At 71.5% G+C, this 57671-nt stretch carries 48 protein-coding genes (1 of these 48 running past the window's edge); 16 read left to right on the top strand and 32 right to left on the bottom strand.

What is annotated here, in order from left to right; all coding sequences use genetic code 11:
- Positions 1 to 1049: the 3' portion of an MFS transporter gene (locus tag IG84_RS0118040; RefSeq protein WP_078648962.1), read on the top strand. 334 nt of this gene lie to the left of the window's left edge; only the last 1049 of its 1383 coding nucleotides appear in the window; the start codon falls outside the window, past its left edge; the stop codon is at positions 1047 to 1049.
- On the opposite strand, the gene IG84_RS0118045 is transcribed toward IG84_RS0118040, so the two are convergent.
- Both IG84_RS0118045 and IG84_RS0118050 read right to left on the bottom strand, forming a co-directional pair.
- Positions 1015 to 3141: an ATP-binding protein gene (locus IG84_RS0118045; protein WP_051861908.1), complete on the bottom strand. Its 2127-nt coding sequence runs from the start codon at positions 3139 to 3141 to the stop codon at positions 1015 to 1017. The two genes, IG84_RS0118040 and IG84_RS0118045, sit on opposite strands and share 35 nt — an antisense overlap.
- A 232-nt stretch (positions 3142 to 3373) precedes the next feature.
- The gene (locus IG84_RS0118050) at positions 3374 to 4834 is read right to left on the bottom strand and encodes an aldehyde dehydrogenase family protein (protein WP_031058039.1); all 1461 of its coding nucleotides are present in this window, start codon (positions 4832 to 4834) and stop codon (positions 3374 to 3376) included.
- A 106-nt stretch (positions 4835 to 4940) separates the two neighbouring features.
- Here IG84_RS0118050 and IG84_RS0118055 point away from each other — a divergent pair, with 106 nt between their 5' ends.
- From IG84_RS0118055 to IG84_RS0118070, 4 genes are all read left to right on the top strand, one after another.
- The gene (locus IG84_RS0118055) at positions 4941 to 5546 is read left to right on the top strand and encodes a flavodoxin family protein (protein WP_031058041.1); all 606 of its coding nucleotides are present in this window, start codon (positions 4941 to 4943) and stop codon (positions 5544 to 5546) included.
- A gap of 34 nt (positions 5547 to 5580) precedes the next feature.
- Positions 5581 to 6738 (top strand): phosphate ABC transporter substrate-binding protein PstS, encoded by a 1158-nt coding sequence (gene pstS, locus IG84_RS0118060; RefSeq protein WP_031058044.1) that lies wholly within the window; start codon positions 5581 to 5583, stop codon positions 6736 to 6738.
- A gap of 455 nt (positions 6739 to 7193) precedes the next feature.
- Entirely contained in the window at positions 7194 to 8708 is a 1515-nt protein-coding gene (locus tag IG84_RS0118065; protein WP_078648965.1) for an APC family permease, read from the top strand.
- 101 nt (positions 8709 to 8809) lie between these two features.
- Positions 8810 to 9727 carry an alpha/beta hydrolase fold domain-containing protein gene (locus tag IG84_RS0118070; protein WP_037800447.1) on the top strand — a complete coding sequence of 306 codons (918 nt, stop codon included), beginning with the start codon at positions 8810 to 8812 and terminating at the stop codon, positions 9725 to 9727.
- Between the two features lie 32 nt (positions 9728 to 9759).
- Here the strand turns inward: IG84_RS0118070 and IG84_RS0118075 are convergent, their stop codons facing one another.
- The 3 genes from IG84_RS0118075 to IG84_RS0118085 form a co-directional block, all read right to left on the bottom strand.
- On the bottom strand, positions 9760 to 10881 hold the full coding sequence (locus IG84_RS0118075) for an NADH:flavin oxidoreductase (RefSeq protein ID WP_031058052.1): 1122 nt from the start codon (positions 10879 to 10881) through the stop codon (positions 9760 to 9762).
- A 176-nt stretch (positions 10882 to 11057) separates the two neighbouring features.
- A complete protein-coding gene (locus tag IG84_RS0118080) occupies positions 11058 to 11642 on the bottom strand; it encodes a nucleosidase (RefSeq protein ID WP_031058055.1) in 585 nt (194 codons plus the stop codon).
- Positions 11643 to 11696: 54 nt separating this feature from the next.
- Complete coding sequence (locus IG84_RS0118085) at positions 11697 to 12248, bottom strand: helix-turn-helix domain-containing protein (RefSeq protein WP_031058057.1); 552 nt, start codon at positions 12246 to 12248, stop codon at positions 11697 to 11699.
- A gap of 127 nt (positions 12249 to 12375) precedes the next feature.
- On the opposite strand from IG84_RS0118085, the gene IG84_RS0118090 reads away from it, so the two are divergent.
- The gene (locus IG84_RS0118090; protein WP_051861912.1) at positions 12376 to 13629 is read left to right on the top strand and encodes a benzoate/H(+) symporter BenE family transporter; all 1254 of its coding nucleotides are present in this window, start codon (positions 12376 to 12378) and stop codon (positions 13627 to 13629) included.
- Positions 13630 to 13652: 23 nt separating this feature from the next.
- Here IG84_RS0118090 and IG84_RS0118095 read toward each other — a convergent pair whose 3' ends face one another.
- Complete coding sequence (locus IG84_RS0118095) at positions 13653 to 14306, bottom strand: GOLPH3/VPS74 family protein (RefSeq protein ID WP_031058060.1); 654 nt, start codon at positions 14304 to 14306, stop codon at positions 13653 to 13655.
- Between the two features lie 71 nt (positions 14307 to 14377).
- The gene (locus IG84_RS0118100) at positions 14378 to 14983 is read right to left on the bottom strand and encodes a helix-turn-helix domain-containing protein (protein WP_037800449.1); all 606 of its coding nucleotides are present in this window, start codon (positions 14981 to 14983) and stop codon (positions 14378 to 14380) included.
- Here IG84_RS0118100 and IG84_RS0118105 point away from each other — a divergent pair.
- Entirely contained in the window at positions 14982 to 15521 is a 540-nt protein-coding gene (locus tag IG84_RS0118105) for a GNAT family N-acetyltransferase (protein ID WP_031058066.1), read from the top strand. The two genes, IG84_RS0118100 and IG84_RS0118105, sit on opposite strands and share 2 nt — an antisense overlap.
- Here the strand turns inward: IG84_RS0118105 and IG84_RS0118110 are convergent.
- Both IG84_RS0118110 and IG84_RS0118115 read right to left on the bottom strand, forming a co-directional pair.
- Positions 15502 to 16854, bottom strand: a complete 1353-nt coding sequence (locus IG84_RS0118110) for an MFS transporter (RefSeq protein WP_211266476.1) — start codon at positions 16852 to 16854, stop codon at positions 15502 to 15504. The two genes, IG84_RS0118105 and IG84_RS0118110, sit on opposite strands and share 20 nt — an antisense overlap.
- Before the next feature lie 122 nt (positions 16855 to 16976).
- A complete protein-coding gene (locus IG84_RS0118115; RefSeq protein WP_031058071.1) occupies positions 16977 to 17432 on the bottom strand; it encodes a MarR family winged helix-turn-helix transcriptional regulator in 456 nt (151 codons plus the stop codon).
- A 104-nt stretch (positions 17433 to 17536) separates the two neighbouring features.
- Between IG84_RS0118115 and IG84_RS0118120 the strand changes: the two genes are divergently transcribed.
- Positions 17537 to 18061, top strand: coding sequence for a hypothetical protein (locus tag IG84_RS0118120; protein ID WP_031058073.1), 525 nt, complete (start codon positions 17537 to 17539; stop codon positions 18059 to 18061).
- A 29-nt stretch (positions 18062 to 18090) separates the two neighbouring features.
- Here IG84_RS0118120 and IG84_RS0118125 read toward each other — a convergent pair whose 3' ends face one another.
- On the bottom strand, positions 18091 to 18672 hold the full coding sequence (locus tag IG84_RS0118125; RefSeq protein ID WP_245659392.1) for an SRPBCC family protein: 582 nt from the start codon (positions 18670 to 18672) through the stop codon (positions 18091 to 18093).
- Between the two features lie 149 nt (positions 18673 to 18821).
- On the opposite strand from IG84_RS0118125, the gene IG84_RS0118130 reads away from it, so the two are divergent.
- Genes IG84_RS0118130 through IG84_RS0118145 form a run of 4 tightly spaced genes read left to right on the top strand, consistent with a single transcriptional unit; the run spans position 18822 to position 22787 of the window.
- Positions 18822 to 19397: a regulator of G-protein signaling domain-containing protein gene (locus tag IG84_RS0118130; protein ID WP_037800451.1), complete on the top strand. Its 576-nt coding sequence runs from the start codon at positions 18822 to 18824 to the stop codon at positions 19395 to 19397.
- 44 nt (positions 19398 to 19441) lie between these two features.
- Positions 19442 to 20800 (top strand): peptidoglycan-binding domain-containing protein, encoded by a 1359-nt coding sequence (locus IG84_RS0118135; protein WP_051861917.1) that lies wholly within the window; start codon positions 19442 to 19444, stop codon positions 20798 to 20800.
- Between the two features lie 29 nt (positions 20801 to 20829).
- Positions 20830 to 21567, top strand: coding sequence for an ABC transporter ATP-binding protein (locus IG84_RS0118140; RefSeq protein WP_031058083.1), 738 nt, complete (start codon positions 20830 to 20832; stop codon positions 21565 to 21567).
- Positions 21564 to 22787 (top strand): ABC transporter permease, encoded by a 1224-nt coding sequence (locus IG84_RS0118145; RefSeq protein ID WP_031058084.1) that lies wholly within the window; start codon positions 21564 to 21566, stop codon positions 22785 to 22787. The genes IG84_RS0118140 and IG84_RS0118145 overlap by 4 nt, the downstream gene beginning before the upstream one ends.
- Before the next feature lie 58 nt (positions 22788 to 22845).
- Here the strand turns inward: IG84_RS0118145 and IG84_RS0118150 are convergent, their stop codons facing one another.
- Positions 22846 to 24477 (bottom strand): sensor histidine kinase, encoded by a 1632-nt coding sequence (locus tag IG84_RS0118150; protein ID WP_031058087.1) that lies wholly within the window; start codon positions 24475 to 24477, stop codon positions 22846 to 22848.
- On the bottom strand, positions 24474 to 25193 hold the full coding sequence (locus tag IG84_RS0118155) for a response regulator transcription factor (protein WP_031058088.1): 720 nt from the start codon (positions 25191 to 25193) through the stop codon (positions 24474 to 24476). The genes IG84_RS0118150 and IG84_RS0118155 overlap by 4 nt, the downstream gene beginning before the upstream one ends.
- Positions 25194 to 25434: 241 nt before the next feature.
- Between IG84_RS0118155 and IG84_RS0118160 the strand changes: the two genes are divergently transcribed.
- Entirely contained in the window at positions 25435 to 25788 is a 354-nt protein-coding gene (locus tag IG84_RS0118160; RefSeq protein ID WP_031058089.1) for a hypothetical protein, read from the top strand.
- A gap of 84 nt (positions 25789 to 25872) precedes the next feature.
- Here IG84_RS0118160 and pstS (IG84_RS0118165) read toward each other — a convergent pair whose 3' ends face one another.
- The 14 genes from pstS (IG84_RS0118165) to IG84_RS0118230 form a co-directional block, all read right to left on the bottom strand.
- Positions 25873 to 26955 carry a phosphate ABC transporter substrate-binding protein PstS gene (pstS, locus tag IG84_RS0118165; protein ID WP_245659393.1) on the bottom strand — a complete coding sequence of 361 codons (1083 nt, stop codon included), beginning with the start codon at positions 26953 to 26955 and terminating at the stop codon, positions 25873 to 25875.
- 209 nt (positions 26956 to 27164) lie between these two features.
- A complete protein-coding gene (locus IG84_RS0118170; protein WP_031058092.1) occupies positions 27165 to 28916 on the bottom strand; it encodes a chitinase in 1752 nt (583 codons plus the stop codon).
- A gap of 99 nt (positions 28917 to 29015) precedes the next feature.
- Positions 29016 to 30215: an alpha/beta hydrolase gene (locus IG84_RS0118175; protein ID WP_051861918.1), complete on the bottom strand. Its 1200-nt coding sequence runs from the start codon at positions 30213 to 30215 to the stop codon at positions 29016 to 29018.
- Between the two features lie 147 nt (positions 30216 to 30362).
- Entirely contained in the window at positions 30363 to 31871 is a 1509-nt protein-coding gene (locus tag IG84_RS0118180; RefSeq protein WP_031058095.1) for a CoA transferase, read from the bottom strand.
- A 7-nt stretch (positions 31872 to 31878) separates the two neighbouring features.
- Complete coding sequence (locus tag IG84_RS0118185; protein ID WP_031058097.1) at positions 31879 to 34098, bottom strand: FUSC family protein; 2220 nt, start codon at positions 34096 to 34098, stop codon at positions 31879 to 31881.
- Between the two features lie 112 nt (positions 34099 to 34210).
- The gene (locus IG84_RS0118190; RefSeq protein WP_051861975.1) at positions 34211 to 34879 is read right to left on the bottom strand and encodes a nitroreductase family protein; all 669 of its coding nucleotides are present in this window, start codon (positions 34877 to 34879) and stop codon (positions 34211 to 34213) included.
- Between the two features lie 179 nt (positions 34880 to 35058).
- Complete coding sequence (locus IG84_RS0118195) at positions 35059 to 36603, bottom strand: purine-cytosine permease family protein (RefSeq protein WP_031058102.1); 1545 nt, start codon at positions 36601 to 36603, stop codon at positions 35059 to 35061.
- A gap of 61 nt (positions 36604 to 36664) precedes the next feature.
- Positions 36665 to 37075 (bottom strand): tautomerase family protein, encoded by a 411-nt coding sequence (locus IG84_RS0118200; protein ID WP_031058103.1) that lies wholly within the window; start codon positions 37073 to 37075, stop codon positions 36665 to 36667.
- Positions 37076 to 37136: 61 nt separating this feature from the next.
- Positions 37137 to 39074, bottom strand: a complete 1938-nt coding sequence (locus tag IG84_RS0118205; protein WP_051861920.1) for a DUF2264 domain-containing protein — start codon at positions 39072 to 39074, stop codon at positions 37137 to 37139.
- Positions 39071 to 40090 (bottom strand): hydroxyacid dehydrogenase, encoded by a 1020-nt coding sequence (locus tag IG84_RS0118210; RefSeq protein WP_031058109.1) that lies wholly within the window; start codon positions 40088 to 40090, stop codon positions 39071 to 39073. The genes IG84_RS0118205 and IG84_RS0118210 overlap by 4 nt, the downstream gene beginning before the upstream one ends.
- Positions 40091 to 40119: 29 nt before the next feature.
- Positions 40120 to 40980 carry a carbohydrate ABC transporter permease gene (locus tag IG84_RS0118215; protein ID WP_031058112.1) on the bottom strand — a complete coding sequence of 287 codons (861 nt, stop codon included), beginning with the start codon at positions 40978 to 40980 and terminating at the stop codon, positions 40120 to 40122.
- On the bottom strand, positions 40977 to 41960 hold the full coding sequence (locus IG84_RS0118220) for a carbohydrate ABC transporter permease (protein ID WP_031058114.1): 984 nt from the start codon (positions 41958 to 41960) through the stop codon (positions 40977 to 40979). The genes IG84_RS0118215 and IG84_RS0118220 overlap by 4 nt, the downstream gene beginning before the upstream one ends.
- A gap of 27 nt (positions 41961 to 41987) precedes the next feature.
- Positions 41988 to 43322, bottom strand: a complete 1335-nt coding sequence (locus IG84_RS0118225) for an ABC transporter substrate-binding protein (RefSeq protein WP_031058117.1) — start codon at positions 43320 to 43322, stop codon at positions 41988 to 41990.
- Between the two features lie 130 nt (positions 43323 to 43452).
- A complete protein-coding gene (locus tag IG84_RS0118230) occupies positions 43453 to 44604 on the bottom strand; it encodes a substrate-binding domain-containing protein (RefSeq protein ID WP_031058121.1) in 1152 nt (383 codons plus the stop codon).
- 365 nt (positions 44605 to 44969) lie between these two features.
- Here IG84_RS0118230 and IG84_RS0118235 point away from each other — a divergent pair, with 365 nt between their 5' ends.
- Together IG84_RS0118235 and IG84_RS0118240 are read left to right on the top strand one after the other, a co-directional pair.
- A complete protein-coding gene (locus tag IG84_RS0118235; RefSeq protein WP_031058124.1) occupies positions 44970 to 45998 on the top strand; it encodes an ATP-binding protein in 1029 nt (342 codons plus the stop codon).
- 188 nt (positions 45999 to 46186) lie between these two features.
- Positions 46187 to 48604, top strand: a complete 2418-nt coding sequence (locus IG84_RS0118240; RefSeq protein ID WP_157848902.1) for a LuxR C-terminal-related transcriptional regulator — start codon at positions 46187 to 46189, stop codon at positions 48602 to 48604.
- Positions 48605 to 48664: 60 nt separating this feature from the next.
- Here IG84_RS0118240 and IG84_RS0118245 read toward each other — a convergent pair whose 3' ends face one another.
- The 3 genes from IG84_RS0118245 to IG84_RS0118260 all read right to left on the bottom strand — a co-directional run bounded on the left by IG84_RS0118245 (position 48665) and on the right by IG84_RS0118260 (position 51984).
- Positions 48665 to 48967 (bottom strand): putative quinol monooxygenase, encoded by a 303-nt coding sequence (locus tag IG84_RS0118245; RefSeq protein ID WP_245659395.1) that lies wholly within the window; start codon positions 48965 to 48967, stop codon positions 48665 to 48667.
- 190 nt (positions 48968 to 49157) lie between these two features.
- Entirely contained in the window at positions 49158 to 49985 is an 828-nt protein-coding gene (locus IG84_RS0118250; RefSeq protein ID WP_031058140.1) for a hypothetical protein, read from the bottom strand.
- A 766-nt stretch (positions 49986 to 50751) separates the two neighbouring features.
- The gene (locus IG84_RS0118260; RefSeq protein ID WP_245659411.1) at positions 50752 to 51984 is read right to left on the bottom strand and encodes a DUF6777 domain-containing protein; all 1233 of its coding nucleotides are present in this window, start codon (positions 51982 to 51984) and stop codon (positions 50752 to 50754) included.
- A 399-nt stretch (positions 51985 to 52383) separates the two neighbouring features.
- Here IG84_RS0118260 and IG84_RS0118265 point away from each other — a divergent pair, with 399 nt between their 5' ends.
- On the top strand, positions 52384 to 53622 hold the full coding sequence (locus IG84_RS0118265; RefSeq protein WP_051861922.1) for a streptophobe family protein: 1239 nt from the start codon (positions 52384 to 52386) through the stop codon (positions 53620 to 53622).
- Here IG84_RS0118265 and IG84_RS0118270 read toward each other — a convergent pair.
- Genes IG84_RS0118270 through IG84_RS0118280 form a run of 3 tightly spaced genes read right to left on the bottom strand, consistent with a single transcriptional unit; the run spans position 53619 to position 57576 of the window.
- Positions 53619 to 54635 (bottom strand): serine/threonine-protein kinase, encoded by a 1017-nt coding sequence (locus tag IG84_RS0118270; protein WP_031058148.1) that lies wholly within the window; start codon positions 54633 to 54635, stop codon positions 53619 to 53621. The two genes, IG84_RS0118265 and IG84_RS0118270, sit on opposite strands and share 4 nt — an antisense overlap.
- Positions 54632 to 55168 (bottom strand): hypothetical protein, encoded by a 537-nt coding sequence (locus IG84_RS0118275; RefSeq protein ID WP_342668445.1) that lies wholly within the window; start codon positions 55166 to 55168, stop codon positions 54632 to 54634. The genes IG84_RS0118270 and IG84_RS0118275 overlap by 4 nt, the downstream gene beginning before the upstream one ends.
- Before the next feature lie 53 nt (positions 55169 to 55221).
- Entirely contained in the window at positions 55222 to 57576 is a 2355-nt protein-coding gene (locus tag IG84_RS0118280; protein ID WP_031058151.1) for an FHA domain-containing protein, read from the bottom strand.
- Positions 57577 to 57671: the final 95 nt, after the last annotated feature.

The following is a 57671-nucleotide window of genomic DNA, read 5'->3' on the forward strand; positions in this document are numbered from 1 at the left end:
TCGCCGGCGATCCGACGCTCTTCGGCGCCGGCCGGTTCCTCGCCGGCATCGGCCTCGGCGGCCTCACCCCGCTGGCCCTCGCCATGGTGCTGGAGTTCGCGCCGCCCGGCCGGGCCGCGCTCACCACCGGCCTGCTGATGTCCTCGTACCACGCGGGCGGCATGGCGGCGACCGGTATCGGGCTCGGCCTGGCGCCCGCAGCGGGCTGGCGCGCCGTGTTCTGGGCGGGCGTGCTGCCCGCCCTCATCGCCGTACCGCTGCTCCTGAAGTACCTCCCCGAGTCGCCCGGCGTGCTCCTCGCGCGCGGCGACCGCACCCGGGCCGACGCCGTCGCCGACCGGTACGGCCTGCCCCGGCCCACCCCCGTCCAGGCCCCGGCCGCCGGCGCCAAGGGCCGCCTCGCCGCCGTCCGCGCGCTCTTCCACCCGGAGTCCCGCTGGGCCACCCTCCTGCTCTGGCTGGCCTCCTTCTGCGGCCTGGTGCTGGTGTACGGCATCTCCACCTGGCTGCCGCAGATGATGCGCGCTTCCGGCTACGGCCTCAGCTCGTCGGTGACCTTCCTGATGGTCATCAATGCGGGCGGGATCGTCGGCATGTTCGTCGCGGGCCGCGCCGCCGACCGCTTCGGCCCGGCAAAGATCTCCGCGCTCTGGTTCGCCCTCACCGCGGCCGGCGCGCTGCTCCTCAAGTCGCACCTGCCGCTCGGCGTCACCTACGCCGTCATCGCCCTCACCGGCGTCGTACTCTTCAGCGCCCAGGTCATGGTCTACGCCGTCACCGGCACCGTCTACCGCGACAGCGAACGCGCCGCCGGGCTCGGCATGGTCACCGGCGTCGGCCGGATGGGCGCCGCCTTCGGCCCCTGGCTGATCGGCGTCCTCGCCGCCACCGGCAGCCAGACCATGGGCTTCACCGCCTTCGCCCTGGCCGGCCTCCTCGGCGCAGCCGCCATCGCCCTCGTCCCCCTGGCGCGCCGCAGGGGCGCGCCGGGGGTGACGGCACGTCAGACCGCTGCTACTGGAGGAGAGGCGGCACAGCGGCGGGGTTGAGGGTGTGGGCGATGCCGGTGTTCAGGTCGATGGTGCAGCCCGCGTCGAAGGCGCGCTGGTAGGCGTCCGCCCCGAGGGCTTCGCGGGTCTGTCGTTCGCAGACTTGGTGGGCGGCCACCACGGCGGGGACACCCGCCTGTGGCCGACCGAGTGTCTCCCACAGCTGCGCGGCCAGACCGAGCAGCCACGCGGCGTCCTGGCCCCGGCCCGTGGCGGTGGCGGCGCGGGCCAGTGCTTCCAGGGCCATGCCGGTGCCCACGCCGTCCCGCAGCCGGTGTTTGACCAGCAGCGCGGCCCGGGCGTGCGCGTCGGCCTCCTGGAACCGGCCCAGCGCCAGCTCGGCCTGGGCGCGGACGAAGTCGCCCCAGGCGCGCATGCTGCGCTCGCCGTTGCGGTCGCAGGCAGCGCTCAGCTCGTCCAGCCAGGCGACGGCTTCCTCGAAGCGGCTCGATGCGACGAGCGAGTGGGTGAGGAGGACCAGGGCCGCCAGGGGGAGCAGGGTGAGTGGTTTCTCGCGCCAGTCCGTGGCGAGCAGGACCTCGGCCTGGGACACCGTCTGCGCCAGGTCGCCACGCAGCGCCAACGCCCGCAGCTCGGTGGCGGCCGCGTAACGCCGCTCCGCGTCGCCGAAGTGCGCCGCCAGAGCGGTGCACTCGGCGGCCCGTGCCTCGAGGGCGGGCAGATCGCCCAGGTGGAGCACCACTTGACCGCAGACGTACAGGGCCTTCACCCGGGCCGGGGAGGGGGTGGTGTCGGCGGCCAGGGCCTGGTCCAGGTAGTGCCGGCCCTCCCTAAGGAACCCGCAGCTGTACCAGAAGAACCACAGCGCCACCGTCATCTCCAGCGCGATGTGGCCCTCGGGCTCGGTCAGGCTGTACTCCAGCGCGGCGCGGAGGTTGTCGTGCTCGGCGGTCATCCGGTCGTACCAGGCGAACTGGTCGGGTCCGATCCAGGCGGCATCGCCCCAGCGGGCCAGGGCCAGGTAGTGGTCCCGGTGACGGCGGCGCAGCGTGTCCTCCTCGCCAAGACCGCGCAGCCAGTGGGCCCCGTACTCGCGGATGGTGTCCAGCATCCGGTAGCGCTCTCCGCCCCCGGTGGGCTGCCAGATCAGGATCGATTTCTCCGTCAGCGTGCCCAGGACGGCAGGGATCTGCTGGGCCGGGAGGTGGTCGTCGGCGCAGACCTGCCGGGCCGTCTCGGCGTCGAAGCTGCCGGCGAAGACCGACAGCCGCGCCCACAGCAGCCGTTCGGCAGGCGTGCACAGCTGGTGGCTCCAGCCAATCGCGGTGCGCAGGGCCTGGTGCCAGGGAGGTTCGGCGTCGCGGGCAATGCCGTCGGTGTCGCCCAGGACGGCGAAGCGGTCGTCCAGCCGTGCGGTCAGTTCCCGTACCGGCAGATCGCGCAGGCGGGCCGCGGCCAGTTCGATCGCCAGGGGCAGCCCGTCCAGCCGCCGGCACAGCCGTACCAGCTCCGCGCGGTCGGCATCGGTGACCGTGAAACCGGGCACCGCCTCCGTGGCGCGCATCGTCAGCAGGGCCACCGCGTCCGCCGTGCCCGCCCGCGCGTCGTCGGCCTCGGGCACCGGCAACGGCTCGATGGACAGAATCCGTTCGCCCACGACGTTCAGGGTGCGGCGGCTGGTGGCCAGGACCCGCAGGCCGGGCGCCGCCCTCAGCAGCGCCTCGGCGGCGAACGCGCAGGCATCGGTCAGGTGCTCGCAGGTGTCCAGCACCAGCAGCAGCTCCCGCTCGGCCAGGTACTCCGCCAGCACGTCGATCATCGGGCGGGTGGTCTGATCGGCCAGCGGCAGGGCCTCGGCGATGGCGTGCGCCAGCAGATCGCCCTGCCGCAGCGGCGAGAGCTCCACCAGCCACGCCCCGTCACGGAAGCGGGACTGGAGTGCGGTGGCGGCATTCAGCGCCACCCGGGTCTTCCCCACCCCGCCGACTCCGGTCAGCGTCACCAGCCGTGCGGGCCCCTCGCGCGAGGACCCCTCGAACAGCCGCTCAATCTCCGCCAGCTCCGCCCCACGATCGACCGTCCCCGTCCGCGGCCGGGGCAGATTCCCCACCCGCCGCTCCTCCGCCGCCACGACTGCCCTCCTCGGCTCGGCCCCACGCAACCACGGCGTGCATCGGGAGGCAGCCTGTCCCAACACGCCACGCTGGGTAACCGTTGTCCATCAAATGCCAGAAACCGCCGCAGCGCTGATCGCAAACGAGCGCGGCAGACCGGATGACGGCCGCTGCCGCACGCGATACGGAAGCGCCGGTCCGACGAGTCAGTGTCGTGCGAATCTCCAGGCGGAAGTTCGTTGGCAGGGCTCAGAACGGGTAGTGCGCCTGCTGTGTCGCGACCGTCAGCCAGCGGGTGCTGGAGAATGCCTCGATGCCCCAGCGGCCGCCGAACCGTCCGTAACCGGAGTCCTTGATGCCGCCGAACGGTGCCTGCGGCTCGTCGCCCACGGACTGGTCGTTGACGTGCACGATGCCGGTACGGACACGGCGCGCGACGGCCAGCCCGTGCGTGGCGTTCTCGGTGAGGACGCCGCAGGTCAGGCCGTTCTCCGTGTCATTGGCCAGGGCGATGGCCGCGTCGTCGTCGGCGAACGTCTCGATGACGCAGACCGGGCCGAACGCCTCGCCGTAGTAGAGCTCCATCTCCTTGGTGACGCCGGTCAGCACGGTCGCCGGGTGCACCGCGCCCTCCGGCGCCCCGCCCCCGGCCAGTACCGTGGCGCCCTTGTCCACCGCGTCCTGCACCAGCGCCGCGACGCGCTCCGCGGCCGCCGGGCTGACCAGCGGCCCGACGACGGTGCCCGGCTCGCGCGGGTCACCGGCCGGCAGCGTCGCGACCTTCGCGGTGAACTTCCGCGTGAACTCCTCCGCGAGGCTCTCGTGCACGAGGATCCGGTCGCCGGACATGCAGATCTGACCCGCGTTCATGAACACGCCGAAGGTGACCGCGTCGACCGCGTAGTCCACGTCCGCGTCGTCCAGCACGAGGATCGCGTTCTTGCCGCCCAGCTCCAGCACGGCGGGCTTGAGGTGCTTCGCCGCGTGGGTGCCGATGATCCGGCCGACCCCGGTCGAGCCGGTGAAGTTGACGGCCCGTACGCGCGCGTCGGCGATCAGCGTCTCGGCGACGACGGCCGCGTCCTCGGGGGCGTTGGTGACCACGTTCAGTACGCCGTCCGGGAGCCCCGCCTCGCGCAGCACGTCGGCGACGAACAGCCCGCAGGCCAGCGGCGCGTCCTCGCTCGGCTTGACCACGACGGTGTTGCCCGCGGCGAGCGGCGCGGCGACGGCACGCACTCCGAGGATCAGCGGCGCGTTCCACGGCGCGAACGCCCCGACGACACCCAGCGGTTCGCGTACCGCCATGCCCAGCGCGCCGCTCTCCTGCGTGCTGAGCACCTCGCCGCGCGGCGCGGTGATCGCGGCGGCCGCCTCGCGCAGCACGTTCGCGGCGAGCGCGACGTTGAAGTGCGCCCACGGCGCCGTACCGCCGACCTCCTGCGCCATCAGCTCGACGGCCTGCTCACCCTTGGCGTCGAGCAGGTCGGCGGCCTTGAGGAAGATGGCCCGGCGGGCGAACGGGGCGAGCGCGGCCCACGCGGGGAAGGCCGCGTCCGCGGCGTCCACGGCCCGCGTGATGTCCTCCGGCCCGCCGGCGGCGACGGTCGCGTACACCTCACCGGTGAACGGGCTGATGTCCTCGGTCGTACGTCCGGAGGCGGCGGGCACGTCCTTGCCGCCGATGAAGAGTTCGCGCGTGGTGGCCATGCGGTCAATGATGCCAGGGCACTCTGAGGAGCCGTATGGGGTGCCGTGCGGGTGAAGCCCCCGCCGTTCTCCGCGGACCTGCGCCACGCCCGGGTACAGAAGTCCCATGCGTGCCCTCGTCATCAACTGCACCCTCAAACCCTCTCCGCAGCCGTCGAACACCGAGGCCCTCGCCGGCGTCGTCGTCAGGGCCCTGGACACCCACGGCGTCACCGCGCGGACCGTCCGGGCCGTCGACCTGAACCTCCTCCCGGGTGTGCAGACCGATATGGGCGAGGGCGACGACTGGCCCGCGGTGCACGAGAAGATCCTGGCCGCCGAGATCCTGATCCTCGCCTCACCCACCTGGCTGGGCAGGCCGTCCTCCGTGGCGCAGCGCGTACTGGAGCGCATGGACGCGATGCTGAGCGAGACCGACGACCAGGGGCGCCCGGTCGCCTTCAACCGTGTGGCCGGCGTCGTCGTCACCGGCAACGAGGACGGCGCGCACCACGTCATCAGCGAGCTCAACGGCGCCCTGGTCGACATCGGCTACACGATCCCCGGCCAGAGCTGGACGTACTGGCACCTGGGTCCAGGGCCGGGCCCGGACTACCTCGACGAGGACCGGGGCCACGACTGGTCCGCCTCCACCGCCCGTGCCATGGCCTCCCAGCTCACCCACACGGCCCGCGCCCTCGCCGCGCACCCCCTGCCCGCACCCCCGTCCTGACCCCCTGACCCCGAAGCTCAAGGAGTAGTCGACCGTGACATCACAGCGTCCCCGGGGCCCGCGCGCCCTGGCCACCGCCCTGGCGGCACTTTCGGGCGTACTGGCCCTCGCGTCCTGCGGCTCGGACGATTCCCCGGAGTCCGGCGGATCATCCAGCGCGACGTCCGCGTCCGCTTCCGGCTCCGGCAGCGCGGCCCCGGGCGGCGCGGTGAAGTGCGGCAAGGCGGCCACGCTGCGGGCCTCCGGCTCGACCGCGCAGCAGAACGCCATGCGGTTCTGGATCAGGAACTACCAGAAAGCCTGCGACGGCACCCGGATCCAGTACGAGGGGTCCGGCTCCGGCGCCGGTCAGAAGGACTTCCTGGCGGGCCGTACCGCCTTCGCCGGTTCCGACTCCGCGCTGCAGAAGTCACAGCGGGACGGGGCCAAGGCGTGTGCGGACGGCGGCCGCGCCGTCCACCTGCCCATGCTCGGCGGCCCGATCGCCCTCGCCTACAACCTGCCGGGCGTCAAGAAGCTGGTACTGGACGCCCCCACCATCGCCCGGATCTTCGACGGCAAGATCACCAAGTGGAACGATCCGGCGATCGCGAAGCCGAACCCCAAGGCCGACCTGCCCGCGACCGCCATCAAGGCGGTCCACCGCTCCGACGACTCCGGCACGACCGACAACTTCACCTCGTATCTGCACGCCGCCACCCCGGACGCCTGGCCGCACCCGCACGACCAGAAGTGGCCTGCCAAGGGCGGTGACTCGGCCACCGGTTCCGCCGAGCTGGCCGGCAAGGTGAAGCAGACCGAGGGCGCCATCGGCTACGTCGAGCTCGCCCACGCGATCGGCAAGACCCTCCCCACGGCCTCGCTCGACACCGGCGCCGCGGCCCCGGTCGAGCCCACCGTCGTCAACGCCTCTAAGGCGCTGTCCGGCGCGAAGATCGCCGGCTCGGACGGCGACCTGGTTCTCGACCTCGACTACCGGCCCAAGATTGCCGGCGCGTACCCGATCGGCATGGTCACGTACGAGATCGTCTGCGACAAGGGCAACAAGGCGAAGACCTGGCCGGCCACCAAGTCATTCCTTCTCTACGCCGCCGGCATGCAGGGCCAGCAGGACCTCTCCTTCCAGGGCTACGCCACCCTCCCCGCCAAGGTCATGGACAAGGTACGCAGCAAGATCAACAGCATCTCCTGACCCGCCCGTCATGGTTGTCCGTGTGAAACACGCCTGACCTGCGGAATTCCTTGGGGCGTCCGCTCTGCGGTTCCCGTGGTCCGCAGTCGGCAGTCGCGCACTCCCTGGCAAAAGCCGCCGTTGTCCTGTGCATCACAGGCGCGGCGGCTTTCTGTGTCTCCCTTTCCAAGGTCCTTGCGTGACCGTGGTACCGACAGCTGAAGGCTGACCCTCGTGTCGATGCTGCGGAAAACGGCATCTGTTGACCCGTCCGGCGACGAATTCCGTACCCATGGACGCCTTGACGCTCCGGATCTCGTCGGGCTTCTATATGCGCCGGGAGCAGATCAAGCTCACCGGCCGCCCCACCATCGCACGGGCAACCGCCGGTCAGCTCGGAAGCACGACCCAGCCGTCTACGGAGGCGATAACGCTCCCGCCATCACGTGTCACACCCAGTCGATCGGAACCGCTCCATGACCGACATCCTCAGCCAGCCACCCACCGGTGACCGCACCGCGGTGACCACCGACGCCGCCGACGCCCCGGGCCAGGACAGCCCGAAGACGCTGAAGCGCTCGATCGGCGTCGTCGGCGGCACCCTGCTGACCCTGTCCTGCGTCACGCCCGCCTCCACGCTCTTCGTCGTGGTGCCCGACCTCTTCGCCGACCTCGGGACCTTCACCGCCCTGACCATCGCGATCGGTTCCCTCCTCTGCATCGCGGTGGCGTTCTGCTACTCGGAGCTGGGCACTCTGATCCCGAGCGCCGGCGGCGAGTACGCCATGGTCTCCACGCTGACCGGACGGCTGGCCGGCTGGCTGGTGTTCGTCCTCTCCCTGTTGGTTGTCATGATCGTGCCGCCCGTGATCGCCATGGGCACCGCGGACTACCTCGCCCCCGTGGTCCACATACCGGCCCCGATCGCCGGCGCCGCTGTGATGCTCCTGGCCACCCTCGCCGGCCTGCTGGACCTGCGCGCCAACGCCTGGATCACCGGCATCTTCCTGGTCCTCGAAGTTGTCGCCGCGGGCGTCGTGGCGGTACTGGGCTTCGCGCACACCGAGCGCGGCGGCGCCGCCCTCCTGCACGGCACCGTCGCCGGCCCCACCGGCACCCCCGGCCCGGTCACCGCCCTGCTCATCGTCTCCGGCCTGGCCATCGCCCTCTTCGTCACCCAGGGCTTCTCCACCGCGGTCTACCTCTCCGAGGAGCTGGAGGACCCGCGTCGCAACGTCGCCCGTACCGTGCTGGCCACGCTGGCGATCTCCACCGCCGTCATCCTCGTCCCGGTCATCGCGATCACCCTCGGCGCCCCCAGCCTCGAAGCCCTGACCTCGGGTGACATCGGCACCATGGTCACGGCCTGGAGTAATTCGGCAGTCGGTACCTTCGTCAGCCTCTGTGTCGCGCTGGCCATCATCAACGCCGGAATTGTCATGGTCATCCAGAATTCCCGCGTGCTGTTCGCCTCCGCCCGCGACAAGGCATGGCCCCGGCCGGTCAACGAGGGGCTCTCCCGCCTCGGCCGCTTCGGCTCTCCGTGGGTGGCGACCCTGGTCGTCGGCCTCCCCGGCGCGGCCCTGTGCTTCGTCAACCTCGACACGCTCTACGGCGTGACCGGTGTCTCCGTCTCCGGCATGTACCTGCTCGTCGCCATCGCGGCACTGGCGGCCCGGCGCGGCGCCCACAAGAAGATGGCCGCCTGGCGGATGCCGCTGTGGCCCGCGGTTCCGCTGCTGCTGATCGTGGTCCTCGTCTACATCCTCAGCCAGCAGGAGATGCAGTACCTGCTGTGGACCGGCGGCATCGTGGCCGTGGCCACCGTCTACTGGGCCGGCTACCTCCGCCCCCGCCAGGACACCCACTGGCTGGTGACGCTGCCGGAGGACACGCTGCTGCCGGACGCCGACGCCGACGCAGAGGCTGAGATCGAGGTCGACGCCGAGTCGGCCGGCATCCCCGCCCGGGCGACCGCCGAGACCCGCTGACGGTTGCCGACCCGCTGACGGTCGCCACCTCCTCCGTTTTCGATCGCGACTGCGTGGAACGCGTCTGTGTGTACTGCAGTCGTGGACGAGGAGGTGGCGCCGTGCCCAGCTTGAGCAGCCGAGTCCTGTTGCTCGTCGCGTCGGCGCTGGGACACCGGATGGGGTACCGCGACCCGGTCGAGGTGCGTCGGAAGGTCGAGCGGCAGCAGCGGCGGCCCGCCGCGTTCGGGCCGCCCAAGCGGCTGGACCGGCACTGCCGGGTGACGGCCCACTTCCGCCACGGATGGCCCTGTTACGAGGTCGTCCCGCGGGACGGCGACGCACAGGTCCAGGTCCTGTACCTCCATGGCGGTGCCTACATCGAGGAGGTCGGCGACAACCACTGGAACCTGATCGAGAAGCTGGCGACCAGTGGTGCGGCACGCGTGGTCGTACCGGTCCACCCCCTGGCGCCGCGCGGTACGGCGTCCACCGTCGTCCCGGACCTCACCGCACTGGCGGGCCGGCTCACCGCGGACGGCACGCTGCCCACGGTGTTCATGGGCGACTCGGCCGGCGGCGGACTGTCCGTGACGCTGGCACAGCGGCTGCGGGACACCGGCGGCACCCCGCCGGCCGAGCTGGTGCTGATCTCGCCCTGGCTCGACGCCGTACTGGACAATCCGAACATCGCGGACCTGCAGCCGCACGACCCCATGCTGGGCGTGGAGGCGCTGCGCTACTGCGGCTCGCTGTGGGCCGGCGAGCTGGACCTCGCCCATCCCTGGGTGAGCCCGGTGCGCGGCAGCCTGGCCGGTCTGCCGCGCACGACAGTGTTCGCCGGCACCCGTGACATCCTCACCGCCGATGCCCGCCGCTTCCGCGACCTGGCGACGGCCGAGGGCGTCGACGTGGACTTCAACGAGGCGCCGGGCCAGATCCACGTCTATCCGCTGTGGCCCACCTCCGAGGCCCATCAGGCCCGCAGCCACCTGTTCGCCTCGCTGCCCGGCCCCGCCTTCTCACCGCTCGCCAAGTAGGGAGAAGGCGGGGCGAGTGGGAAGCGGGACGCTCAGCTCAGCGTGCGCAGCATCGAGGCGTCGAACGGTACGAGCTCGTCGGTGCGGCCCTCGAAGATCTTCGCGGCCCACTCCGGGTCGCCGAGCAGCGCACGGCCCACGGCGACCAGGTCGAACTCGTCGCGCTCCATCCGGTCCAGCAGCCGGTCGATGCCGGCCACACCGGCCTGCTTGCCCTGGAACGCCTGGATGAACTCGTTGTCGAGGCCGACCGAGCCGACGGTGACGGTCGGGAGCCCGGAGAGCTTCTTGACCCACCCGGCCAGGTTCAGGTCCGAGTCCTCGAACTCCGGCAGCCAGTAGCGGCGCGTCGAGCAGTGGAAGGAGCTCACGCCGGCGGCGGTGAGCGGCGCCACGATCGCGTCCAGCTCCTCCGGGGTGTCGGCGAGGCGGGCCTCGTAGTTGCCCATCTTCCACTGGGACGTCCGGAAGAGGATCGGGAAGTCGGGGGAGACCGCCGCGCGGCAGGCCGCCGCGATCTCGGCGGCGAAGCGGGTACGGGCCACGGGGTCGCCGCCGTACGCGTCGGTGCGCTGGTTGGTGCCCGACCACAGGAACTGGTCGATGAGGTAACCGTGCGCGCCGTGCAGCTCGATCCCGTCGAAGCCGATGCGCTCGGCCGCACGGGCCGCGTCCGCGAACGCCGCGATGACGTCGTCGAGGTCCTGCTGCGTCATGGCGTGCCCGGACGGCGTGCCGTCCAGACCGAGGCCGGACGGGCCGGACGGCGGGGCATCCGGGAAGGGCGGCGCGCCGGCTTCCCGGGCCATGCCCACGTGCCAGAGCTGCGGCATGATCGTGCCGCCCGCCGCGTGCACCGCTTCGACGACCTTCTGCCAGCCGCCGAGCGCGTCCTCGCCGTGGAAGCGGGGGACGGCGCCGCTGGTGCCGGCGGCCGGGTGATCGACGTACGTCCCCTCGGTGATGATCAGGCCGACGCCGCCCGCGGCACGGCGCGCGTAGTACTCCGCGACATCGGCGCCCGGGACACCGCCCGGCGAGAACTCGCGGGTCATCGGCGCCATGGCGATGCGGTTGGGCACGGTCAGCCCGCCCAGGGAGAAGGGGCGGGAGAGCACCTGGGCCGCGCGGGCGGCAGGGTCGCTGGAGGTCACGTGTGGTTCTCCTCAAGTCGTCATACGAGGGAGAACGCCGCCGGAAGGCGGGCGTTCCGCCTGTACGCAACGCCCGCCACCAGCATGGTCATCCGCATTTCACTGTCGCCTGCGCCACAGTGTGCTGTGTACACCTACAGGGCAGGGGCTGCCGTGCACGCCCGCGGGGCAGGCGCTCAGGAGCCGACGGTGAGGTGCTCCGCCGCCCAAGCGGCGAGCTCGCGGCCGCACGCCGCCACCGACTCCTGCCACGTCCTGGCCGCGTCGTCGCCCGCCTCGTCGCTGACGTGCTTGACGAGGCGCACCGGCACGCCGGCCTGCTGCGCGGCGGCCACGACCGCGTACCCCTCCATGTCCACCAGCGCGGCGTGCGCCGCCAGACGGTCGCGGGCCGCGTCGTCGGCGATGAAGGAGTCACCGGTCGCCAGTACCGGCCCGCCCTCGTCCGCCAGGTCCAGCGGCGCGCCGTAGATCTCACCCGTCAGCGCGGCCAGTGCCGCGCTGTCCAGGTCGTGCTGGATGACCGAGCCGATCACATGGGTACCGCGCAGGCCCGGACGCAGCGCGCCCGCGGTGCCCAGGTTGACGATGCCGGAGGGGCGGGGGCCGCGCGCCAGTACGGTGGCGAGCGCGGTCGCCGCGTTGACCTTGCCGATGCCCGTCAGCAGGACCGGGAAGCCGGCGCCGAGGAACTGCGCCTCTTCCTTGACGGCGACCACGAGCAGCGGCCGGTCGGCAGTGATCTCTCCGATGAGTTCCATGCCGTCACGCTAACCTCACCCGTTTCGGCGCCGGCTGCCGGGTCAGCGGGGGCGTCAGTCCGTCGCCGCCTGGGGATACCGCACGAACAGAATCCCGTGCACGTCCTCGCCGTGCGGCGCGCTGTAGACGTGCGGGGAGTCGGCGCGCCAGTGGGCGTACTCGCCCGGGCCCGCCGTCTGGAGTTCCGCCGGGTCGCCCACCACGGCCGTGCCCGCCAGCACCATCAGGCTCTCCGAGGTGTCCGCGATGTGCGCGGCCGACTCCTGGACGCTGCCCGCGGCGATGCGGATGCGGAAGATGTCGGTGACGGCCGGCGGCTCCTCGAAGCGCTCGATGAGCACCGCGGTGACGGCGCTGCCCGAGACCCCTTCGGCCCGCGCCTCGAAAGCATGCCGTGGGTGGTCGCTGAGTACCGCGCTGAGCGGACTGTTGAGCGCGGTGGTCAGCGCGTACAGCGTCTCCAGCGTGGGGTTGCGCTGTCCGCCCTCCAGCTCCGAGAGCGTGCCCTTGCCCACGCCCGAGCGCCGGGCCAGTTCGGACAGGGACAGGCGTTGCTGCTGGCGGAGCTCCCGGAGCCGGCGCCCCACCTCGTCGTTCAGGCCCATGCCGCGCGCTTCCGTTCCCGTCTCCAGAAGGTCGTTGACGAGCGACCAGCCTACTCTCTACTGTTCCGCAAACAGAACGTTCCATAAACAGAACAAGTTCCACAGACCGAACAGAACTCTGGAAACGATGTCCCTGATGCTGGCTCGAATACGCGCCGCCGCCCCGCCCTCCGCGGTCGTCGCCGGACTGATCGCGGTGACCGTGGGCGTCACCAGCTCGGCCGCCCTCATCTTCACCGCCGCCAAGGCGGCCGGCGCGGACTCCCGCGAGATCTCCTCCTGGATGCTCGCCCTCAGCGTGGGCATGGCCTGCACCGGCATCGGCCTGTCCGTGCGCTACCGGGCGCCCGTGGTCATCGCCTGGTCGACGCCGGGCGCGGCCCTCCTGACCACGAGCCTGAGCGGCGTGCCGATGGACCGGGCCGTGGGCGCCTTCCTGTTCTCCGCGCTGCTCATCCTCGCCAGCGGGGTGACGGGCTGGTTCGCCCGCGCCATGAGCCGCATCCCCGTCCCCATGGCGGCCGCACTGCTCGCGGGGGTCCTGCTCCAGTTCGGTACCGGCCTCTTCACCACCATGCACAGCAGCTTCGCTGTGGCCTTCCCGATGTTCGTGGCGTACCTGCTCGGCCGCCGGCTGCTGCCCCGCTACGCCGTACTGCTCGCCCTCGCCGCCGGCATCGTCGCCACGGTGTTCACCGGAGGCTGGCACGCGGAGCGGGTGCGGCTCTCCGTGGCCACGCCGGTCTTCGTCACTCCGGACTTCGACTGGAAGGTCCTGATCAGCGTCGGCGTTCCGCTGTTCGTGGTCACCATGGCCTCCCAGAACCTCCCCGGCGTCGCGGTGCTCCGGGGCGCGGGCTACGACGTACCGGTCTCGCCCCTGATGACCTGGACCGGCGCCGCGAACCTGCTGCTGGCACCGTTCGGCGCGTACGGCCTCAACCTCGCGGCGATCACCGCGGCCATCTGCACCAGCGAGGAGGCCCACCCCGACCGCCGCAAACGCTACGTCGCCGCCGTCTGGGCCGGGATCTTCTACCTGTGTGTCGGCGTCCTCGGCGCGACGGTGGCGTCCCTGCTCGACGCGATGCCGCACGCCCTCGTCCTCGGCATCGCCGGCATCGGCCTGCTCGCCACCGTCACCAGCTCGCTGGCCACCGCACTGTCCGACACCGCGTCCCGCGAAGCGGCCGTGGTCACCTTCCTCGCCACGGCCTCCGGCGTGACCCTCCTCGGCATCGGCTCGGCCTTCTGGGGCCTGCTGGCAGGCGCCCTCACCAGCGTGATCCTCTCGGCGGGACGCAAGCGGCGGAAGCCGGACGACCCCGCCCCCGACACCTCCTCCACCACCCGCCCGCACCGGCTCAGCACCCGTACCTGAACACCACGCCTGCCTGTGTGCGCTCAGCCCCCGTTGCTCGCGGCCTTGTCCGAGTTGACCTGCTTGTGCACCGCCTGCGCGTACCACTGTTCGCGGACGAGCGGTTTCAGTTCACGGCGCACCCGCCAGGGAACGCCGAGACGAGTGGCCACATCCGTCGCCAGAGCGAGCCCCACGAGGACGCGCGAGCGGCGGTCGGGAACGCCGCGCTTCAGTGCGGCGTGGAAGGAAGCGAGCACCTGGCCGTGCAACCGGTGATCGCGGACGGGGTAGCGCCGGTACGGGAAGAGGCCGAGGGCGCGCCGCTCGTCCAGCCGGATCGCGCCGCGGGCGACGAGGGCGTCCACGGCGAGCCGCTCCGCACGCTCCCCGTTCCGGCGGAGCCACCGCTGAAGGTGCTCGCCCTTGCCCTTCCCCGCGGAGCCGAGGGAACCGGCGGTGAGGTCGTCGAGGAACTGGTCGAGCAAGGGCCGGCCCGTGGGCACCGGGCGCGGGACGACGATTCTGCCCCGCTCCTCGGCCACGCTGCCGTATCCCTCGAGCTCGGCCAGTACCGCGGCCGCCAGGCCGTAGCGGAGGTAACGGCGCTGGACGCGGAACCTGGAGCGCTCGGGGTGCAGGCCGAGGAGCAGCAGTTCTTCGGTCATCGTCAGCTCGGTGGCGGGAGGCGTCGTCATGGAGGAAAGGACGCGGTCCTGGTGATCACGGTTGCGACGGCGGTTGCGACGGTCACGGTGGTCAGGGGGCGTCAGGGTGCCTCGGAGCGGACGAGGATGACGGCGTAACGGCACTCTTCCGCGGTGTTGTTGGCGAAGGCGCGTGGGGCCGGGGCGCCGAGTTCGATCGTGTCGCCCGCTGCCAGCTCGTGCGTCTCGTCGTCCTCGTGGAAGGTGAGCCGGCCCTCCAGTACCCAGACGATCTGCTGCATGAAGGCGAACGCCGCGGCCGGATACGGTACGTGCGCACCAGCGGGCAGCCGGATCTCGGCGATCTCCGCGGGGAATCGCGGACCGGAGATCTGGCGGCGGCGGTACCCGGTGGCGGGGTCCCGCCACTCCGCGGCGGCGTCCACGAGCCCGGCGTCCTTACTGTTCCCGGCGTCCTCGCTGTCCCCGCCGTCCGCGGCGCCCTCCGCCATCGCGAGCAGCGACGAGACGCTGATGCGGAACGCGCCGGACAGCTTGCCGAGGACGACGGCGGTCGGGCTGCTCTCGCCGCGCTCGATCCGATGGACCATGGCGCGGGAGACGCCGGAGGCATCGGCCAGCTGCGCCAGGGTCCACCGGCGCCGCTCCCGCTCGGCACGTACCCGTGCCCCGATGCGGGTCACCAGAGGATCTACCATATTGGACATGGATCCAATATATGAGAAGGGGCAGGGAGCGGCGGTCGCGTTGGCGGAAGCGGCGACGGTGCGCCCGGCGCGGTCCGGTGACCTGGACGCCATTCTCGCCATTCGCAACGATGCGATCGAGAACTCGACCGCATTGTGGACGGACACGCTCCAGACGCCCGCCGAGGGCGCCGCCTGGCTCGCCGCCTTCCTGGACAAGGGCGCGGCATTCGTCGCCGAGCACGCGGGGGAGATCGTCGGCTTCGGGGTCTACGCGCCCTGGCGGACGCTGGAGGGCTTCCGGCACTCGGCGGAGAACTCCGTCTACGTCCGTACCGACCGCCATGGACTGGGCGTCGGCTCCGCGCTCCTGGACGTGCTCATCACCTCCGCGCGGGCGGCCGGCTACCACGTCATGATCGCCGACATCGAGTCGGGCAACGCCGCCTCGATCCGCCTGCACGAACGGTTCGGCTTTCAGGACGTCGGCACCGTGCGCGAGGTCGGCATCAAGTTCGGCCGGTGGCTGGACCTGACGATCATGCGCCTCGCCCTGTGACCACCCCTCGGCCGCGGCGCAGTCCACCCACTGCGGCGACGGCGAGGCAGCCGCTGATCGCGGCGATGGCGAGGCCGGTGCGGTGCAGGCCGCCGTCGGTGGAGTGGCTGCCGATGAGCAGGGCGAGCATCGCGGAGGCGAGGTTGGCGCCGACGTACTGCGCGGTGCGGTACAGCCCGCCCGCCGCACCCGCCTGGGCGGCCGGCGCGGCCTGGTAGACGGCGTTCTGGTTGGCCATCGAGTTGTAGCCGTTGGGGATGCCGAGCACCAGGCACAGCAGGACCAGCAGCCATACCGGGGAGGAGCCGGTGGGCAGGGCCAGCAGCAGCCCGCCCGCCGCGAGCACCACCGAACCGATCAGGAGCAGCGGGCCGGGCCCGCGCCTCTTCTGCACCCGGGTGGCGGTGAGCGTGGAGACGATGCCCATCAGGGCCAGCGGCAGCATCACCAGCCCGGCCCCGGAGGCGCCCAGGTCCCGGGACTCCTCCAGCCACTGCGGCAGGCCGTAGAAGATGCCGTAGTACGCGGTGTACGTCGCGATCGTCCGTACGTATGTGAAGGACAGCGCGCGGTTCGAGAGCAGCCGCAGGTCCAGGAACGGCACCGGGGCCCGCAGTGAGCGCCACACCGTGCACAGCGCGGCGACCACCGCGCCGCCCAGTGCCCACCAGTACGGCGACTGCGCGAGCGACAGCAGCCAGTACATGAGCAGGCCCATGGCCGCCACGAAGAGCAGCATCCCGGGGAGGTCCAGCTCCGAGATGGTGCGGCGCAGCGCACTGCTCTCGCGTACGGGGTCGGCGGGGGCCCACAGCAGGATGGCGATCGCGCCGATCACCGTCAGCGGCACGTTGGCCCAGAAGATGCCGGACCAGCCGAAGCCGCCGACCAGTACGCCGCCCAGCGTCGGGCCGAGCGCGACCATGACCTGGGAACACACGGTCAGCGCCGCCAGCGCGTTGTGCGAGTCGGCCCGCATCCGGTCGGCGGCGCGGCGGACCATGGCCAGTCCGCAGGGGTACTGCGCGGCGGTGCCGATGCCGATGACGACGCGGCAGGCGACCAGTGCGCCGACGGACGGGGCGAAGGGGGCGGCGAGCGAGGCCAGCGCGACCAGGGCCAGCCCGGCGAGCGACACCTTGCGCGGGCCGAGCGTGTCGGCCAGCCGCCCGGCGGCGGGCGCCGCCACGGCGGTGGCGAGATAGAGGCCGGAGACCAGCCAGGCGGTGGCGGGGCCGGCGCCGAAGTGCGCCTGGATGCCGACCAGGGCGACCGCGATCATCGAGGAGTTCAGCGGCTGCAGGATCGTGCCGAAGGCGATGGGACCGACCATGCGCTGCGGCAACTGGGGCCGGGCCTGAGGCGGTGCGGCACTCTGCTTGTCTTCAGCCTTGCTGTCTACTTGAGCGGTAGGTGTGTCGGGGGTTTCGGGGGAGGGGGGCACGGAACGGTCCATCAGTGTTCGGTGGGGGCGTCGGGGGCGGCGGCCAGGCGGTCCAGCAGGCGGGTGGTGAGCAGCAGCAGATCGCGTTCCACGTCGTTGAGTTGGGTCGCCATCGCGCGGGCCAGCCACACGTCCCGGCGCGCGCGATCGGCTCGGATCAACTCCCGGCCCTCGTCCGTGGGATGCAGCAGGGTCTGCCGTCCGTCCGCCGGGTCGGGGCGGCGCTCGACCAGCCCCAGCTCCACGAGCCTCGCCACCGGGCGGGCCATCGACTGCGGGGTGATGCGCTCCGCCGCGGCCAGTTCGCTCGCGGTCGCCGGGCCGTCGCGCTCCAGCCGCCCCAGTACCGCCATCGTGCCGAGCGTCAGCTCACCGGGCGGGCGCTGTGCCCTTAGCCGCCGCGCCACACGCATCAGGCTGTTGCGCAGTTCGACGGCCGCGTGATCGAGCTCTTCGCCGGAGGACATCTCTTCAGCATAGTTCAATAGATGAGCAGACGGCTTCCGATGCACCGGCCGAGCTGTGAAGATCAGCTACGCTGACCGCTGCCGGAGCGACCGCAGAGGGAGACATGCTCACCAAGCAGCGACTGATACAGGCCGGACTGACCGCGCTTCTCGTGGCGGGGCTCAGCGCCTGCGGAGCGGGAGCGGACGGCCACCGGGGGAGCGACGGCAGCGGCCACGGCACGGGGAAGAGCGCCCAGGACGCGCGCCCGCACTCGGACGACGTCACGGGGCTCCGCGCCGGCGTCCGCCACGTCACCAAGAAGACGGTCAAGGCCACTCGGCCGCACAAGGTGAAGAAGTGCGCGCCCGCCACGAAGCGCGTCAAGCACACCAAGCGCAGTGGCGGCAAGAAGAAGACGTGGTACACCACCGAGCGGTACGAGAAGTGCCGGAAGGTCCGGCAGGGCACGGAGACGTACCGGCGGATCGTCCGGCCGGAACGCTGGTGCGTGCAGCTCGACGACGTCAACGGCAGGGCCGGCAAGGACGACGTCTGGTACCGCGTCACCCACGCGACCTACACCACCGCGCTCGGCAAGGACGACCACGCCCGAATGCGCTTCACCCTGACCCGGACCGGCTGCTGAGTCCTGACACCGCCCCCTGCTGACCGCGGTCAGGCGTCAGTGTCAGGGATCGGTGCGCCGTGGGGCATCCCCTCGGCGACGTACGTGTCGTAGACCGGCCGCCAGGGCTCGGCAGTGGCGCCGTGCGGGCCGGCGGTCGCGCGCCCGGCGAGGTGCTTGTCGAGCTCGGCGAGGCAGACGGTCCAGCCCGCGGCGTTCCGGGCGGCGGCGTCGCGGGTCTCCAGCACGTTGAGCAGAGTGAGCGTGCAGCCGCCCGCGTCATTGGGCTCGACCTGGAGGTGTACCTCGTCGTCGCCCCAGGTGAAGGCCAGGGCGTGGGGTACTTCGTACCGCAGGACGGTGCCGGTGGTCGGCGCCGCGTGCGGGTCGCCGGAGAACTCGATCGCGCCTCCGGTCCTCGGTTCGAGCTTCACCTGGGACGGGAACCAGTGGGCCAGGCCCGCCGGTTCGGCCACGGCGGCCCACACCCGCTCGACCGGATACGGGCGGCTCCGCCGGAAGCGCACGGCCGGCCGTCCTTCGTGCTCGACGAAGCGTCCGCGTTCGACGTCGTCGCGCTCCCGCTCTCCGCCTTCTTCCATTCCCTGTGCCGCCATTTCCCGTTCCTCCATTTCTCGCTCCTGCCTTCTCCTCTCTCTCCTCGGATCGTGCGGAGAAGTTCTTGATGGCTTCTTCATAGGTTCTTCATCAGGGCGGTTCTAGATTCGGCGCGTCCGGCCCCGGTGGGCCGGGCGGTGGCCGAGGGATGAGGAGCGCAGGAATGGGTTCGCGTCGGTGGTTCGGGGGACGGTTGCTGGTCGGGGCGGTGTCGGTGGTGGCGCTGACGGTGACCGGCTGCGGGAGCGACGACGGCGGGGACGACATCGCGTCCGCCGGTAACGGCAAGACCGGCGCGAGCGCGACCAAGAGCGGCGCCGGTGAGCTGGCCGAGTACGTCGAGGGGCAGCGCAAGTGGGTCAAGTGCCTGCGTGACGCGGGACTCGACGTTCCCGACCCGGACGCCAAGGGCCGGGTCGACTTCGGCGACAACGCCAAGTGGAAGCGCGACCAGAAGGCCCTCCAGGCCCAGGAGAAGTGCGCTGACCTCAGCCTGCCCGTCCCCGACAGCGTCCAGAAGGAGCAGCAGCCCGAGCTCTCCAAGGAGGAGATCGGGAAGAACCGGGAGTACGCGACGTGCATGCAGGAGCACGGCGCTCCCGACTTCCCCGACACCGGTGAGGACGGCCACTTCCGCGACGTCCAGTGGGACTCGACGTCGGCGGGTGCGAAGCGGGCCGCGCGCAAGTGCGCCTCGATCATCGGCATCCCGGACAACGCGCCCACGCCCAAGGGCTGATGGGCAGAGCAGGGCAGGAAGCTGACGGGCAGGGGCAGGAATCCATGGACACGGGACGGGAATCGGAGAGCCGCGCCGACGGCCGGAGAGCCGGGCGGCGCAGGCGCGGCCCCGTGCTCGTGGGGACCGGGATACTCCTGGTCGCCGGGGTCAGTACGGTCGGCGCCCTCGGGCTGGGCGGGGGCGGCGCGGACGCCGGTCAAGCGGGGCAGAGCAGGAGCAGCCAGGCGGTACCGGTCACTCGTGGCACGCTGACCGACCAGACGGAGATCGACGGCCGGCTCGGCCACGGGCCCGAGGTCCCGTTCCCCGTCAAGGCGAAGGGAACGGTGACCTGGCTGCCCGAGACGGACCGGACGATACGACGCGGCGGGACCGTACTGCGCGTCGACGACCGCCCGGTGGTACTGCTGTACGGCAGCCTGCCCATGTACCGCGATCTGGGCATGGTGGAGCAGGAACCGGCGACCACGGGTGGCGGCGAAGCCGGCGGCAGTGGCGAAGGAGCCGAGGACGCCGACGGGACCAAAAACACCGACGGGGGCGCCGACGGGGCCAAGGGCGCCGACGGAGTCGATGACATCGACGGGGGCACCCCGCCCGGCCGGCAGCCCGCGCCGCCCGCCGCGCCGACCCCACTGCGGGGCATGGACGTCAAGCAATTCGAGACCAACCTCCAGGCCCTCGGTTACTCGGGCTTCACCGTGGATGACACGTACACCACACTGACCGCCGACGCAGTCAAGCGCTGGCAGAAGGACCTGGGTGTGCCGGGGACCGGCAAGGTCGACGCCGGTGACATCGTCTACGCGTCCGGTCCGGTACGGATCGCCGGCACCAGCGTGCGCGTCGGGGCCGAGGCCGCCGGCAGCCCGGTGAGCTACACCCGTACCTCCCGCATGGTCACCGTGGCCGCGCCCGCCGCCGACACCGACTGGGCACGACGGGGCAGCGAGGTCACCGTGGAACTCCCGGACGGGCGTTCGGTGCAGGGCAAGGTCGCGAGCGTGGGCAAGGACGCGTCCGCCGCCGAGGGCGAGGGGAATGCCGAAGGCGAGGACGGCGGTGACGACGCGGGAACGAAGGCGGCCACCGTGTCCGTGGTGATCACCTTCGACGACCAGGAGTCGCTGGGCAGGATGGAGAGCGGCCCGGTCACCGTGCGCTATGTGGTCGAGCAGCGCAAGGGTGTACTGACCGTTCCGGTCGCCGCCCTCGTCGCCCTGGCCGAGGGCGGTCACGGCCTGGAACTGGCCGACGGCAGTGGCAAAGGCGCCGACGGCGAAAACACCGACGGGGCAAGCCGTTTCGTACCCGTGAAGACCGGGCTGTTCGCCAACGGCCGGGTCGAGGTGAGCGGACCCGAGGTCCACGAGGGCATGAAGGTGAGGATCCCCAAGTGACCTCAGCGACCCGCTCTCCGGGCCCGCCGATGCCACAACCAGTCGCTCCCGTCATCGAGTTCGAGGGTGTGTCGAAGACCTACCCCGGCCATGTCACCGCGGTCGACGGCGTGGACCTGGTCATCGAGTACGGCGAACTGGCCTGCGTCGTCGGCCACTCCGGCTCGGGAAAGTCGACCATGCTGCATCTCATGGGCACCCTCGACCGGCCGTCCAGCGGCCGGGTCACCGTCGACGGCTACGCGATCGCCGAGCTGTCCGACCGGGAGGTCTCCGCACTGCGCGCGCAGCGCATCGGCTTCGTCTTCCAGCAGTTCCATCTGGCCGTGGGCGTACCGGTACTGGACACCGTCGCCGACGGGCTGCTGTACGCGGGCGTGCCGCTGCGCGAACGCCGGCGCAGGGCCGCGGACGCGTTGACCCGGGTGGGTCTCGACCACCGGATCGACCACCTTCCGCACCAGCTCTCCGGCGGCGAGCGGCAGCGGGCCGCGGTCGCCCGTGCCGTCATCGGCCGGCCGGCCCTGCTGCTCGCCGACGAGCCCACCGGCAATCTCGACTCGGCCTCCGGCGCCGCGGTACTGGAGCTGCTGCGCGACCTGCACACGGCCGGCACCACGGTGGTGGTCATCACCCACGACCGGGAGATGGCCACGGCCTTCGACCGGCGGGTGGAAATGCGCGACGGCCGGATCATCGCCGACAGCGGCCGCACCGACAGCGGCCGTACCGCCAGTGTCCGTACCGGCTCCGGGGAGGAGCGATGAGCCGCCGAGGCCGAGGGAGAGAGCGTACGACCTCGCTGCGTCCCGCCCGTCTGAGCCCTGCCGACATCGTCCGGCTCGGCGGGACCGGGCTGCGCACCCGGCCGCTGCGGGTCTTCCTGTCCGCGCTCGGGATCGCGATCGGGGTCGCCGCGATGGTCGCCGTCGTCGGCATCTCCAGCTCCAGCCGGGCCGAGGTCGACCGCAGGCTCGACGCGCTGGGCACCAACATGCTGCGCGTCGCCCCCGGCCAGACCCCCGACGGCCGCAAGACCCGCCTCCCCGAGGAGGCGGTGCCCATGATCCGGCGGATCGGGCCCGTGCAGCAGGTGGCGGCGGTCGGCGTGCTGGACGGCGCCGCGGTCTACCGCAACGCACATGTGCCCGTGGGGCGGACGAGCAGCGTCCAGGTGGCGGCGGCCGAGCCGCGGCTGCTCCCGGCGATCGGCGGCAGCGTCCGTACGGGCCGGTGGCTCGCGTCGGCGACCGAGGAGTATCCGGCGGTGGTACTCGGCGCCGAGGCGGCCCGGCGGCTGGACGCGTACACGCCCGGAATGCGGCTGTGGCTGGGCGGCAAGTGGTTCTCGCTCGTGGGCGTGCTCGAACCGGCGCCGCTCGCCCCGGAGATCGACAGTTCGGCGCTGATCGGGTGGCAGGCGGCGCGGACGTACCTGCGCTTCGACGGCCATCCGTCGACCGTGTACGTACGTGCCCGGAACGACCGCGTGACGGCGGTACGCGACGTCCTCGCGGCCACCGCGAATCCGGCGCAGCCGAACGAGGTGCTGGTCTCCCGGCCCTCCGACGCGCTGGCAGCGCGGGAGGCCACCGAGTCCGCGCTGACCGGGCTGCTGCTCGGCCTCGGCGGGGTCGCGCTGCTGGTGGGCGGCGTCGGGGTGGGCAACACCATGGTCATCTCGGTGCTCGAACGCCGCCCGGAAATCGGTCTGCGCCGCGCGCTGGGCGCCACCAGCGGCCAGATCCGCGGCCAGTTCGTCGCCGAGTCGCTGCTGCTGTCCGCGCTGGGCGGCCTCGGCGGGACGGTACTCGGTACGGCGATCACCGCCGCGTACGCATACGTACGGGACTGGCCGACCGAGGTACCGGTGTGGGCCGCCGGTGCCGGCATCGCCGTCACGCTGCTGATCGGCGCGACGGCGGGCCTCTATCCGGCGGTACGGGCCGGCCGGCTCTCCCCGACCGAGGCGCTCGCGGGGTCGTGACGGCCGGCCGAGGCGCTCGCGGGGTCGTGACCGGCGACGGATGAACGCCGTGAGCGGCTCAGTCGGCAGGCATCGGCCCCGCGGGCAGCGTCACCGTGAAGACCGTCCCCACCCCCACCGTGCTCTCCACCTCGATCGTCCCCCGGTGGTCGCGCACGATCTGCCGGGCGATGGACAGGCCCAGGCCGCTGCCGCCGGTGGCGCGTCCGCGGGCCGCGTCCGCGCGCCAGAAGCGGTCGAAGAGGTGCGGCAGGTCCTTCGCCGGTATGCCCGTGCCGGTGTCGCGGACCTGGAGGACCGCCAGGTCGTCGCGGGAGGCCAGCGCCAGGGTGACCGTGCCGCCCGGCGCCGTGGCCCGTATCGCGTTGCCGACCAGATTGCCGATGACCTGGCGCAGCCGGTCGGCGTCGGCGACCGTGTACGTCCGCCGCGGTGCCGCCACGTCCAGCGCGACACCCGCGCTCTCGGCCTGCGCGCGGTGGGCGGTGCGGCAGGTCTCCAGCAGGTCGCGCAGTTCGACATCGGCGCGGTGGTAGGTGAGCGCGCCTGCCTCGGCCAGCGCCAGGTCCTGCAAGTCGTCCACGATCCGCTGCTGCAGCATCGCCTCCTCGTGGAGGGACGCGAGGAGTTCGGGCGTCGGCTCCACGACCCCGTCCTGCAGCGCCTCCAGGTAGCCGCGCAGGTTGGCCAGGGGAGTGCGCAGCTCGTGCGCGATGTCGCCGGTGAGGCGGCGCTGGCGTTCCTCGCCGGCCTGGAGGGAGTCGGCCATCCGGTTGAAGGCGCGCCCCAGTTCGGCGATCTCGTCCCGCCCGGAGACCGGCACCCGCTGCCCCAGCTCGCCGTCTCCGAGCCCCCGGGCGGCCAGCGTCAGGGCGCGGATCGGCCGCAGTACCGCCCTGCTCAGCAGCAGCGCGCCGAGGATGGCCGCGAGGGCGACCCCGACCGCGACGGCCACCGTGGGCGCGGCGGCCAGGGTGGGCGGGGATTCGTCGCGGACCCCGAGGCGGACCTGGAGCCGCGGTGGTGCGGCAGCGCCGATCCGCTCGTCGAAGGTCCGCTGCAGGCAGGTGGTGAACCGCCGTTCGGTCTCGCACTTCTGGACCGCCGCGTGGTCCTGGGAGGCTTTGGGGTCGGATGCCGCCGCAGGCTGTTCGCACTGTGCCGGCGCCTTGCCGTCCGTACTGATGCGGGGAACGCCGATGCTGTTCGGCCGGGCCGTCACCTTGGCCCCGGCCCGGGTCAGGCAGGCCGCATAGGCCGCGGCCGCCCGGTACTCGCCGATCGCCGTGACCGTGCGCTTGACCGAGGCCAGCGGTACCTGGTCCGTCGGCAGCCGCAGTGTGGGGCGCGGGTCGACCAGGACCGGGGGCTGCCGGCTCACCGCGCGCGGCTCGCGGCCCGTGAGGGCGTCGGAGTCGGCGAGCAGCTCGTCGGCCTCGGTGGCGACCCAGACGCGCTGGCCGGTGTCCTTCGCCAGCCGGCTCACCGTGGGGGAGATGCCTTCCCAGGTGCCGTGCGCGAAGCCGTAGGAGTACAGCTCACCCGTGATCCGGGAGACCACCTGCCGTCCGGCGGTGACGGAATCGGCGGCCTGCCGCGTCGCCTGACGCCAGGTCAGCCAGGCGGTCGCCGTCGTGGCGGCCATCGCGACGAGCATCAGCAGGGCGAGCGCCCGCAGCCGGAAACTCACCGTGCCGCCCCTTCCGGGCCGGGCTGCCCGGCCGCCAGCCGGTAACCCCGTCCGTACACCGTCTCCACATACCGCGGGCCGTCGGGGCCGCCCGCCTTCTCCAGCTTCCGCCGGAGGTTCATCACATGCGCGTCGACCGTGCGCTCCAGGACGTTCTGATCGAACCCGAAGACCCGGTCGATGATCTGGGCTCTCGTGAACGCCCGGCCGGGCTCGCCCGCGAGCACGGTCAGAATGGCGAACTCCTTGCCGGTCAGCACGACCGGCTCCCCGGCCACCCGCACCTCGAAACGCGCGGTGTCGACCTCCAGGTCCCCGACCGTGAGCACGGTGGGCTCCGTACGCCCCGCCGCCTTCGCCCGCCGTAACAACGCCCGGACCCGCGCGGTCAGTTCCCGCGGGCTGTACGGCTTGGTCATGTAGTCGTCGGCCCCGAGGTCCAGCCCCAGCAGCATGTCCTCCTCCGTGGTGCGCGCGGTGAGCAGCAGGATCGGCACCTGCGACTCGGCGCGCAGGATGCGGCACACGTCGAGTCCGTCGACGTTCGGCATCATCACGTCGAGCACGATGAGGTCGGGCCGGGAGGAGCGGGCCCGGTCCACGGCGGCGCGGCCGTCGCCCACGACCTGGACCTCGTTCCCCTCCCGCTCCAGGTAGAGCCGGATCAGGCGGGCCTGTTTCACGTCGTCCTCGGCGACCAGTATGCGAGCGCTCAACGTGCCTCTCCTCACGTGATGTGCCAATTTGTGCGCCCGTAGCGCCTTTTCGGCCTCTGGGACACCCGAAATCGGTCACTCCGGGGCGGAATGCTTTCTTCGCCATGTTCAGAACAGGATCGTACTAACGCCACGTGCATCCCATGCGATGCAGTGGTCACTGCTCTTGACCCAAGCCACCCGGCAAACAGGAGCGGTGCCAACCAGCGGTGACAACAAAAGAATGCAACTGGGGGATTTTATGAAGCGTCGACTCGCAGCCGTTCTGCCCGCCATCGCGGCGGTGGCCGTCTGCCTTCCGTTCACTCTCTCCACTCCGGCGGTGGCCGCCGCGTCCTGCGGAAAGACCGCCGCCGACAAGGACGGAAGCGCCTGGAACGCCACCGCGAGCGGTGCCAACGAGCGCAGCGGGTCCAGCACCGGCTGTGCGAGCAACGGCATCGCCTACTCCGGCCACCGGCTCGACTACCACTGCTACACGGTGGCCGGCGACTACACCTGGACGTACCTCAGAAATGACAGCACGGGTACCTCCGGCTGGGTCCGTGACGACCTGCTGAGCGACTACGGCTCCAGCGTGTACTGCGGCTTCTGATCGCACCGCACCATGCAGTCAGGGGCGGCCCCGCCGGGGCCGCCCCTCCCTGTTCACGACAGCTTTGTCCAGAACAGCTCTGGTTCAGGAGAGCGTGCGCACCGCCCGGCGGACCTCCGTCGCGACGGGACCGGGGAGCGGGGCGTAGTGCAGTGCCGCGAGGCGCTTCTGGCCCTCGGGGCCCGCGGTGAAGGTCAGGAACGACTTCAGGACCGGCAGGGAAGCCGCCTGGTTCCCCTCGTCGCAGACGAGCTCGTACGTCATCAGGACGATCGGGTACGCGCCGGGCTTCGGCGCGGCGTAGTCGAACGCCAGCGTCTTGTCCTTGCCCTTGCCCACGATCTCGGCGGCGCCGATGCCGGCCGAGGCCGTCTCCGTCGTGGGCGCCACCGGCTCGCCGGCGCCCGTGTCGATGCTGACCGTAGTGATCTTGTGGGCGGCGGCGAAGGACAGCTCGAAGTAGCCGATGGCCCCGCTGGAGGAGGACACCTGGGCCGCGACGCGGGAGGAACCGGTCGCGGCGCCACCGCCCTTGCCCTGCCACGCCTTCCCGGCGGAGTGCGGCCAGTCCTCGGACGCGGCGCCGGCCAGGTACTCCTGGAAGTTCTGGGTCGTGCCCGAGTCGTCCGAGCGGTGCATCGGCCGGATGGGGAGAGACGGCAGCTTCGTGCCGGGGTTCAGCTTCCGGATGGCCGGGGCGTCCCAGGTTGTGATGCGCGAATCGAAGATCTTCGCCAGAGTCGGCGCGTCCAGTACGAGATGGTCCACGCCCGGCAGGTGGAAACCGATGGCGACGGGGCCGCCGGCCATCGGCAGATGGATCGCCCGGCCGCCCCGGCAGACCTCCCGCGACCACTCGATCTCCTGCTTGCTCAGCACCCCGTCGGTGGCGCCGAACGCGGTCGCGCCCCGCTGGAACTGCGCGACCCCGGCACCCGACCCCAGCGGGTTGTAGGCGATCTGCGCGTCCGGACAGGCCCGCTGGTACGCGTCGATCCAGTGCTCCATGGCGCTCTGCTGCGCCGTCGAGCCGGAGCCGCGCGCCTTGCCCTGACCTGCGCAGTCGATGCCGGTGGGCACCGGCTCGGGGGACCGGCGGCTCTGGTCTGCCTCATCGGTGGCCTGCGCCCCGCACCCGGCGAGCAGCAGGGCGCCCGCACTGGCCACGGTGAGCAGAGTGCTCCATCGGCTCCTACGCCTGATACGGACCCGACGTCGGCTTTGCACTCTTTTTCCCCTCACGCGCCACACTCATCTCGACACAACGAACTGCACGTGAATGCTCGCTGATCTTTCGTGCGAGATGAGTGTCGCGCGGGCGAACAGAAGGTGATGTCTGGATCACGGCCAGGTGAACACGGCCGTGCGGGCCATTGCTACGGCAGCCCGTGGACGTGCGGGCCGACCGCGCTGGACCAGGCGTTACCCGCGGTCGCGTCCCAGTTCGTCGACCAGGTCATGGCGCCGCGCAGCCCCGGGTAGGCCTTCGCGGGCCTGAAGGTGCCGCAGCCGGTGCCCTTGGTGAGGCAGTCCAGGGCGGCGTTGACGACGCTCGGCGCGACGTATCCGCTGCCCGCGCCCCGCGTGGAGGCGGGCACGCCGATCCCCACCTGGGAGGGGTCGAGGCCGCCCTCGAGCTGGATGCAGGCCAGCGCGGTCAGGAAGTCCACCGTCCCCTGGGAGTAGACCTTGCCGTCGCAGCCGAGCATCGACCCGCTGTTGTAGTACTGCATGTTGACGACGGTCAGGATGTCCTTGACGTTCAGCGCCGTCTTGAAATAGCTCCCCGACGTCGACTGCATGTCGATGGTCTGCGGGGCCATCGTGAGGACGAGCCTGTCACCCGCCTTCTGCGACAGGGCGCGCAGCGCCTGCGTCATGTAGGTGGGGTTGAGGCCGTTCTCCAGGTCGATGTCGACGCCGTTGAAGCCGTACTCCTGCATCAGCGCGTACACGCTGTTCGCGAAGTTCGCCGCCGAGGCCGCGTCGTTGACGGAGACGGTGCCCTTCTCGCCGCCGATCGAGATGATCACCGACTTGCCGGCCGCCTGCTTGGCCTTGATGTCCGCCTTGAACTGGTCGACGGTGTAGCCGTTCAGGCCCGCGGTGTCGAGGTGGAAGTCGACCGCGCCCGGTGTGCTGGTGGCGTCGGCGAAGGAGACCGCGATGATGTCGTACTGGCCCGGCACGTCACTGATCTTCTGGACGGTCGCGCCGTTGTTGAAGTTCTGCCAGTAGCCGGTGACCGCGTGCTTGGGCACCGCCGGGTTGCCGCCGGGCCCGCCGTCGGCGGACGTGGTGCCGGTGACCTCGGCGGACCTGGCGGACTCGCCGGCCGCGTTGGTCGCCGCGACCTGGAAGCGGTACGCGGTGGACGGGCTCAGGCCGGTCACGGTCGCGGAGGTGCCGCTGACGGACTGCGCCCTGGCGCCGTCGCGGTAGACGGTGTATCCGGTGGCGTCCTTGGCGGCGTTCCAGGTCAGGGCGATGGAGGACGGCGTCACGGAGCCGACGGCGAGGCCCGTCGGGGTCGCGGGTATGCCCGGAACCGGATCGGTGCCGCCACCGCCGTCGGGCCCGAAGACACTGACGTCGTCGGCGAAGTAGGCGGGCTGGCCGTACCAGCCGTGGGTGTAGACGGTCACGGAGGTGGTGTTCGGCCCGGTGGTGAAGCCGGTGCTGAGCTGCTGCCAGCTGGATCCGCCCTGCGTCCAGGTCGAGACGTCGGTGGTTCCGGTGCCGGATGCGCCGAGGTACACGTACGAGCCCTGGACGTACGCGCTGAGCCGGTACGTCGAGCCGGGCCTGACCGCGACCGTCTGCGCGCACTTGGCGTGGTCGGAGCCGGCGGGGGTGGCCTTCAGGGCGCTCGTGCCGCTGTGCACGGGGCTCGCGACGGTCGTGCCGCTGCCGTTCGTGCACGTCCAGTTGCTCAGTCCGGACTCGTAGCCGGCGTTCTTGGCGACGTTGACGTCGGCCTGTGGGGCGAGGACGGTCTGGGTGGCGGCCGTCTGCGCGGCGACCGCCGGCGCGCCGCTCGTCGTGCAGAGGAAGGCCGCGACGGTGGCGAGGAGGGTCGTGAGCCGGCGTCTGTGCCGGCCGGGTCTGACATCTGCGGTACGGGGCATGACTGTTTCCGGTGCGGAAGAGGCGAACCTGGGCACGTACGGGACGGTGGCCACCGTGTCTGCGCTAAAAATGGTTCAGACCAATGCCGTTGTCAAGGGTCACGGCGAGGGCGGCACGCTCCTCCGCGGCCGGGGTGCCACGTCCTGCGGGAAGGTCAGCGTGGAGCCCATCCACTGCATCGCGGGCGTGATCTCCTGTCGCCAGGTCGTGAAGTGGTGGCTGCCCCGGGGCAGGATGATCGAGTCGACGGTCATCGGCGGCCTGGCCGCGCGCACGAACCGCATCGTGTCGGCGTACCCGGGCTCGCCCTGCCGGCTGCTGGCCACCAGTGCGGAGATCCGGGGCGCCGGGAGGTGCTTCAGCCGCCAGAGCAGGTCGTGTTCGCGCCGGCGCTGTGCGGCCTGCGGCCCGGAGCCGAAGAGGCTGCCGGTGGTCAGGTCGTCCTCGACGCGGTAGTCGGCGGAGAGCGCGGCCGCCGAGGTGTAGACGCCGGGATTGCGCAGGGCGAGTTCGAGGGCGCAGGTGCCGCCGGAGGAGTACCCGAGGGCTCCCCAGGCGCTGGGATCGTGGCCGACGCGGTAGGCCGACTTCAGGGCCTCCGGCAGGTCCCTGGTGAAGAACGTCTCGGCCTGCGGCCCGCCGGGCACGTCCACGCACTGGGTGTCACGCGGGGGTGCGATGGTCGGCCGGATCATCACCACGACGGTCGGCGGCATCTTGCGCCGGGCGATCAGCCGCCCTGCGGTCTGCGGCACCTGCAGGTACTGCGCGAGGTTCATGATGCCGCCGGGATAGCCGCTGATCGTGACGATGACGGGGAAGCGCTGGCGGCGGAACTGGCGCTGGAAGTACTGCGGCGGCAGATAGACGAAGGCCGGATTCACCACCCTGGTACGGCGCCCCATGATCCGTACGGATTCCACCTTGCCGGCCTTCTCCGGCGGCCCGGCGGGCAGCCCCTGCACCCGGTCCAGCCCCTGCGGCCCGGCGGCCTGCACCAGCCCGCCCCGCACCCCGGCGGTCACGTCCCGGCCGCCGTGCCGGATGACCGACACTGGCGCCTGCTCGTTGCGTCCCAGCAGCTCGTCCCACGAACCGTAGAACTCGAAGGCCGAGTTGACGCCCAGGGCCAGCGCGCAGACGATCGCGAGCTGGGTGACGGCGATGGACGCGAGCCGGCCCAGCACGGGCCGGAGACCGCGCCCGGCCAGCCGGGGCCAGCCCCACACCGTGAGGACCACACAGAGGACGGCGGCCACCACCACCGCGTATTCGAGCGCCTGGCTGGTCAGCCCCATGCACCCATCACTCCCACACGTCGAGACGTCCGGGGCCGGGCCGCCCGCGGCAACGCCTTCACGGCGGGCGGCCCGTTCCCCGCTCATCGATGAGGAGGCGAGCGAAGCACGGTGCGTTCCGGCTGGGACCGGTTCTTGCCAAGGGCTTCAGGCGCCCAGCCACTCCGGCCGGGACGAGCCGCGGGGGACGAGGGTGAAGGGGTAACGGCCCGGAGTACCGGACATCCGTACCTGATCGGTGACGCCCTGGTAGGTACCGAGCGGGGTCTCGTCCGTGAAGGTCTCGGGGTCGAGGTAGGCGTGGCGCTCACCGGTGCCGGCGACCTCGGCCGCGTACGCCTTGTCGAAGACGCCGAGGCTGAGGATCCACAGCGCGGCACGGGTCAGCGAGACGTGTACGCGGTAGCTGCCGCCCTCGCGCGCCCGGCGGGCCAGCGCCTCGCTGACACCGGCGGCCATCAGCCAGGAGACGATGTAGTCATTGACCACCAGGATCGGCGGCAGGCCCGGTCGTTCACCGTCGCCTTCCAGGTTCATCATGCCGACCAGGCTGCCGGCCGTCTGGTCGAAGCCGACCCGGTCGGCCCAGGGCCCGGTGGGGCCGTTGAGGGTGGCCGTCGCGTGGATGATGCCGGGGCGCGCATCGGCGGCCTGCTCCGGACCCAGCCCGATGCTCTCCAGGTAGCCGGGGCGGCGATTGGCGTAGAACACATCGGCTCCGCGCAGCAGTTCGCGCAGGCGGGCCGAGCCGTCGGCCGAGCGCGGGTCGACGGTGGCGGAGCGGACGCCGACGTTGGCCGTGGTGTACGTCGCGTCGTGCTCGTGCTCGCCCGGACGCCAGATGTTGAGTACGTCGGCACCGTGCAGCGCCAGCGCACGGCCCGCGCCCGCACCGGCGATCACATGCCCCATGCCCAGCGCCCGGATGCCCGACAGGGGCTGCTCGCCACCCTCCGGCAGGGGCTCGGCCGGGCTGTCGCCGATCTTCTCGATCTGGACCAGCGGCATGTGCGCGAGGTGATCGCGGTACTGCGGCTCGTCGAGCATCTCCAGCGGGGAGCGGAGTACGGGCAGCACGACCCCGGCTTCGACGGCGGCCTGCTCCAGGTCGGCGGCGTTCCACCGGGCGATCGACCGGGCCACGGCCTGCGGGTCGTCCGGTACGTTCAGCAGCTTCTGGGCGGCCACCTTGATGCCGGGGTACGGATTCAGCGGCATGACCCAACGCCCGTCTGCGGTCGGGTAGAAGGAGAAGCCGAGCGCCTGGTTCACGTTGGACGTGGAAGCCGGCGGATAGCCGTTCAGCAGCTCCCAGCGGCGGTCGTAGAACGGGCACAGCCGGTGCGGCGCGCTCCGCAGGTCCACGGTGATGTCCTGCCCGTCGCCGCCGCGCAGCCGCCACAGCTTGGCGACAGCGGCGGACTTGGCCGCGAGCGCGATGGCGGCCGCCCCGCCCAGTCGCAGGGTGCTCGGTACGACCGGGTCGGCGCCGAGGAAGGTGACCTTGCCCCCGGTGTCCTCCGGGCGCATGCCGATGCCTGCCAGCACCTCGGTGAAGGCGGCCTCGACGTCGAAGGCGTCATCGGTCGCCGGGGCGGCGACGGCTGCCTCGATGCGCTGGGTGAGCCGCTGGGCGTGCTCGGTGGTCGTGGTCATCGGTCGGTCAACTCCCTGTGGTCTGGGCGGTGGTGACGTACGACAGCGGAGCTCGATCGTTGCGTACAGCGTTCGACCGGCTCCCCGCGGGGGCCTGCGCCCCGGCCGCCGGACCGGCCTCCGGACCGGCCTCCGCATCCGTCCTCGCATCGGTCTGCGCGCCGGAGGCCAGCCGGGAGACCAGCTCCTCGACGGCCGTCACGGTGTGCAGGCACAGCGTGAGGGCGCGGCCACGGGCGTGCGCGACGCCGTCGGGCGCGGTGCGGTCGACCAGGTCGGCGAGCCCGCTGCGGGCGGCCGTCGCGTCGAAGGCGGCGCGCAGGACGCCGGGGTACGGCCGGCCCTTCGCGGCGACCACGGCGGCCAGTTCGGCCAGGTGGTGGTCGAGGACCGCGGCGAACTCGGCGGTCTCCGGCACGGCGTCCGCCGGCCGGCCCGGCAGCCCGTCGTAGAGCAGCGCGGCGCACTGCGTGATCTCGTACACCGACCGCTGGATGCCGGCCAGCTCCTCGGCGGTCCACCGGGCGCGGTGGCGGCGCGGCTCGTGGCCGAGGCTGGCGATCGCACCGTCCAGCCGCTCCCTGGCCTGCCGGGACTGCCGGCGCAGCACATCGATCCCGGCCGGGTCCACGGCGCCGGCCTCGGCATACCCGGTGACCAGCACCGGCAGCAGTTGCTGCTGCACCCGCAGCCAGTCGGCCAGCAGCTCGTGCGTGCGGTGGTGGTGGTACGTCGGGATCACCACGAAGACGACCAGGCCGAGCAGCGCGCCCACGAGGGTGTCGGCGGGGCGGCCCCACTCGATCAGGCCGGGGGCCGAGCCGAGCCGGCTGATGAGGAAGACGATCCAGGCGGTGATGAAGAAGTTCAGTGCGAGCTGGCCGACGCGGAGCGTGAGGAAGACGCAGGCCGCGAGGACCGACGCGCCGATCACCAGCCCCCCGGCGCTCCACCCGCCGGGCAGCAGCACCACCCACGCCACGATCCCGCCGAGGATCGAGCCGATCGGCCGGCTCCAGCCGCGCGCGAAGGTGTGCCCGTAGTCGGGGAACAGCACCAGCATCGTGGTGAGCGCGGCCCAGAAGCCGTGGTCGGGCAGGGCGTGACCCCAAAAGTCGCCGAACGCGCGGCCCACCGCCTCACCGGCCGCCGTGCCGACCGCGATGCGGATGGCGTGCCGGAAGAGGGGAGCGCCCGGACGCATCTCGGCGGACAGCCTGCGCCATCCGGAGCGCAGCGCGTTCTCGGCGGGGAAGGCGTCCAGGACCTGGTCCAGCCCCTCGGGGCCGCGGGCCTCGAGCCAGTGGTCGGCCAGCCGCGCCGCCTCCCGGAGGCGGGGGAGCAGCGCGTCGGCCTCGGGGCCGCGCCAGGAGTCGAGCAGCCGCAGCGCCTCGGCGTCGGCGTCCTGGCGCCGGGCGGTCAGCACCGTACCGGCGACCGCGTCGAGCGCCTCGGCGATCGCGGTACGCGGCACGCGCGCCGTCCGGGGCAGAAAGTGCAGCGCCCGCCGGATGCCCTCCGCCTCGGAGAGCAGCCCGAAGAGCGGGGCCGCGGCGGGACGGGCGAACGCCGGCAGCAGGTCGAGGGCGGAGCGGGCCGCCGTGAACGGCGCGGACGAGAGGTACCCGGCGGGCTCGGCGGCCCGCGCGGTGCTCGCCAGGCTCCGGTACAGGGCGGCCACGGCCTTGCGCTGCGCGGGGTGGCGACGGCCGTACGGGGGCAGCAGCTGGGCAACGAAGACCATGGCGGAACCGACCGCGATCCACTGGACCATGGTCAGCCCGGCCGGGATGCCGGGGGAGAGGTCCGCAGTGATCATCAGGCCGATCGTGACCAGGCAGGCCCGGATGCCGGGGGCCACGCCCAGGGCACGCCACAGTCCGGCGACGTAGGACGCCACGGCGAGCACGATCAGGAACCACCAGCCCATCGGGTGGAGGTACACACCGATCAGCGTGGCGAGGCTGAAGCCGACACCGAGGACGAGCGCGTTCACCGCCCGGTGCCGGACCGGCGCCAGAAGCGTACCGATCCCGCAGATGAAGGCCCCGACCGTCATCATGGCCCAGGCCGGCGGGTCATCGAGCAGCGAGCCGACGACGGAGGCTGCGACGACGGCGAGCACGGCCCGGCCGATCGCCCAGGGATCGGAAAGTACGCGTTCCATCTTCAGCCCCGCCCGGAAGCTGTGCTGGATGGCGGAGCACCATGCCTTGACCTCACTCATATAGATGCATGTTACACCTAACAGTCCGTACGGGTCGAGTGACTGCGGCCCGGCGGGGGAGTGAGTCGGCTCACCCCCGCTGCCGGGGCGCGGTCAGTTGCTCAACGGGGAGTCACCAGGCGTTGCGGTGGATGACCTCGGAGACGGGGCGCCGCCGTACCGGGCCGAAGTTGCCGACGGGCCACCCCACGGGAATCGCCGCGAAGGTACGCATGTCCTCCGGGATGCCCAGCACCTGCTTCCACTCCCGCTCCAGCATCAGGTGCCAGATGGTGATGTTGGCGGCCAGGCCGAGCGCGCGTGCCGCGAGCAGCAGGTTCTGCACGCCTGGGTACATGCACGAGCCTTCCGCGAGAGCGGTGAAGCGCGGCTGGATCCGCGCCAGTTCCTGCACCGCGTCCGCGCCCAGCGCCTGCGCCGAAGCCCGCAGCCCCGCCTCGTCCGGCTGCTGCTCGGGCATCCGGTAACAAGGGATGACCAGGGCAGGAGTCTCCGCGAAGTGGTCGCGCTGGTACTCGATGGCCGCGACCATGCGGCCGTACGCGGCCTCGTCCATCCCCTCGGGCGCGTACTTCCCCGTGGTGGCCAGATAGGCGTCCACGCACCGTTGCCACAGCGGTGCCAGCCGGGCCATGACGTCGGGGTCGGTGACGAGGACGTACTCGTACCGCTGCATGTTGCCCCCGCTGGGGCCCCAGACGGCGGCCTGTATGAGCCGCTCCAGCAGCTCGTCCGGCACGGGGTCGGGCTTCAGACGGCGCATCGCCCGCATGGTCGACATGGTGTCGAAGAGCGGGGGTTGGGCGGTTCCGGTGGGCGTTGTTGCCGTGGTCGGGGTGGTGGTCGCGGTCGCGGTCGGGAGGCTGCCGGCGGCGTCGTTGGACATGATCCAAAAGTGTAGGTGGCGGTGTGGCTGCTGTGCAGTCTGCGGGCGGCAGGCGACAGTTGGCCCGGGCGCGGTCAGCGGGCGGTCGCCGGTACCTCGGTGGGCGCCTCCGGATCGGAGTCGTCACCGACGATCGGCGGTACCTCGGCCGCCGATGCCCGGACGAACCGGGGCCCGTCCGGCCCGTACACCGCACGTGGCTCGGGGAAGACGGCCAGCAGGAGGAGGTAGCTCACCGCGGCCAGTACGAGGCCGACGGGCAGTGAGATGTCGGCGCCGCCCGCGAGGCCGCCGAGCGGGCCGACGAACTGGCCGGGCAGGTTGGTGAAGAGCAGCCCCAGCGCGGCGGAGAGCAGCCAGGCGGCCATGGCGCGCCAGTTCCAGCCGTGCGTGAACCAGTAACGGCCGCCGCGCTGACGGCGGTTGAAGACCTGGATGGCGTCCGCGTCGTACCACCCGCGGCGGGTGACATAGCCGAGGATCATGACGACCATCCAGGGCGCGGTGCAGGTGATGATCAGCGTCGCGAACGTGGAGATGGACTGGGTCAGGTTCAGTGCGAAACGGCCGGCGAAGATGAACGCGATCGACAGCACCCCGATGAACAGCGTGGCCTGCACCCGGCTGAACCGCGGGAAGACGCTGGAGAAGTCCAGGCCCGTGCCGTAGAGCGCGGTGGTTCCCGTGGACAGGCCGCCGATCAGGGCGATCAGACAGAGCGGCAGGAAGTACCAGCCGGGCGAGACGGCGAGCAGGCCGCCGACGTAGTTGGGCGCCGCCGGGTCCACGTACCGCGCGGCCTTCTCCGCGATGACCGACGCGGTGGCCAGGCCGAAGACGAAGGGCAGCAGCGTGGCCAACTGGGCGAGGAACGCGGCGCCCATCACCCGGCGGCGCGGGGTCCCGGCGGGGATGTAGCGGGACCAGTCGCCGAGGAACGCGCCGAAGGAGACCGGGTTGGCGAGCACGATCAGCGCGGCACCGACGAATGAGGGCCAGAACAGCGGGTCACCGGTCGAGGTGAAGGAGCCCGCGTAGCCGGGGTCGAAGTCCCCGGCGAAGGCGAACGCACCGAGGACGAACATCGCCGAAGCCGCCACCACCGCCACCTTGTTGACCAGCAGCATGAAGCGGAAGCCGTAGAGGCAGACGATGAGGACGAGGCCGCCGAAGAGCGCATACGCGAGGCCGTACGCGGGCCCGGACTCGGGCACTCCGGCGAGCCGGTGGGCGCCGCCGACGAGCGCGTCGCCCGAGGACCACACCGAGATCGAGAAGAACGCGACGGCGGTGAGGAGGGACAGGAAGGAGCCGACGATCCGCCCGTGCACGCCCAGGTGCGCGGAGGAGGAGACGGCGTTGTTCGTACCGTTGACCGGGCCGAACAGAGCCATGGGAGCGAGCAGCAGCGCCCCGGCGACCAGCCCGAGGACGGTCGCCGCGAGCCCCTGCAGGAAGGACAGCCCGAAGAGGACGGGGAAGGCGCCGAGCACACAGGTCGCGAAGGTGTTGGCGCCGCCGAAGGCCAGCCGGAAGAGGTCGAGCGGACGCGCGGAACGGTCCTCGTCCGGTATGCGTTCGACGCCGTAGGTCTCGATTTCGGTGATCGCCGTACTCACGTGCTCCACTTCCTGCCGCTGGTACTGCCCGTGCCACTTCCCGGGACGGCCTCACAGTGTGTCAGGCGGGTGCGGCCGGGTCGGAAGAGGCGGTGGCGTACTGCGCTTCCCCGTAGCCGAAGGACCAGTCCACCGACTCGTTCTCGGTCAGGGTGATGAACACATTCCGCGGTTCGGTCCCCGCGTACTCGTGAGCGAGCTCGGCGATCCGCCGGTACAACGCCTGCTTCTGCTCGGCCCTCCGCCCGGAACGCATCGTGATCGCGACATACACGATCCCGTCATCGCGCCGCACACCGAGGTAACTGCCGTACCGCAACGTGCTGTTGACGCCGTCATGTCCGACCAGTACCTGAAAGCGGTCCTCGGGCGGAAACCCGATCGTCTCACCGAGCGCGTCCTGCACGGCCCGCCCGAGAGCGTCGAGCCGCTCGGGGTCGGTCCCGAGCGCGTCAATACGCACAAATGGCATGTCAGAGGCTCCCTTTCCCGAGGTTCCCTTCCTGGAGGAGCATACATACTAGTAGGTACAGTTATTCCTCGCGCTCCACAGTTACCGGTGCGAAGGCGATCCGGGTGACCGAGCCGTCCTCGGCCCACCGGATGCGAATCTCCTCGGTGTCCGCCGAGGCCACGGTGGCGGCATCGGTCAGGGGTGCCGCCTCCGCCGTGCCCGTCAGGGAGGCGAGGGCCGCCACGACCACCGTTGCGTCGGCGTCCTCGACGGGGGCGGTGCTGAGGCGAGGGAGCAGGGCCCAAGGGGTGAAGGCTGTGCCTTGGGGGGTGCGTACCTCGTCGAGGTCTGTCCAGCCGTGCAGGCCGTGCAGGCCGTGGAGCTGGGAGGACAGCGCTCCGTCCGGGGCCGTTGCCCAGCCCGTCAGGTGTATGCGGGCGCCGTGCGGGATGCCCGTGACCTGATGCACCCTCAGTTCGTACCGGCCGCGGGCCACCGTGACGCTCCGTACCTCCAGGCCCGGCACCATCGGTGGCCCCGCGGTGAACACCGGGCGGTGCCAGGAGGCTGCCCAGCCCCAGCCGTCGCCGCCGCCGGCGCCCAGGGGGTGGATCCGGCAGCGTACCGAGGAGTGCCCGGCGATCTCGACCGCGAGGTGGTTGTCGGGGGCGTTGGAGGCGGAGGTCGGGCCCGTGCCCGTCGAGTAGGCGAAGCGCCCGTACAGCACGTCGTGTGCCGCGGCGTTGTCGCCCTCGTGCGGGCGGACGTGGTCGCTGCCGTGGTTGTGCAGCCGGGCGAGGCCGTCGGCGGCGGTGGTCTGGACGAGCAGACCGGGCGCGGGGAGCGCGAGCACCCGGTCCGTGGCTTCGGCGGGGGCCGCCTCCTCGGTGGCCGTCCAGAGCGGGTCGTCGGCGGGGGTGAGGAGTGCGACGAACGCCTTGGAGGCCCAGTACGGGGAGCCGGGCCCGGAGTACGTCTGGCAGGTGGGCTCGTGCGGCCCGTACCAGCCCAGATTGAGCAGTCCGTCCTCGGTCCCCACCGCGCCCCGGGTGACGAAGTGGCGCAGGGCGCCGCTGAGCAGGCGCCGGGAGACGCCCGGTGCGAGAGGCGTGTGGCCGGTCAGTGCGCCGAGGCCGACTGCCGCCGTCGCGGCGAAACGGTAGGTCAGGGAGCGGCCGAAGTGGATCGGTGCGCCGTCGCCGCCGAAGAGGAGCGAGTAACCCTCCAGGTGCTCGCTCAGCCGGGGCCCGTACAGGTCCAGCAGGCCCTTGTCGCCCGCGAGGTGGGCGTGCAGCACCGGGTAGAGGTGCAGGGCCCAGCCGTTGTAGTGGTCGAAGGCGCGGCCGTCGCCGTCGGCGTACCAGCCGTCGCCGCGGTACCACGTCTCCAGCAGGCGCAGTCCGCGGTCGATGGCACGGCGGGTCTCCGCGTCACCGCGGCCGACCGACTCCAGGAAGGCGGCGACGGTGACGGCGAAGAGGTACCAGTTGTTGGGTGCGGGGGTGTGCCGCAGGGCGCCACGCAGCCATTCCTCGGTGCGGTCCTGTACGTCGGCGTCGAGGCGGTCCCACAGCCACGGGCGGGTCACCCGCAGGCCGAGCGCTACGGAGGCCGACTCCACCATCGGCTGGCCCTGGACGTCGTGGTCCAGGATCAGCGGCCAGGATTCGGTGTCCTCGCGGCCCGGCGTACGGGTGCCGGCGGCGAGCCCGTCCGCGTACCGGGGCAGGAAGCCGTGCGGGTCGGCGCCGTCCGCGCCCGCGACGCGGAATGCCGCGGCGAGGAACGTCCGCGCGTACCCCTCCAGTCCGTCGGAGCGCACGCCGGACCGGGAGGGCCGCCCGGGCAGGTCCAGCAGCGCCCCGCCGGGCGTGGCCCAGCGCAGGGCGGCGCGGACCAGCCCGTCGGCGGCGGCCTCCCAGTGGGCACGGGTGTACCCGGTGTGCGGGCTCAATTCCCGGTCATCTGGCGGTATTTGCAGGAAACGATTCGTGCTGGTGACAGAGACGTCATTCATGCCAGGAACGCCAGCCTTTCGCGGTGTACGGGGTGGGCGAAGCCGTCGCCGGCGGCCCACCGGGCCACCTCACTCACCGTCAGGTCGGCGAGGCGGCGCCATTCGTTGCCCTGGGAACCCGCCAGATGCGGGGTCAGCAGGGCGTTGTCGCAGGTCCACAGCGGGTGGTCGGGGGGCAGCAGTTCGGGTTCGGTGACGTCCAGGACGGCGTGGATGCGGCCCGAGGTCACCGCGTCGGTGAGCGCGTCCTGGTCGATGACGGCGCCCCGGGAAGTGTTGATCAGGGTGGCGCCGGGGCGCAGCCGGCCGATCAGTTCGCGGCTGACCAGGCCGCGGGTGGCGGGCAGCAGCGGCGTGTGCACGCTCACCACGTCGCTCGTGGCGAACAACCGCTCAAGACCGGCGCCCGTCACCCCCAGCGCCGCTGCTTCCGCCTCGGACACGTACGGGTCGTAGAGCAGGATGTGAAGGTCGTACGGACGCAGCAGCTCGATCACCCGGCGCCCGATCAGCGAGGCGGAGCAAATGCCCACGGTGTTGCGGTAGTTGCCCACCGAGCGGTCGGTGCGCAGCCAGGCGTCGCGGCTGCGGCCGGCGCGGTAGTCGCGGGCGCGCTCCAGGACGCGCTTGTTCGCCAGCAGGATCATCGCGACGGTGTACTCGGCCACCGGCAGCGCGTTGGCAGCGGCCGCCGAGGAGACCTCGATGCCGCGGTCCCAGCAGGCGTCGGTGACGTGGTGGCGGACGCTGCCCGCGGAGTGGGCGATGGCCCGCAGGTGAGGCGCGGCGGCCAGTACCGCGGCGTCGACGGGCGGGCAGCCCCAGCCGGTGACCAGCACCTCCGTCTCCGCGAGGACCGCGCGGGCCCGTTCGGTGGTCAGGTCGTCGAGTACGGGGGGTGGTGCCAGGTCGCACAGGGCGGCGAGGGCGGCCGTCTCGTCCGGGCCGAAGACGGCCGTGGCGGCGTCCTGGCTCATGGCGAGCGCGGCGCGCGGCCGGTGTCGCGCCTCGGTCATGGAACTCCTTCGACTTGTCGTACGGGTGGTTACTTCACCGCTCCCGCCGTCAGCCCCGAGCGCCAGAAGCGCTGCAGCATCATGAAGGCGAGGATCAGTGGCAGCACTGCGAGCAGCGACCCCATGACGACGACGGGGTAGTACTCGGGCGAGACGGTCGCCGAGCTGTTCCACGTGTACAGCCCCAGGCTCACGGGATACAGCTCCTGGTCGGACAGCATCACCATCGGCAGGAAGAAGTTGTTCCAGATCGCGGTGAGCTGGAAGAGGAAGACGGTCACCAGCCCCGGCCCGAGCATCCGCAGGGCGACCCGGAAGTACGTGGCCAGCTCGCCGGCGCCGTCGATGCGGGCCGCCTCCAGCACCTCGTCGGGCACGTAACCCTGGCTGAAGATCCGGCCGAGGTAGACGCCGAAGGGGTTGAAGAGGACGGGGAGGAAGACCGCCCAGAAGGTGTTGACCAGTCCGACGCCGGACGCCATCAGGTACAGGGGCAGCGCGAGCACCGTCTGCGGCACCATGACCGCGGCCAGTACCACCCCGAAGAGCTTCTCCTTGTGCCGGAAGGCGTACTTGTCGAAGGCGTAACCGCAGGCGACGCTGATCAGCGCGCCGAGCGCCGCACCTACCACCGCGTACAGCAGGCTGTTGCCGTACCACCGGCCGAACAGCCCGCCGTCCATGGAGAACAGCTCGCCCAGATTGGCGAAGAAGGAGAAGTCGCCGAGGGACAGCAGATCGCTGCTGAAGAGCGCGTCGCGGTTCTTGGTGGCGGCCAGCACCAGCCACAGGACGGGCAGCAGGGTGTACAGCACGCACACGCCGACGACGGCGTTGACGGCGGTCCGGCCGAGCAGCCGGGGGCGCAGCGCGGTGGAGGTGGTACTCATCGGGTGGCCTCCGCCTTCTCGTTGGACCGGTTCGTCCAGCGGGTCACGCCGTAGGACAGGGCGATGGTGAAGAGGAGCAGGATCACCGAAGCGGCGGCCGCCAGGCTGTAGTTGTTGCGGTTGAAGGCGGCGTCGTAGATGTACATGCTCGGGGTGAAGCGCGAGTTGATCATCGGGGTCTGCTGGCCGAGCAGCATCGGCTCGGTGAAGAGCTGCAGTCCCCAGATCAGTGTGAACATCGCGACCATCACGATCGAGGAGCGCACCAGCGGGGTCTTGACCTGCAGGGCGGTGCGCACCGGCCCCGCGCCGTCGACCACCGAGGCTTCGATGACCTCACGCGGGACCGCCTGGAGCGCGGCGTAGAAGATGATGGTGTTGTAGCCGAGGTTGCTCCACACCGCGATGTTCACGATCGAGGGCAGGACCGTGTGGACGCCCAGGAAGTCGACGGTGATGTCCGCCTGGCCCAGCAGCTCGATCACGGGGCTGATGCCGGGCGTATAGAGGTACAGCCAGATGATCGCGGCGATGATGCCGGGCACGGCGTGCGGCAGGAACAGCGCGAGCTGCGCCCAGGCCCGCAGCCGCACCACGCCCGAGTCCAGCAGCAGGGCGAGTGCCAGGGCGCATACCACCATCAGCGGGATGTAGAACAGGCAGTACGCGGCGACCGTGCCGAGACCGCCGAGAAAGGTCGGGTCGGTGAGGACCGCCGCGTAACTGCGCAGTCCGACGAAGACGGTCCGCTCCGGGCCGAACCCGAGTCCCGGCTGGTCGGCGCCGAAGAAGCTCAGCCACACGGCGGTACCGACGGGGATGAGGAAGACCGTCACGAGCAGGACGAAGAACGGCGTCATCAGCACGCCGCATGCGCCGAGCCGGCGCCTGCGGGCCCCGCGCCGCTGCGCGGCGGACGAGAGGGGAGCGGTCCGGCTCGGGAGCGCGACGGTGTCCGTGCTGGTTGTGGTCGTGGTCATGGTGTCACCTGCCTCTCTGACGGTTGGTCAGCTGCTGCGTTCGGTGGTGGACAGGCCGAGGGCCTTGAGGTCGGGCAGGGTGCCGCGCTGTGCCTCGCGTACGGCGTCGATGATCGTGCCCTGGCCGCCGGCGGCACGGGCGAACCCGTCCTGCATGACTTTCTGTGTCGCCGTCATCCGCGGCCCCCACGTCCACCGGTCGTCTATGAGCTCGGCCTGCTCGCGGAAGAGCGCGTAGATGTCCTGGCCCGAGTAGTAACGGCGATCGAATGCCTTGCGGCCCACCTCGATCAGGCCGGGCGCGGCGGGGAACTGGCTGCTGGTGCCGCTGGAGAGCCGGGCGCGCAGCGCGTCGGGGTGGGTGACCTGCCAGCTAATGAACTCCATCGCGGCTTCGGGGTGGCGGCAGTCCTTGGTGACGGCGAACGTCGACCCGCCGTGGGTGGCGCTCACCGGCCGCCGGGTGTCCCACTGGGGGAACGGCGCGACCGCCCACTTGCCCGCCTGCCCCGGATGGGCGTTCATCTGCGCGCCCGCGTCCCAGGCGCCGTGCAGCCGGCTGAGGATCCGGCCCTGACCGATCGCGGCGGGGAAGCGATTGCCGTCGGTGGCGAACCTGGCGACCAGGTCCTGGTCCGCCAGCCGCTGCCAGTACCGTGCCACCCGCCGGGTGGGGGCATCGGCCATCGAGACGTTCCAGGCGCCCTTGGAGGTGTCGAACCAGCGGGCGCCCGCCTGCCAGGAGAACGCGGCGAACTGCGTCATGCCGTCGGTGGGGAACAGCGACAGATGGCGGTCCGGCGCACGCTTCCGTACCAGCAGCGCGGCCTCCTCGAACTCGTCCCACGTCGTGGGGACGTCGATGCCGTACTCCCGGAAGAGGTCCTTGCGGTAATGCAGCACCATCGGCTCGATGTCCAGCGGGACGCTGAAGACCCGGCGGTCGAAGGTGGTCAGTTCGAGGGCCTGCGGCAGCAGCTTGCCGCGCAGCCCGTCGTCGACGAGATCGGTGATGTCGCGGGCGACGCCGTCGATGGCGAAGCCGGGGACCTGGGGGTACTCGATGGTGGCGACATCCGGCGCGTTACCGGCGCGGGCGGCGTTGCTCAGCTTGGCGTAGCCGCCCAGCGCGCCGGACGGGACCTGCTGGAAGTCCACCTGGATGTGGTCGTGCGTGCGGTTGAACTCCGTCACCACTTCCTGGCTGCCGCGCAGGGCGGACCAGAAGGTGATGCGGGTGGTGCTCTTTCCGGTGGTGCGCGGCTGTCTGCCGCCACTGTTGCCGGTGCAGGCGCTCACACCGGGCAGGGACAGGGCGGCGAGCGCAGCGAGCACGGAGCGACGACTGTGTCGACCGGGCATGCAAGCCTCCCGCGGCTCGTTCGGGACACGGGAATAGTGATCGGTCCCACATAATCCGGTCAATAGACCGATCAGAAGAAAATGAAACGATCAAACGCTCGCAACGTGCGGGCGGCACCGCTCCTGACGGTCACTCACCAGCGCCGCTCACAGGCCCGGTCGACCCGCGGACCTGCAGATCCGGCAGCAGCTCGATACGCCGTACGGGTGCGGGGCGCTCCCCGGCAGACCGCCGCAGCCGGTGCAGCAGCAGCTCGGCCGCCGCCCGCCCCACCTCCGTCTTGGGCGGCGCCACCGCGGTCAGCGGAGTACTGCCCAGCGCTGCGACGACATCGTCGTACGCCACCACGGAGAAGTCCTCCGGCACCCGTATCCCGGCCTCCTGGAACCGCTGGACCAGCATCAGCGCGTCCACGTCACCGTGCAGGAGGGCGGCGGTGGCGCCACGGGAGCGCATCAGGTCCAGGACGTCGGGCCGGGGGCACTCCTCGGACTCCGACCGGGGCCGTTCCGCCGGCTCCGGCACGGCCGTCGGCGAACTCAGCGTCACGGCCCAGTCCTCGACCTCCGCCCGCTCCGCCGCGATCGCGGCGAACGCCGCGCGCACCGCCCGGGCCGTAGGACTGTCGTCCCGGGCGCCCAGGACGATCCGCCGGTGCCCCAGCGAGATCAGGTGCTCGACGGCGAGATGGACGCCGTACCAGTGGTCGGAGCAGACCGAGTCGAGCGCGTGCAGCGCGCTGCCGGGCCGCGGGCGGCGCTCCATGAGTACGGTCGGCACGTCCAGCGAGCCGAGCCAGCCGTAGTCCGCCTCCTCCGCGCCCAGCCCGCGCCAGCGCGGCGCGATCAGCAGGCCCTGTACGCCGCTCGCCAACGCCTGCTCCACCATGGGGCGTTCGCCACCGGACACGGCGGGCGCGATGTGCAGCGCGATCCGCATGCCGGCCTCCTCCAGCACCGTACGCGCACCGTGCAGGGTCTCGAAGAGGTACGAGTGCCGCTCGGGCACCACCAGCCCTATCGCGGCACCGTCCTCGCCCGGCCGGGCCCTCGGCGCTCCCGCCGCTGCCCCGGCCGCCCCCGCTTCCTCGACGGGCACGAGCGAACGCACCACTCCGTGTCCGCGCCGCAGGTGTCCCGCGCGGGCCAGCTCCTCGACGTCCCGGCGCACGGTGACCACCGAAACGTCCAGCTCGGCCGCGAGATCACCGACGCGGACCGCACCGCGCGACCTCACCACACCCAAGATCCGCTGCCGCCTGAGATCGACCGGTTCCCGCATGTCGCTGCGCCCCCCTGTGTGCGTTTGAGCGTTCGCCGCGCAGCATAACGATCAGCCCGCCCCCACACGAGACCGCGAGTGGTGCGGTGCCGCGCTCCTGACGGCGGGCCCGCTCAGCCCTGTGTACGGAGCGCTGGAGTCGGCGCCGTGGGTGACCGCGGCAGGCGTACTGCTGCTGGCCGCCTTCGTCTTTCCGGCGGCTTCCCGGCCTGGGGGCGTGCGGACGTATCCCCAGCGCCTCGGTGTACTGAGGTATACCGATATCGACTGATGACCGATGCCTACTCGCGGCCCTTTGTTGCACATTGGGCGCGCTCGCGGATCGGATGGGTGACACGCGAGGCGCGCACGGCTGGAGGAGGCACATGCTGAGGGAGAGGGGCCACGGACCGGCCGGCCTGATCGGCCGGGACGGGGCGTTGTCGGAGGTGGCGGAGGTGCTGCGGGCCGAGCGGCTGGTCACGGTGAGCGGGCCCGGGGGAGTGGGCAAGACCGCGCTCGTCGCGGAGCTGGCGCACCGCTTGCTGCCCGGACAGTGGGAGGCCGTGGGGTGGGTGGATCTGGTACGGCTGGATGGCCTCGAGCTGCTGCCGCAACGGCTGGCCCGCGCCCTGGGCAGGGGCGGCCTGCCGGCCCGGGGCACCTCCGAGGCGCTGGCCGACGCGCTCGGCGGCGCCCCGGCGCTGCTGGTGGTGGACACCTGTGAGTACGTGGCCGATGCCTGTGCCGAGATCCTGACCGGACTGGTGGCTGCCTGCCCCGGCCTGCACGTACTGGCCACCAGCCGTACTCCCATGGACACCTCCGGCCACTACCGGCTGCGCCCGCTCCCGCTGGAGGAAGCCGCCCGCCTGTTCGAGGCGAGCGGCCGGCGTTGGGACTTCGTCGACGTACCGACCGCGAAGACGGCCGAGCACATCTGCGCGTTCCTGGACGGCCTGCCGCTCGCCGTCCACATCGCTGCGGGACAGCTCGCCCACCACTCGCCCAACGAGGTCCTCTCCCTTGTCTCCCGGGCGGACACCCTCCTGGATCTGACCATCCCCGGTCTGCCCGCGCGCCAGCGCACACTCCGCGAATCCCTCCTCAGTACGCATCAGTTGTGCACGCGTGAGGAGCAGTTGCTCTGGGCGCGCTGCACCGTCTTTCCCGGCCCCTTCGGACTGAGGGACGCGCTGGAGGTGTGCGCCGACGACCGGCTGCCTCCCGAGGCGCTGGTGGCGGCGTTCGCCGGCCTGGGCCGACGGGCGCTGATCCTGCCGCAGGAGCCGCACGGCGCTACGTACAGGATGCCGTGGTCCACTCGGGCGCACGGCCGGCAGTGGCTGAACCAGCTCGGTGAGGAAAGGGAGTTCCTGCAGCGCTGCCTGACCTGGCTGCTCCGCGACTCGTGATCGGACCACAGACTCTGCCCGACCCAATTAGGCAAGCCTCGCCCACACCACTCCCTCTTTTGCGGGAATGTCGCCACGAAGTCCGTGGAGACTCATCGGAACCGCATCGAAGGCCGTGCTGCCCCGCGTAGCGTAGGAACCCCCACTCTCGGGCGGGCAGCAGGCGGAGGGGCGAGCACCATATGGCCTTGCGATATCTCAGGGAGCAGCAGGCCGGCGGGCTGCCCCTGGAAGTCACGGGTTTCGTCGGGCGTGAGCAGGAACTGCGCGAGATCGGCGCGCTGTTGGACAAGGCCCGGCTGGTGTCGCTCATCGGCCCCGGGGGAGTCGGCAAGACGAGGCTCGCGCTGCGGACCGCCCGTACCGCGCTGCCGTACTTCCCCGACCGTGCCTGCTTCGTCGAGCTGTCGTCCCTGCACGACCCGGTACTGCTGCCACACACCGTTGCGGCGGCGCTCGGCCTGTCCGAGCAGGGGGACCGTGATCCGGTGGGCCTCCTCGTCTCCTACCTCGCCGCCAAACGGCTGCTGCTCGTCCTGGACACCTGCGAGCACATGCTGGACGCCTGTGCGATGCTCGCCGATCTGATGCTGCGGATGGCGCCCGGCGTCACGGTACTGGTCACCAGCCGCCAACCGCTTGACGTACCAGGTGAGTTCGTCTATCCGATCACGCCACTGCCCACCGACCGCGAGGCGGTGCAGCTTTTCGCCGAGCGGGCCGCCGCCGTCGTACCGGGCTTCGCCGTCACCGACGCCAACCGCAAGGACGTCACCTCCGTCTGCCGCCGGCTGGACGGGATGCCGCTGGCGATCGAACTGGCAGTGGTACGGCTGCGGGTGCTCTCGCTCGGCGATCTGGCCGCCCGGCTGGAGCACCGCTTCCAGGCGCTGACCGGCGGCCGCCGCGGTGCGGTGCCCCGGCACCGCACCCTGCAGGACGCCATCGACTGGAGCCACGACCTGTGCACCCCGCGGGAACAGCTGCTGTGGCGGCGGCTGTCGGTATTCGCCGGAGAATTCGACGCCGAAGCCGCCGAGACCGTGTGCGGCGGCGGTGAGCTGCCGGCCGAGGACGTGCTGGAGCAGCTCATCGGGCTGGTCGACAAGTCGGTGGTACTGCGCATCGAAGCGGAGCAGGCGCGCTACCGACTGCTGGACACCCTGCGCGAGTACGGTGCCGAGCGGTTGACCCAGAGCGGCGAGGAGGAGGCGTACCGCCGGGCGCATTTCGATTACTTCGCGGTGTTCGCCGAGCGCGCCGACCGTCCTTTCCACAGCGACCGGCAGGCGGAGCACCTACGGGCCCTCGCGCGCTGGCTGCAGAACTTCCGTATCGCCATGGAGTACGGCACCAGCACCGACGATCCCGAACTGGCGTTGCGCGGCCTCGACCTGGCCACTCGGCTGTGGACGCACTGGATCACGACGGGCCGGCTGCGGGAGGGTGCCCGCTGGCTGGAGCGCGGCCTGGCCAATGTGGAGCACGACTGCCCCGAACGCGTCGAGGCGCTGCACCGCATCGCCTGGGCCCTGATGGTCTTTGGGCGGCACGACGAGTCCGAACCGTACATCCTGGAGTCGCTGGCGATGGCCGAGCGGATCGGCGACCGGCGCGGTGCGACGTACGCGAAGGAGTTCCACGGCTGTCTGTCGATGGTATGCGGACGGCTGGACGAGGCACACCGCGACCTCAACGAGGCGCGCCGCGGCTTCCGTGAGCTGAGCGACAACGACGGGCTGGCCATCACTTGCTTCATTCAGACGTTCGGCGCGGCAGTCGTCGGCGATGTGGAGCACGCCTGGGAGATCTCCGGGGAAGGACTGCGGGCGCTGGAGCCGGTGCCCGGTGAGTGCTGGTCCCGCAGTTACTGCCTGCTGTACCGGCAGCTCGCGCTGTGGATGGCGCACGAGGACTCCCGGGCCGAGGAACGCGACCGGCTCGGCCGCGAGGCACTGGTCCTGAAGCTGGCCGTGAACGACCGGCTCGGTGCGGCGGTCGCCCTGGAGCTGCTGGCCTGGTCGGCGGGCCGGTCGGAGCGCTTCGAGCGGTCCGCCTGGCTGCTGGGCGCCGCCGAGGCGATCTGGACCAGGATCGGTGGCGCGCGACTGTTCAACGTACCGATCCTGAACGCGGAACGGGACACGGCCGTCACCGCGGCGCGCACCGCACTGGGCGACTCCGCCTACGCCGACCATCACGCCCGCGGCGCGGCGCTCGACCTCACCGAGTCCGTCACGTACGCGGTGCAGGACACCGATGCCCTCCCCAAGCCCCCGCCCGGCATTCCGACGCCCGGCATTCCGACGCCTGGCATTCCGATGCCTGGCAGCACGGCGGCCTCGGCCGGCACCATGTCGGCCCCGTCCACGCCACAGACCGTACCCGGCACCGTGGCGCTACCGGCCCCGGACCGCACCACTCCCCGCCCGCCCGGCCTCACCAACCGCGAACGCCAGGTGGCCGCGCTGGTCGCGGAGGGCCTGACCAACCGCCAGATCGCAGAACGCCTCGTCGTCTCCAAACGCACAGCCGACGCCCACGTAGAACACATCCTGAACAAACTCGGCCTCACGTCGCGCACGCAGATCACCGGGCTGGAGTGAGGGCCCGAAGCGGCGGTCTGAGCGGCGGCCCGCATGATGGACCGGTAAGCAGGGGTGGGGTTACACCCCGAGGCCGCCCGCGACCGTCAGTTCCCGGCTGCTGAACTCACCCGTCAGCATCGGCATCGCCTCGCTGATCGCGGCCTTGGTCTCAGGGAGCTGAAGCGACGCATCGTGATGTGCTTTGCTCTGCCAGACCTCCGTCACCCAGATCGTGACGTCATCGGCGTCCGACGTACTCACGATGTAGAGGTCACACCCCGCCTCACGGAGGTGGTCAACGCCGCTCAGCAGGATGGACACCACGTCGTCGCGGTGACCGGGCTTCGCTTTCATCGATCCGATATAGCCGTACGCCGCCACCGTGACTCCTCGCTCCCGGCAGCCCCGTGCTCGCCGTGTTACCAGCACCTTGCCACACTCGCCACAAAACGGGACTGCGGCAGGGCGGAGGGGTGCCGCAGCCGTGTGGTGGGAGGCCGGCAGCGCTGGAGCGGGTCGGAACCGGGGTTTCGCCCCGCTCCGCGCGCTGCTCGTCGGCCCGTGCGGTCGATCAGGCGGTGGCAGCCTGGTACAGGCCGCGGCCGGCCCGCTGGGCCCTGGAGGAGGCGACGAGGCGGTCCAGGGTGCTGCGAACGGTGTTGATGGCGGCCGTGGTCTGGGCACGTCCCACGGCTTCGGCGACATCGCGCGCACGGACCGGGGCGCTGCCGATCTCCGTCAGTGCCTTGAGGACCTGGTCGGTGAGTCCGCTGCTGTCCTTGGCCGTTGCGGCGGGGGCGGCCTCCTTCGCCGCCTTGCCCTGAGCGGCCTTGCCCTCGGCCGCGGTGTTCTTCGCTGCCGAGTTCTTCGCTGCCGTGTTCTTCGTTGTCGTGCTCTTCGCCGCGGTGCTCTTCTCCGTCTTGGCCTTGCCGTTCTTGGCCGAGGCGGTGGACTTTCCGGCGGTGCGGCCCTTCCGCTCCGGTGCGGCGGCCGACTTCGCCGCGCTCTTACGGGCGGCACTGGCGGGCGCCTTGCGGGGCTTGGGCACAACGGGAGCCGGGGCGGAGTCCGCCTCGGGCGCCTGGGCCGCTTCGGGAGTTGCTTCGCTCGCCGCCTCAACGGCCGCGGGAGCGGGCTCGGATGCGGTCGTGTTGCCGGAGGCCGATGCAGGGGCAGCGGCCGGCTCGGGGGCCTGCTCAGCAGACTGCGGCACGGACTGGGTGGTGGAGGACAGCGCCTGCAGTGCGTTGAGTGCGGTGCGGACGGAGTCCAGCCGGGTGGTGACGGCGGCCAGCTCCTTTTCCAGGGTCTGCTGCTGCGCCTCCAGCCGGGGAAGTTCGGCCTGGAGCAGGTCCGTTGTGGCGGTGATGCTGCCCGGTGTGCTGACGGTAGTGGTCATGTGGTGCCTTTCTGCTTCGGCCGGTCAGTTATCGGTTTCTCTGCCGGACGCTCGATGTACTTGTGTGGGGCTGTGGTGGTGAGGGGCGGGGAACGGCGGCGGGCCTTGCCGCCCACCGCCGTGCGGCCGCTGTCCCTTACCGGCGTCACAGTGGGAAGCAGTTCTGCGGCGACAGTGTTTCACCATGTTGTCGAAGGCGTTGAGTATAAGGTCCCACTTGCCCTGAGCAAGACCGTTGCCAACCGCGTACCCACACTCCGCAATTGTGATGACAGTCGCGATCGAGTTCGTGACAGCCCACCACGCTCTGACCGCAAAGGGTCTGCGGTCATGATGTCATCCGTCCCGGGCAAAGCCCTCGCCACCCTCGCCGAACCCGAAAAGCACCTCGTCGGCACCCCTAGGGCCGTCCCAAACGTGTCAACTGCTCGGCCTGCAGAACAGCCGGCGGACAGCACTCCCAGCGGGCCTCCGAACACACTCGTACGGAGTAATCCATCGAGAGATGCGTGGCCTTTCAGCGCAGGAATTATGGCCGGACAATGTTCGTCCGAGTGGGTTGCCGAACGCGCACCTCAAACGCCCATCGTCATCGCGAAGTTCCGGTTCAGGGAGGAGCGATGGCTTGTTGGAGCAGGTGCTGGAGGGTGCGTTGTTGGTCCTGCGTGAGGCCCGCGAGGGGGCCTGCTTCTCGATTTTGTCGACGACGTGACACGACCGGCTTCGGTATGCACTTCACCGACGTGGTGTTCGGAACCCTCCGGCATTACGTGCCGGGCGGTGGGAGCTCCGGGGTGGTGCCGGGCTCTTCCGGAGGCGCGCTGGGGGAGTCGGGCGTGGGGGTGTCCGGCGGTGCGGAGGTGGTCGGCGGCTCTGTGGAGGGGGACGTCGAGGTCGGGGAGGAGGATGTCGGTTCCGAGGACGGGCACGTCGATGACGGGGGCTCGGAGGGCGGGCAGGTCGATGACGGGCTGTCGGAGGGGGTTTCGGACGGCGGCGGAGTGGTCGGGGTGTCCGTCCGGCCCGTCTCATCGCCCGCGGCGCGCTTGAACCAGGCTCCCGTGTCCAGGTCGACGAGGATGAAGACGTTGACCTCGGTGGTTGCTTGCTGCACGGCCACCATGTCCGAGTGCCGGTACGCCGGCCAGGGCTTGCCGACCGGCTTCGGTGTTTCCTTGACGGCCACCGGCGGCAGCAGCGGGTTGCCGCAGGCACAGCGCACGCGCGGCACTCCGCGCGAGTCGACCAGTACGGCCGTGCCGGCCTGCAGGACCGACTGGTAGGCGGTGGCCTTGCCGTCCTTGAAGCCGTGGTTGGTGACCCGGGTGTCCTTGCGCAGCTGTACGGGGGTCAACGACCGCAAGTAGGAGGGTACTTCGCGCTGGGCGATGCCCTCGGTGTCGGCGAACGCCTTGGCCTTGGCCGGCTCTCGCTGCAGGAAGTCGATCTGCTTCTCGACATCACAGCTCGGCGTGGAGCGGCTGCCGCCGTACAGGCCCGGCGCCGAGCCCGCAACGCTGGTCGTGCCCGTGTTGCCGGACGGCGCGGTCGGCGTCGCGCTCGGCGAAGCGGGCGCGGTGGAGTCCTTGGCGCTCGACTTGGTGAAGGGGTCCTTGCCCTCGGCGGCGGCCGGCTGGAGGAAGACCTCGCCCGAGCCGGTACCGCTGTCCGGACGGGTGAGGAAGACGGTCAGGGCCACGGCCGCGACGAGGACGGCGGTGATGAGCGCGACGCGTGACGAGGACCGCCACCAGGGCTTGCCGCGGCCGGAGCCCGCGCCGGCGGCACCGCCCGCCCCGCGGCCGAAGCCACCGCCGTAGCCATCGCCGGAGCCCTCACCTGAGCCACCGCCATGGCCACCGCCGGAGCCCTCGCCCGAGCCACCGCCGTAGCCACCGCCACCGGGGCCGCCCGATCCACCCGATCCGCCCGATCCGCCCGATCCACCGGACCCACCGTCCCCGCCCGGCCACTGCCCGGAGCCGGCGCCGGAGCCCACCTGCGTGGGCTCGTGGCCGGGCTCGGAAGGCGTACCTGAGGACGGCCCTGACGAAGGCCCCGACGACGGGCCAGGGGGGGGAGCCTGACGAAGGCTCTGACGACGGCCCGGAGAGCGGACCCGACGGCGGACCCGATGGCGGGCCGCTCGGGCGGCCTTCGGGCGGTGGTTGCGATGTCACGGGTCGGCCCTTCTTCCCCTGCATGTCGGGCGTCGGCCGCGTGGACCATCCGGCGATCCGAATTTCACCCGTTTATTCCCTCTTTACGCCATTGTGTGCTCGTTCCCGGCGCCGTCCGCAAGCGGGGCGGCGCGCCCGTACATACCGTGGTGAACGCGGTAGCCGAGGGTGAGCGGCGCGGAGTGCGGGGCGAGCAGTGAGGAGACAGCGTGAGCCGGATGCGAGAAGCACTCGCCGCGGCGGGCGCGGGCATCGTGGCCATGATCGTGGTAGCCGCGCTCGGACTGTGGGCGGCGGGCGCGGCGGGCCTGCCCGGCGGGGCGTTCCCCCGAGTGGTCGCGGCCGTTGTCGTCATCGCGGCCGGCGGCTCGGTCGAGCTCTCCGGTGACACCGGCGTCCTCGCGCGGGCGGACGCCGCCATCGATGCCGTACCACTGTCGGTGACACTGGCCGGCGCGCTGGTGACGGCCGCCGTCTTCCTGCTCCCGCTGCGCCACCGGGCGGTGGCCTCCACCGGCGAACTGCTCGACCGCATCGCCCGTACGGCCGCGTGCTGGCTGCTGTTCCTCCTGATCATCGCCCTGCTCGCGCGCCACAGCTTCCGGATCTCCACCGGCAACGACATCGCCGAGGAGATCGGAGCGGAGCTGGGCGCGATCCCCACCGTTGCGTTCCGGGCCGACGTACCCGCGACGCTCGGCTTCGGTCTGCTGTGGGTGCTGGCCGTCCTCGCGCTCACGTTCATCGTGTCGCGCAAGGCCCCGCTCTCCAGTCCGCTGCTGCACTTCCAGCGTTCCGTACGGCCGCCCGCCTTCGCGATGCTGGTGGTGTTGCTCGCGTACGCGGCGATCGGGCTGGTCGTCGGCGTGATCCTGCTCTTCACCCGCGGACACCCTGCCGAGACCATCGCCGTACTGTTCCTCGGGCTGCCGAACCTGGCCTGGATGGCGCTGGGGGTCGGCACCGGCGGCGCATGGGTGGGACATGTCGACAAAGCGATGGGGTTGCCGATGCCGCACGTACTCGACGAGGTGCTGCGCACCCGCGGCGGGCAACGGACCCTGGACCTCGGCTCGGTCGCGGAGCACGACGGGCGCGCCTGGCTGCTCGTGGCGGTGGCGGCCGTGGTGCTGCTCGCCGCCGCCTTCACCGCGGCGGTACGGTCCCCGGCCCGGCTGCCGGCCTGGCGGCACGGGCTGGAGATGGCCGCGGCCCTGGCGCTCACCATGCTCGTCGTCGGACTGCTCACCCGGATCTCCGCGCACTACGGGCTCTCCCTCATCGGCATCGGGGACCTCGGCGGCGGACTCGGCGGTGACGTCTCCCTGCAGCCGGAACTCCTCCGGCTGGTCGCCGCCGGCGCCGTCTGGGGCCTGGTCACCGGCTTCCTCGGCAGCCTGTTGGCACGGTACGTACGCCATCCCGGCGACGTACGGGACGCACGGCCGCAGAACTAGGGGGTCCCCGCGCGCCCCGGAAACACCGGCGCAGCCCAGTCCGGTGGCGGTGGCGGAGCCGTGTAGCGCGGCAGCCGCCCGTACGCCTCCGCGCGCGCATCCACCTGCGTCGCGGCGTGCCCCTGAGGGCCCGGTGGCGCAGCAGGCGCCGCCGTCCGCCCGGCCGTCCGCAGCGCCGTCACGAACCCGCGGCAGGTGTCGTAGCGGTCACCGGGCGCCTTGGCCAGGGCCCCGGCGAGTACCGCGTCGACGGCCGGCGGAAGGTCGGGCCGCAGGCTCGTCAGCGGCGGCGCGGCATCGTACTGGTGTGCCCAGAGCAGTGCCATGTCCTCATCGCGCCGGAACGGCGGTGCCCCGGTCAGCATCTCGAAGACCACGCAGGCCAGGCTGTACACATCGCAGCGGCCGACCACCGGGCGGCCCGAAATCTGCTCGGGCGCCACATAGTCCAGGGTGCCCACGAACTGCCCGACGCGGGTGAAGCCCGTGAGCGACAGCGACTTCTTCGTCAGCCCGAAGTCGGTGAGATACACATGCTCCGGGTGGTCGCTGTCGGTGCCGTCGGCCACCAGGATGTTGCCCGGCTTGACGTCCCGGTGCACGAGATCGTGCGCATGGGCGGCGTCCAGGGCCGAGGCCACCTGCAGGGCGATCCGGCAGGCGGTCTCCAGCGGCAGCCGGCCGTCGCGGTCGAGCAGGGCCCGCAGGTCCCGCCCCTCGACGTACCGCATGGCGATGTACAGCACGCCATCGGTCTCGCCTGCCTCGAAGACCGGCACGATGTGCGGATGGTCGATCGCCGCGGCGACCCTCGACTCGTGCGCGAAGCGCTGCCGGAAGGTGTCGTTGCGCGCCAGCTCGGGCGCCAGCAGCTTCACCGCCACCGTACGGCCGAGCCGCAGATCCTGCGCCCGGTAGACGACCGCCATGCCGCCGCGGCCGAGCTCGTCCTCCAGCAGATACCCGGCGATCCGGCGCCCGCGCAGTCCGGTCGCGGCCTCGGAGGCGCTCACGGCTCAACCTCCCTGTACGCGGCGGACGCCCCCTCCGCGGAATTCCCCGAAGGCATCCGCTCCACCGCATACGTCTCCAGTGTCCCCCCGTCGCAGTAACACCACCGCTCGTGCCGCGCGTCGTACAGCCACATCGCCTCGCCGTCCACGACCACTCCCACCCGCATGCCCCGGGTCCGCTCCGCGAACGACTCTCCGTCCAGCCGCCCGGCGGCCAGCTCCTCCATCAGCTCCCGGTAGCGGCTCAGGTCACCGGAGACCGCGCCCAGCAACGGCCGGGGATCCGCGGTCCTGGCGGCGGCCTGCCCGGCGGCCGGCGGGCCGTGCGGTACCGGCAGCAGCAGCCGCCCGTCCACCCACGCCGACCAGCCGTTGGAACACAACGCCAGCGCCCAGTCGCCACGGCGCTCGACGACCTGGACGGGCAGCAGGGGGTCGAGCCGCACACCCGGCCACGCGGCATCCGGCGCCGACCAGGTCGTCAGGCCGTCCGGCGGGACGACGTGGCTGGGAAGGAAGTCGGGGACGGTCACAGGCGGCTCCTCGGCGCTCCGTACAGGACGGGAGTGCTCGCATACGGACGGGGCTACTTGCGCATGATCTCGGGCTCGCGCCGCCGCAGCAGCTTGGCCACCAGGAATCCGAGGACGAGCGAGAGCACGATCAACATGCCCATGTCGAGCAGCCAGATCCCCGCCTGGTGCCGGAACAGCGGATCGGAGGTGATGCCCTGCGGCACGATCCGGTGCAGATCGATCGTGCCCGCCATGGCACCCAGCGCCCACCGCGACGGCACCAGCCACGCGAGCTGCTCCAGCCCCGGCACGCCCTGCAGTTTGAGCAGCGCACCGCAGAACACGACCTGCACGATGGCGAGGAGGACCAGCAGCGGCATGGTGACCTCCTCCTTCCGCACGAGCGCCGACACGAACAGGCCGAGCATCATCGCGGTGAAGGCCAACAGTGCGACAGCGAGAGTGATTTCGATGAGGGGCGGCAGCAACACTCCCTTTCCGCCCGGTGCGTTCAGCTCGACACCGAACAGCGCCACCATGGTCAGCACCACTGCCTGGACGACCGTGATCGTCCCCAGCACCAGTACCTTGGACATCAGATACGCCGATCTGGACAGGCCGACGGCTCTCTCCCGCTGATAGATCGTGCGTTCCTTGACCAGTTCGCGTACGGCGTTGGCGGCGCCCGTCAGCACCGCGCCGACACACAGGATCAGCAGTGCGTTGAGCGCCGAGTCCCGGGTGAGCGCGCTGCCCGCCAGCGCGTGTGCCATCGCTCCCATCACGAACGGCAGCGCGACCATGATGACGAGGAACGTGCGGTCGGCCGTCAGCGCCGCCGTGTAACGCCGTACGAGCGTACGGAGCTGCGCGCCCCAGCTCTGCGACTTGGGCGCGTCGACCGGGCCGCGCGGCGCCTCGGGGGCGCGCCGGGGCTGATGGGTTTCCGCCGCCACATAGCGCCGGTGGACCGGTGAGGCGGCGAACTGCCCGGCCCAGTCCCGGTCCGTGTCGTTCTCGAATGCCTCGAACGCCTCCGGCCACTGCTCGAACCCGAAGAAGGGCAGGGCCTCGTCCGGCGGCCCGTAGTACGCGATCGTGCCGCCCGGCGCGAGGACGAGCAGCCGGTCGCAGACGTTCAGGCTGAGCACGCTGTGGGTGACGACGATGACCGTACGGCCGTCGTCCGCCAGCCCGCGGAGCATGTGCATGACCGAACGGTCCATGCCCGGGTCGAGGCCGGAGGTCGGCTCGTCGAGGAAGAGCAGCGACGGCTTCGTCAGCAGCTCGAGGGCCACACTCACCCGTTTCCGCTGCCCGCCCGAGAGGGAGTGGATCGGCTGGTTCACCCGCTGGTCCAGCCCCAGTTCATGAATGACCTCGTCCACCCGCGCCTGCCGCTCGGCCTTCGCGGTGTCCTCGGGAAAACGCAGCCGCGCGGCGTAACCGAGGGCGCGGCGCACGGTCAGTTGGGAGTGCAGGATGTCGTCCTGCGGCACGAGCCCGATGCGCTGCCGCAGCTCGGCGTAGTCGCGGTACAGGTCGCGGCCGTCATACAGCACCGTGCCCTCGTCGGCGGGCCGCAGCCCCGTCAGCGCGTTGAGCAGTGTCGACTTTCCCGCACCGCTCGGTCCGACCACGGCCAGCAACGTCTTCTCACCCACCGGAAAGGACACCTGCCCGAGCAGCGTCTTCCGCCCCTTGTCCACCCGTACGGCCAGCTCCTGCACGTCCAGCGACACCTCACCGGTGTCGATGAACTCCTGCAGCTCCTCGCCGACCAGCACGAACGCGGAGTGACCGATGCCGATGATGTCGCCGGGGACGACCGGGGCGCGGGTCACCGGCCGGCCGTTGAGATACGTACCGTTGTGGCTGCCGAGATCGACGATCTCGTACCCCTCCGGGCCCGCCCGCAACTCCGCGTGCCGGCGCGAGACAATGAGGTCCTCGACGACCAGGTCGCTGTCGGGAGCCCGGCCGATGCGGGTGATCCGCGCCGAGGGCAAGGGACGTACGGCGCTCGGCTGCCGGAAGGTGCGGGTGGCGGCGGGGTGCGGGACGGAGGTGACGGCGGACGGCCGCGCGGTGGCCTGCGGCGGTCGCGGTATGCCGGTGAGCACCGCGCACGGGCCGTCGGCCGGATTGCCGAACCGGATCACACTGCCGGGCCCCACGTCCGACTGTTGTACCCGCCGCCCCTCGGTGTACGTGCCGTTGGTGCTCTCCTCGTCCTCCACCACCCAGTGGCCGTCCGTGGTGTGCAGCACCGCGTGATGCCAGGAGACCCTGGCATCGTCGAGCACCAGCTCGCTCGCGGGATCGCGCCCCACGTGGTACGTCCGGAGCGGGCTCAGCACCTGGGTGCCGCCCCCGGCTTCGACAACGAGCTCAGGCGCGGTAGCAGCATCCGACCGCTCAGCCATACCAAGATTTTACGACCGCGACCGGGCCCCCGCCTGTCCAGGAACGCCACCCGTAGACCACTCGGAAAACACCGTCGTTGGTCAGTGGGACCCGG

The organism is Streptomyces ochraceiscleroticus (genome assembly GCF_000720485.1).
Taxonomy (GTDB): Bacteria; Actinomycetota; Actinomycetes; order Streptomycetales; family Streptomycetaceae; genus Streptomyces; species Streptomyces ochraceiscleroticus.

Coding starts and splice junctions, on each gene's coding strand:
- IG84_RS0118115 (WP_031058071.1), bottom strand. CDS start 17,432: ATGTCCTCCGGCGAAGAGCTCGATCACGCGGCCGTCGAACTGCGCAAC.
- IG84_RS0118135 (WP_051861917.1), top strand. CDS start 19,442: ATGGACACGGGACGGGAATCGGAGAGCCGCGCCGACGGCCGGAGAGCC.
- IG84_RS0118050 (WP_031058039.1), bottom strand. CDS start 4,834: ATGGCCACCACGCGCGAACTCTTCATCGGCGGCAAGGACGTGCCCGCC.
- IG84_RS0118120 (WP_031058073.1), top strand. CDS start 17,537: ATGCTCACCAAGCAGCGACTGATACAGGCCGGACTGACCGCGCTTCTC.
- IG84_RS0118095 (WP_031058060.1), bottom strand. CDS start 14,306: ATGACGACGCCTCCCGCCACCGAGCTGACGATGACCGAAGAACTGCTG.
- IG84_RS0118250 (WP_031058140.1), bottom strand. CDS start 49,985: ATGACCACTACCGTCAGCACACCGGGCAGCATCACCGCCACAACGGAC.
- IG84_RS0118170 (WP_031058092.1), bottom strand. CDS start 28,916: ATGCCCCGTACCGCAGATGTCAGACCCGGCCGGCACAGACGCCGGCTC.
- IG84_RS0118090 (WP_051861912.1), top strand. CDS start 12,376: ATGTCCCTGATGCTGGCTCGAATACGCGCCGCCGCCCCGCCCTCCGCG.
- IG84_RS0118280 (WP_031058151.1), bottom strand. CDS start 57,576: ATGGCTGAGCGGTCGGATGCTGCTACCGCGCCTGAGCTCGTTGTCGAA.
- IG84_RS0118235 (WP_031058124.1), top strand. CDS start 44,970: ATGCTGAGGGAGAGGGGCCACGGACCGGCCGGCCTGATCGGCCGGGAC.
- IG84_RS0118210 (WP_031058109.1), bottom strand. CDS start 40,090: ATGACCGAGGCGCGACACCGGCCGCGCGCCGCGCTCGCCATGAGCCAG.
- IG84_RS0118215 (WP_031058112.1), bottom strand. CDS start 40,980: ATGAGTACCACCTCCACCGCGCTGCGCCCCCGGCTGCTCGGCCGGACC.
- IG84_RS0118140 (WP_031058083.1), top strand. CDS start 20,830: ATGCCACAACCAGTCGCTCCCGTCATCGAGTTCGAGGGTGTGTCGAAG.
- IG84_RS0118105 (WP_031058066.1), top strand. CDS start 14,982: ATGGATCCAATATATGAGAAGGGGCAGGGAGCGGCGGTCGCGTTGGCG.
- IG84_RS0118180 (WP_031058095.1), bottom strand. CDS start 31,871: ATGACCACGACCACCGAGCACGCCCAGCGGCTCACCCAGCGCATCGAG.
- IG84_RS0118220 (WP_031058114.1), bottom strand. CDS start 41,960: ATGACCACGACCACAACCAGCACGGACACCGTCGCGCTCCCGAGCCGG.
- IG84_RS0118065 (WP_078648965.1), top strand. CDS start 7,194: ATGACCGACATCCTCAGCCAGCCACCCACCGGTGACCGCACCGCGGTG.
- IG84_RS0118055 (WP_031058041.1), top strand. CDS start 4,941: ATGCGTGCCCTCGTCATCAACTGCACCCTCAAACCCTCTCCGCAGCCG.
- IG84_RS0118085 (WP_031058057.1), bottom strand. CDS start 12,248: ATGGGCCTGAACGACGAGGTGGGGCGCCGGCTCCGGGAGCTCCGCCAG.
- IG84_RS0118175 (WP_051861918.1), bottom strand. CDS start 30,215: ATGGGGCTGACCAGCCAGGCGCTCGAATACGCGGTGGTGGTGGCCGCC.
- IG84_RS0118185 (WP_031058097.1), bottom strand. CDS start 34,098: ATGAGTGAGGTCAAGGCATGGTGCTCCGCCATCCAGCACAGCTTCCGG.
- IG84_RS0118225 (WP_031058117.1), bottom strand. CDS start 43,322: ATGCCCGGTCGACACAGTCGTCGCTCCGTGCTCGCTGCGCTCGCCGCC.
- IG84_RS0118100 (WP_037800449.1), bottom strand. CDS start 14,983: ATGTCCAATATGGTAGATCCTCTGGTGACCCGCATCGGGGCACGGGTA.
- IG84_RS0118110 (WP_211266476.1), bottom strand. CDS start 16,854: ATGGTCGGTCCCATCGCCTTCGGCACGATCCTGCAGCCGCTGAACTCC.
- IG84_RS0118230 (WP_031058121.1), bottom strand. CDS start 44,604: ATGCGGGAACCGGTCGATCTCAGGCGGCAGCGGATCTTGGGTGTGGTG.
- IG84_RS0118145 (WP_031058084.1), top strand. CDS start 21,564: ATGAGCCGCCGAGGCCGAGGGAGAGAGCGTACGACCTCGCTGCGTCCC.
- IG84_RS0118265 (WP_051861922.1), top strand. CDS start 52,384: ATGCGAGAAGCACTCGCCGCGGCGGGCGCGGGCATCGTGGCCATGATC.
- IG84_RS0118190 (WP_051861975.1), bottom strand. CDS start 34,879: ATGTCGACCATGCGGGCGATGCGCCGTCTGAAGCCCGACCCCGTGCCG.
- IG84_RS0118160 (WP_031058089.1), top strand. CDS start 25,435: ATGAAGCGTCGACTCGCAGCCGTTCTGCCCGCCATCGCGGCGGTGGCC.
- IG84_RS0118080 (WP_031058055.1), bottom strand. CDS start 11,642: ATGGAACTCATCGGAGAGATCACTGCCGACCGGCCGCTGCTCGTGGTC.
- IG84_RS0118200 (WP_031058103.1), bottom strand. CDS start 37,075: ATGCCATTTGTGCGTATTGACGCGCTCGGGACCGACCCCGAGCGGCTC.
- IG84_RS0118125 (WP_245659392.1), bottom strand. CDS start 18,672: ATGGAGGAACGGGAAATGGCGGCACAGGGAATGGAAGAAGGCGGAGAG.
- IG84_RS0118130 (WP_037800451.1), top strand. CDS start 18,822: ATGGGTTCGCGTCGGTGGTTCGGGGGACGGTTGCTGGTCGGGGCGGTG.
- IG84_RS0118205 (WP_051861920.1), bottom strand. CDS start 39,074: ATGAATGACGTCTCTGTCACCAGCACGAATCGTTTCCTGCAAATACCG.